This is a genomic window from Pseudomonas sp. XP1, assembly GCF_053557675.1.
Genome location: NZ_JBNRIJ010000005.1, coordinates 1 through 54,315, shown reverse-complemented (window position 1 = coordinate 54,315; position 54,315 = coordinate 1). Strand labels below are relative to the sequence as shown.

Here is a 54,315-nt window from a genome sequence, read left to right as displayed (position 1 = left end):
CCCTGGGGGTGGGGGTTTACCCGCGAAGAGTCCTGCGCGATATGACGGCTTAGAACGCCGGCACCACAGCGCCTTTGTACTTCTCGTTGATGAACTGCTTCACCTCAGGCGAGTGCAGTGCAGCGGCCAGCTTCTTCATCGCGTCCGAGTCCTTGTTGTCCGGGCGGGCAACCAGGATGTTCACGTAAGGCGAGTCGCTGCCTTCGATGACCAGGGCGTCTTTCTCCGGGTTCAGCTTGGCTTCCAGCGCGTAGTTGGTGTTGATCAGGGCAGCATCGACCTGGGTCAGCACGCGCGGGATGGTGGCTGCTTCCAGCTCACGGAACTTCAGGCTTTTCGGGTTCTCGGCAACATCCTTCACGGTGGACAGGATGTTCTTGTTGTCCTTCAGCTTGATCACACCGGCCTTGTCCAGCAGCAGCAGCGCGCGGCCGCCGTTGGTGGCGTCGTTGGGGATTACCACGGTGGCGCCGGAGGACAGCTCGTCGAGCTTCTTGATCTTGGTCGAGTACACGCCCAGTGGCTCGATGTGCACGCCGGCAACGCTAACCAGGTTGGTGCCCTTGGCCTTGTTGAACTCATCCAGGTACGGCTGGTGCTGGAAGAAGTTGGCGTCAAGGCGCTTTTCGGCAACCTGCACGTTCGGCTGGATGTAGTCGGTGAACTCCTTGACCTTCAGCTCCACGCCCTCTTTCGCCAGTGCAGGTTTGACGAAGTTGAGGATCTCGGCGTGCGGCACCGGGGTAGCGGCAACGGTCAGGGACTCGGCGTGGGCCGAGAAGGCCGCGACAGCGGCGACAACAGCAAGCAGCTTCTTCATTGATCACTCCTTGTGAGGGCCGCGACGGCCCCCGAACGGGTCGGCCGGGCCGACCCCATTGGGGTTACTTACGGGAAAAATGCACGACCAGTTTGTCGCCCACGCTCTGCAGGACTTGAACCAGTACCAGCAACAGCACCACGGTGACGACCATCACGTCGGTCTGGAAACGCTGGTAGCCGAAGCGGATGGCCAGGTCGCCCAGGCCGCCGGCACCGACTACACCGGCCATGGCGGTGTACGACACCAGGGTGATGGCGGTCACGGTAATGGCGGCGAAGATGCCCGGGCGGGCCTCCGGCAGCAGTGCGCTGGTGATGATCTGGCGGGTAGTGGCACCCATCGACTGGGTGGCTTCGATGATGCCGCGGTCCACTTCACGCAGGGCGGTTTCCACCAGGCGTGCGAAGAATGGCGTGGCACCCACCACCAGCGGCGGAATGGCGCCGGCGACGCCTAGCGAAGTGCCGGTGATCAGCACGGTGATCGGGATCATCACGATCAGCAGGATGATGAACGGCAGCGAGCGCAGGATGTTGACGATCAGCGACAGTAGCGCATACACACCCTTCTGCTCGAACATCTGTTTCGGCCCGCACAGGAACAGCAGCACGCCCAGCGGCAGGCCGAGCAGCACGGTGAAGAACAGCGAGCCGAACAGCATGATCATGGTGTCGACGCTGGCCAGCCAGATTTCGGCCCAGTCGACGTTGGCAAAGAAATTCAGGGCGTCCATCAACGCAGTACCTCCATATGTACGTCAGCTGCCTTGAAGCGGGCGAACGCCGCTTCCATGTCACCGCCGATCAGGGCGAGGGTGAGCTGGCCATAGGGGACATCCTTGATACGGTCGATACGCCCGGCGAGGATGCTGTAGTCCACACCGGTTTCGCGGGCCACGGTGCCCAGCAGCGGCGCGTAGGTGGCGTCGCCCTGGAATGTCAGGCGCACGATGCGGCCCGGCACATGGGCGAAGTCGTCCCGCTGCTCGCCTTCGTCGACCTGCTCGTCTTCCTGGACGAACCGCTTGGTGGTGGGGTGCTGAGGGTGCAGGAACACTTCGGCCACCGAGCCCTGCTCGACGATCTGGCCGGCGTCCATCACTGCCACGCGGTCGCAGACCCGGCGGATAACGTCCATTTCGTGAGTGATCAGTACGATGGTCAGCTTCAGCTCACGGTTGATTTCGGCCAGCAATTGCAGGACCGAGGCGGTGGTTTGCGGGTCGAGGGCGCTAGTGGCCTCGTCGCACAGCAGGATCTTCGGGTTGGTGGACAAGGCGCGGGCGATGCCGACGCGCTGCTTCTGGCCACCGGACAGCTGCGCCGGGTACTTTCTGGCGTGGTCGGAAAGGCCGACGCGGGCCAGCAGTTCGGTCACGCGCTTGTCGATCTCGCTGCGCGACAGCTCGCCGGCCAGGGTCAGTGGCAGGGCGACGTTGTCGGCGACGGTCTTGGAGGCCAGCAGGTTGAAGTGCTGGAAAATCATCCCGACCTGCTGGCGGAAACCGCGCAGCTGGCTGGCGTTGAACGCGGTAACGTCTTCGCCGTCGACGATGATCTTGCCGCCAGAAGGCTCTTCCAGGCGGTTGATCAGGCGCAGCATGGTGCTCTTGCCAGCGCCGGAATGGCCGATCAGGCCGAACACCTGGCCATCTTCGATGGTCAGGCTGGTCGGATTCAGTGCGGGGATTTCCCTACCGGCGACGCGGTAGGTCTTGTGTACCTGTTGGAACTCGATCACGTAGCGAACCTTGTGGGGCGCATGGAATTTGGGTCAGCGGTTAGCTGGGGTCGCGCATTTTAGCCTTTTCCCATAGCTGTTCTTAGCATTTATTTCGTAATGCACCAATCCTTCGGGCATATCGCGACAACCGGTAATCCTGATTGAACGCTCGGCAAAGCCTCCCGGTCACTACTTGCACACAGCCCGAAACGGGTACGCCTGAAGACTGACGAGGAGAGCCGACCATGCCCAGAAAGAACACGGACGCGCCCAAGCACAGCGAAGCCGCTGGCACCCAGACCCCGGACCGGGCCAATACCAACGCAAAGTTACAGAGCCTGGAGGCTGACCGCAGCGATGCTACAGGCCATGCGCTGCGCACCAACCAGGGGGTGCGCATCGCCGACAACCAGAACACGCTGAAGGCCGGTGATCGAGGCCCCTCACTGCTCGAAGATTTCATCATGCGCGAGAAGATCACGCACTTTGACCACGAGCGCATCCCTGAACGCATCGTGCATGCGCGAGGGACGGGGGCGCATGGCTATTTCCAGAGCTATGGCAACCACGCCGAGCTGACCAAGGCCGGCTTCCTGCAGGACCCGGAGAAAGTTACGCCTGTCTTCGTGCGATTTTCCACGGTACAGGGCCCGCGTGGCTCAGCCGACACCGTGCGTGACGTGAGGGGCTTTGCTGTGAAGTTCTACACCGACGAGGGCAACTTCGACCTGGTGGGCAACAACATGCCGGTGTTCTTCATCCAGGATGCGATCAAATTCCCGGATTTCGTCCACGCCGTAAAGCCGGAGCCGCATAACGAGATCCCGACCGGCGCTTCGGCCCATGACACCTTTTGGGATTTCGTCTCGCTTGTACCGGAGTCGGCCCATATGGTCATGTGGGCTATGTCGGACCGTGCTATCCCGCGCAGCTTGCGGATGATGGAAGGGTTCGGGGTGCATACCTTCCGGCTGATCAACGCTGAGGGCGTAGCCAGTTTCGTCAAATTCCACTGGAAGCCGCGCCAGGGTGTGCACTCCTTGCTATGGGACGAAGCGCAGAAATTGGCAGGCAAGGACGCTGACTTCCAGCGTCGCGACTTGTGGGAAGCAATCGAGACGGGCGATTACCCGGAGTGGGAACTGGGCGTACAGATCGTGCCGGAAGCCGATGAGCACAAATTTGATTTCGACCTGCTGGACCCAACCAAGATAATCCCGGAAGAACTGGTGCCGGTTACACCGTTGGGCAAGATGGTCCTGAATCGCAACCCGGACAACTTCTTTGCCGAAGTGGAACAGGTGGCGTTCTGCCCGGGTCATATCGTGCCTGGTATCGACTTTACCAACGACCCCTTGCTGCAGGGGCGGCTGTTCTCCTACACCGACACGCAACTTAGCCGCCTGGGCGGGCCCAATTTCCACCAGATCCCGGTCAACCGCCCCATCGCTCCCAACCACAACAACCAGCGCGATGCCCTGCATCAGCATGTGGTGCATAAGGGCCGCGCATCGTATGAGCCCAATTCCATCGATGGTGGCTGGCCGAAGGAAACGCCACCTGCTGAGCAGGATGGTGGTTTCGAGAGTTATCAGGAGCGTATCGATGCGCACAAGATCCGCCAGCGCAGCGAGTCGTTCGGCGACCACTTCTCGCAGGCGCGGTTGTTCTTCCAGAGCATGAGCCCGACCGAGCAGCAGCACATCATCAAGGCCTACAGCTTTGAATTGGGCAAAGTGGAACGGGAGGCGATCCGCGCTCGGGAAGTGAATGAAATTCTCGCCAATATCGACCTGAAGCTGGCAGCTGCGGTGGCCGCCAACCTGGGCTTGCCTGCGCCGAGCGGGGGCACGGTGCCAGTGAAGGGGAGCCAGCTTGCGCAGTCTCCTGCCTTGAGCCAGATGAACCACCCGGGTTCGGTTGGCATCAAGGGGCGCAAGATTGCCGTGCTGGTGGCAGACGGCGTAGACGCTGCCAGTGTAGACAAGCTGGTCAAGGCCCTGGAAGCGCACAGTGCCCGACCATTGCTCCTTGGGCCGACCTCGGCACCGGTGAAGGCTGCGGACGGCAAGCAACTACCGGTGGATGCTTCCATGGAAGGGATGCCATCGATCATGTTCGATGGCATTGTCGTGCCTGGGGGCAAGGCTTCGACCGATGCGCTGGCGGCCAGCGGCTTGGCCAAGCACTTCTTGTTGGAGGGCTACAAGCACCTGAAGGCGATGGTGTTGACCAAAGAGCTTTTGGGCAGCTTGGGGTTGAAAGAAGACAAAGGGTTGCTGCTGGGAGATGAGCAGAAGATCGTAGATGCCTTCGTCAAAGCGGTAGAAGGGCATCGGGTGTGGGAGCGGGAGGCAGCTGCGGAGGCTGTGCCGGCCTAAGGCGCTGCTTCGCAGCCCATCGCCGGGAAGCCAGCTCCCACAGGTACTGCACCAGGCTTGAAATTGGTGCGGTCGAGGTGGGAGCTGGTTTGCCGGCGATAGGGCCCGGGAGGCTTATTGCTGATGCGGAACCAGAACCACCTGCGCAGGCAGCGATCGCTGAATCTCGTGCTTCTGCTTCAGCTCGAACCCGCTGTCGATCTTGCGCACGCGTTTTTCCAGCAAGGTCTTCAGCCAAGGCGCATCCTCGGTCCGCGGCACCTGGAACACCACGTCGCACTGATAACTCACCACATCGGCGGCAATGTCATCCAGCTGGCGACGCATGGCGCGGCTGTCGGTGGTTTTCAAGGCCACGACGGTGCTCGGTGCAGCCGGGTCGATGATGCGCGCCTTGGGCTTGGCCTCGGCCGCTTTCAGCGCCGCTTCAGCCTTCTCCAGCTCTGCTTTGCGCGCCTGGGTCACTGCATCGCCACCAGTCACTGCCGGGGCCTGCGGCATCAGCGCACGGGCACGGGCCAAGGCGGTGGCGGCAGCGTTCACATCACCCTTCTGCAGGAAGATCTGGCTGCGTTGCAGGTAGGCTTCGGCGAGTTGGCGCTGGTATTGCTCCAGACGCGCGTCATCCGGCGCCTGCGCCTGCAAGGCTGCCAGCTGGTCTTCGGCGGTGGCCAGCTCGTTGCTGGCGATGCTCTGTTGCAACTGCTGCCAGGCATCGGCTTGGGCAGGTGCGGTGGCCTGTTCTACCGGCGCGCTGGAACACGCAGCCAGGAACAGGGAAAACGCGGCAACAAGCAGATAACGGGAGGCGAACGGCTTCATTCCTGCGACTCTCTATTTGCGCAAAAAGCGAGCAAGTCTACACCCAGGTGCGCACGCTCGAAAACAAGTCTTACAGACCCTTTACGTGCGAAAAGGTTGCAGGGCGCGCCTTCACGCGCCCTGTTTTTCAGCGTTTTGGCAGGGCCAGGCTCAGCAAGAATAGCACCGCCGCGCAGACCACGATCGATGGGCCTGCGGGAGTGTCCTTGAACCAGGACATGGCCAGGCCGCCGCATACTGCGGTCACGCCCAGCAGGCTGGCGCCCAGGGCCATCTGCTCGGGAGAGCGGGCGTGACGTTGTGCCGCAGCGGCAGGAATGATCAGCAGCGAGGTGATCAGCAGCACACCAACGATCTTCATGGCCACGGCAATCACCACCGCGATCAGCAGCATCAGCGCCATGCGCAGCCCGGCCACCGGCAGGCCTTCGACCATGGCCAGCTCTTCGTGCACGGTAACTGCCAGCAACGGCCGCCAAAGTGCAGCGAGCAGCAGCAAAACCAGCGCGCTGCCGCCAAGTATCCAGGCCAGGTCGGTGGTGTTGATGGCCAGCAGGTCGCCGAACAGGTACGCCATCAGGTCGATGCGCACGTCATGCATGAAGCTCAGCACCACCAGGCCCAGCGACAGGGTGCTGGGGGCGAGGATGCCGAGCAGGGTGTCGGAGGCCAGCGGCTGGCGTTGCTGCAAGGTCACCAGCAAGATCGCCAGCAACAGGCAGCCCACGGTTACCGCCAACGCCGGGCTGACGTCCAGGGCGAAGCCCAGGGCCACGCCTAACAGGGCGGCGTGGGACAAGGTGTCGCCAAAATAGGCCATGCGCCGCCACACCACGAAGGAGCCCAGTGGGCCGGCCACCAGCGCCAGGGACAAACCGGCAAGCAGGGCGTAGAGAAGAAAATCAGCCATGCTTGCAGTGCGCTCCGTGAACATGGGGGCCAGGGGCGACCACCGAGCCGTGCAGGTCGTGGCTGTGGTCGTGATGGTGGTGGTAGATGGCCAGGCTGGGTGCGGCGTTCTGGCCGAACAGCTCGACGAATGCCGGGTCGCCGCTTACCTGCTCGGGGTGGCCCGAACAGCACACGTGGCGGTTCAGACACACCACCTGGTCGGTGGCACTCATCACCAGGTGCAGGTCGTGGGAAACCATCAGCACGCCGCAGCCGTGGCGGTCGCGCAGGCGGGTAATGAGGTTGTACAGCTCGGTCTGGCCGACCACGTCTACGCCCTGCACTGGCTCGTCGAGCACCAGCAGCTGGGGTTCGCGCAGCAGGGCGCGGGCCAACAATACCCGCTGCATCTCGCCGCCGGAAACGGTCTGGATCGGGCTATCGATGACCTGTTCGGCGCCCACTTCCTGCAACGCCGACAAGGCTGCCGCGCGGTCTACACCGGGCACCAGGCGCAAGAAGCGCAGTACCGACAGCGGCAACGTGGCATCAACCTGGATCTTTTGCGGCATGTAGCCAATGCGCAGTTTCGGCTTGCGCCATACCTTGCCGCGGTGCGGCTTGAGCAGACCAAGCACGGCGCGCACCAAGGTGGTCTTGCCTGCGCCGTTCGGGCCGATCAGGGTGACGATCTGGCCAGGTGCGACCGACAGGTCGATACTGTCTAGCACCGCCTCGCCACCGAAAGTGACACCGACCTGCTCCAGGCGGATCAGCGCATCGTTCATGCCGCGCTCCGGCAATTGCTGCACAGGCCTACCACTTCAACCGTCTGGGTCTCGACCGTGAAGCCCACGCCCTTGGCGCTGCTGATGATGGCTTCGCTGATGCTGTTCTGTTCCAGTTCGATGGCTACATGGCAGGCCCGGCAGATCAGGAACTGACCCTGGTGCAGGTGTTCCGGGTGGCTGCAGCCGATGAAGGCGTTGAGCGAGGCGATGCGGTGCACCAGGCCGTTTTCCAGCAGGAAGTCCAGCGCACGGTACACCGTTGGGGGCGCGGCTCGGCGGCCGTCCTGCTCACTGAGCACGGCGAGGATGTCGTAGGCGCCCAGTGGCTTGTGGCTTTGCCAGACCAGTTCCAGCACTCGACGGCGCAGCGCGGTCAGGCGCAGGCCCTGGCGGGTGCACAAGGCGTCGGCTTCAGTCAGTGCGCTGTGTACGCAATGAGAATGATCGTGAGGACGGTTGGCCAGCGGCGTGATGGACATGGGCAGCGACGGTTCTGGATGGAGACGTTATTATGTTACCTGTTTCTGATGACTCGAGTATTCACCGTGTCCCGATTCCTAGTCCTTTTTGTCGCTTTCATCGCATTTTCCGCCCAGGCCGACGTGCGCGTGCTGACCAGTATCAAACCGCTGCAGCAGATTGCCGCCGCCGTGCAGGATGGTGTTGGCAACCCCGACGTATTGCTGCCGCCGGGTGCTTCGCCGCACCACTATGCGCTGCGCCCGTCCGACGTACGGCGGGTGGGCGATGCCGACCTGCTGTACTGGATCGGTCCGGACATGGAGGGCTTCCTGCCGCGGGTATTGGGTAATCGCAGCAAGCCCACGGTGGCCGTGCAGGCGTTACCGGGCATGAAGCTGCGGCATTTTGGCGAGGACAGCCATTCCCACGAGGAAGAAGACCATGACGACCATGATCATGACCACCGCCCGGGCAGCCTGGACGCGCACCTGTGGCTATCGTCGGTCAATGCGCGGGTGATTGCCGCGAAAATGGCGGCTGATCTGGCGCAGGTCGATCCGGCCAATGTGGCGCGCTACCAGAGCAACCTCAAGGCCTTCGACGAACGCTTGGACGCGCTGGATGGGCGGATCAAGGCGCGGGTGGCCGGGATCGCCGGCAAGCCTTACTTCGTGTTCCACGAAGCGTTCGACTATTTCGAAGCAGAGTATGGGCTCAAGCACACCGGGGTGTTCAGCGTGGCCTCCGAGGTGCAGCCGGGTGCGCAGCACGTGGCGGCCATGCGCAAGCGCCTGCAGGAAGTGGGCAAGACTTGTGTGTTCAGCGAACCGCCGCTGCGGCCACGGCTTGCCGAGACTTTGACCGCCGGGCTGCCGGTGCGCCTGGCCGAGCTGGATGCCCTGGGCGGTTCCGACCCTGTGGATGGCAAAGGCTATGAGCGCTTGCTGGAAAAGCTGGGTGGCGACCTGGTTGGGTGCCTGGAACAGCTGTAGGCCTGTGCCGGCCTCTTCGCGGGTAAACCTGCTCCCACAGGGATAGTGCCAGCTTCACGCCTTTCACCGTACCTGTGGGAGCGAGTTTACCCGCGAAGAAGCAGACACGCTCTAGAGGGCGAACGGCAGGTGCAATGCCACCTGCTGACGCTGCGCCAAACGCACTTCGAACTCGCTCGGGTCGTGGATCATCACATCCATCCCTGCAAACGATTCCGCTGCAATCAGGCGCGACAACCAGAAGCGCACGCAGCCTACCCGCAACATCTCCGGCCACAGCTCGGCTTCGGCTGCGGTGAAGGGCCGTAGCGCCGCATAGGCCGCCAGCAGCGCCTGGGCACGTGGCACATCGATCGCGCCGTGTTCATCCAGGCACCAGTCGTTCACGGTGATGGCTATGTCATACAGCATCGGCCCGGAACAGGCGTTGTAGAAGTCGATTACACCGGTCAGGTGGGTGCCTTCGAACATCACGTTGTCGCGGAACAGGTCCGCATGCAGGTTGGCCCGTGGCAGGGCCAGGATCTGTGCCTTGTGTGCGCTGATTTCATCCAGCGCCGGCTGCAGCAGCGCGGCTTGCTCGGCAGTAAGGCGCGGCAGCAGCTCGGCACCCGAGGCCAGCATCCAGTCCAGGCCGCGGTCGGTGCGGCGCTCGATGATGTGCTCGCGGGTAGCCAGGTGAATGTGCGCCAGCAGCTCGCCGACCTGGGCGCAGTGCTGGGCGTTCGGTGCCTTGATGTGCTTGCCCGACAGCCGTGGCTGCAGCAGCGCCGGCTTGCCGCACAGCTCGCGCAGGCCATTGCCGTCGCGGTCGCGTATTGCATAGGGCACCGGCATGTCGGCTGCGTGCAAAGTGTCCAGCAGCTCGATGAAGAACGGCATGTCCTCGCTGGGCCCGCGCTCGATCAGCGTCAGGACGAACTCCCCCTGTTCGAGGCTGACGAAGAAATTGCTGTTCTCGGTGCCGGCGGCGATGCCCTGGAAATCGAGCAGACGACCCAGCGCGTACGGTGCCAGAAAGGTTTCCAGCTCAGGCCGGGTCACGGGGGTGAAGACTGACATGATGAAAAATTGCCCATACGGGCACTTCCGCCGGGAAGTGCCGGGTTGATGTGAACGGTGCGCGTCAGATTACCACTCGAAGATCTTCCAGGACGGAATCAGCATGTCCGGCTGGTCGGATCGAATGAAATTGCCATCAGAGCCATCGGCGCGTACCAGGAAATAAGGCTTGCCGTTTTTCGGCGTGATCTTGATCGCATACAGGAACCCGTTCTGCCGGTACTCCTGGATGGTTTTGTCGCCTTCCGTGCGAATGGTCACCTCGGGATCGGCCGAGGGGGCGTCGTCCGCCGCCAGGGTGACGACAGGCATGGTGGCCAACAGACCGAGCAGTAACAGGCGATTGAGTGTACGCATGATAACCTTGTCCCTTTGTCGTCAATGATTCTGGCTATTCTAGCGCCGGACCCGTCGAAAAGGTTGATTCTGCTCATGAGCCAAGCGCCCCTCGTCCTGGTGGACGGTTCCTCCTACCTGTACCGCGCCTTCCACGCGCTGCCGCCGTTGACTACCTCCAAAGGCATGCCGACCGGCGCGGTGAAGGGGGTGCTGAACATGCTCAAGAGCCTGCGCAAGCAATACCCCGACAGCCTGTTCGCGGTGGTGTTCGACGCCAAGGGTGGCACCTTCCGCGATGCAATGTTCGCCGAATACAAGGCCAACCGCCCAAGCATGCCGGACGACCTGCGGGTGCAGATCGAGCCGCTGCATGCCAGCGTCAAGGCGCTGGGCTACCCGCTGCTGTGCGTCGAGGGGGTCGAGGCCGACGACGTGATCGGCACCCTGGCGCGCAGCAGCGCCGCGCTGGGCCGCCCGGTGATCATCTCGACCGGTGACAAGGACATGGCGCAGCTGGTGGACGGGCACATTACCTTGGTCAACACCATGACCGGAAGCGTGCTGGACGTGGCTGGCGTGCACGAGAAATTTGGCGTCGGCCCGGAACATATCATCGACTTCCTGGCGCTGATGGGCGACAAGGTCGACAACATCCCCGGTGTACCGGGGGTGGGCGAAAAAACCGCGGTGGGCCTGCTTACCGGTATCGGCGGTGGCCTCAGCGACCTGTATGCCAACCTGGACAAGGTCCCGACACTGGCCATTCGCGGCGCCAAGACCCTGCCGGCCAAGCTGGAAGAGCACCGCGACGCGGCGTTCCTGTCTTATGAGCTGGCTACCATCAAGGTCGACGTGCCCCTGGATATCGAAGTTGATGCCTTGGTGTGCGGCGAACCTGATCGCGAAGCGTTGCTGGCGCTGTACACCGAGATGGAATTCAAGAGCTGGGTCGCCGAGGTGCAGCGTGACGCTGCCAACGCCGGTGACGATATTGCGCCAGTCGCGGAGCCGGTGGCCAAGATCGAGCCCAGGTACGAGACCATTCTCGACCAGGCCCGTTTCGACTTCTGGCTGGAGAAGCTGCGTCAGGCGCCACTGTTCGCTTTCGACACCGAGACCACCAGCCTGGACGCGCAGCAGGCGCAGCTTGTCGGCCTGTCGTTCGCCGTCGAGCCGCATGAAGCGGCCTATGTGCCGCTGGCCCACGACTATGAAGGCGCGCCGGTCCAGCTGGACCGCGCCGCCGTGCTGCTGGCGCTGAAGCCGCTACTGGAAGACCCGGCCAAGGCCAAGGTCGGGCAGAACGCCAAGTACGATATCAACATCCTTGCCAACGGCTCGCCCGCCATCGAAATGCGCGGCGTTGCCTACGACACCATGCTCGAGTCGTACGTGCTGAACTCCACCGCCACCCGTCACGACATGGACAGCCTGGCGCAGAAGTACCTCGACCACACCACCATCGCTTTCGAGGACATTGCCGGCAAAGGCGCCAAGCAGCTGACCTTCAACCAGATCCACCTGGACAAGGCCGGCCCCTACGCTGCCGAAGACGCGGACATCACCCTGCGTCTGCACCAGGCGCTGCAGGTGCGCCTGGCGCAGACGCCGAGCGTGCAGCCGGTACTGATGGACATCGAGATGCCGCTGGTGCCGGTGCTGGCCAAGATCGAGCGCCAGGGGGCGCTGGTCGATGCTGCGCTGCTGCAGGTGCAGAGCGGTGAGCTGGGGGTGAAGATGGCCGAGCTGGAGCAGCGCGCCTATGAGCTGGCCGGTGAGGAGTTCAACCTCGGCTCGCCCAAGCAGCTGGGCGCGATTCTCTACGACAAGCTGGGCATGCCGGTGCTGAGCAAGACCACCAAAGGCCAGCCATCCACGGCGGAGGCGGTGCTCGACGAGCTGGCCGAACAAGGCTACCCGCTGCCGGAGGTACTGATGCAGTACCGCAGCCTGAGCAAGCTCAAGAGCACCTACACCGACAAGCTGCCAGGGCAGATAAACCCGCGCACCGGGCGTATCCACACCTCATATCAGCAGGCGGTGGCGGCCACTGGCCGGCTGTCGTCCAGCGACCCGAACCTGCAGAACATTCCGATCCGTACTGCCGAAGGCCGACGCATCCGCCAGGCCTTCGTCGCCAGCCCGGGCTACAAGCTGCTGGCGGCGGACTACTCGCAGATCGAGTTGCGCATCATGGCCCACCTGGCCAAGGACGAAGGCTTGCTGCATGCCTTCCGCAACGACCTGGACGTGCACCGCGCCACAGCGGCGGAAGTATTCGGCGTACCCCTGGAAGACGTCACCACTGACCAGCGCCGCAGTGCCAAGGCCATCAACTTCGGGCTGATCTACGGCATGAGCGCCTTTGGCCTGGCCAAGCAGATCGGCGTCGACCGCAAGCAGTCGCAGGATTACATCGACCGCTACTTCGCACGCTACCCGGGCGTGCTGGCCTACATGGAGCGCACCCGCGCCCAGGCGGCGGAGCAAGGTTTTGTCGAAACCCTGTTCGGCCGCCGCCTGTACCTGCCGGATATCAATGCCAAGAACCCGGCTCTGCGCAAGGGCGCCGAGCGCACGGCGATCAACGCCCCGATGCAAGGCACTGCGGCCGACATCATCAAGCGGGCCATGGTCAATGTGGATAACTGGCTGAGCGAGAGCGGGCTGGATGCCCGGGTGATCCTGCAGGTACACGACGAACTGGTGCTGGAAGTGCGCGAGGACCTGGTTGAGCAAGTGAAAGATGAAATTCGCCTGCACATGAGCAAGGCCGCACAGCTGGATGTACCGCTGCTGGTCGAGGCAGGAATTGGTGCGAATTGGGACGAAGCTCACTGATCGGGCGGGGAAAGCTGTGTAGGATCCGTGACGTAGGGATGCGGATCCTGGCACTGCTCAGTGCCAGCGGTGCTGAAGTTTCATGAAACTATCGCAAATAGTTTTCAGGGCTTTGGAACTAAACCGGTGAAGCGGAACTCAGAGTAACTGAATGGCTGGTGAAGCCTTTCGATGCTCCTATGTTGTGTTAAGTGTTGGCAGATATCTGGACCCCGCCCTAGCGGTCCGGACTTGGACCCCGAACTTCCCCCTCCCCATACGAAGTCCGGGGTTTTTTTTGCCCGGAATTTGCCCTGAGTCTGGTGAAGGAACACTGTGGGAGCGGGCGCGCCCGCGAACCTGGGCGAAGCCCAGGCCATGCTCCGCGCTGGATTCTTCGCGGGCATGCCCGCTCCCACAGGTTGAGCAAACCTTCAAATGACTGGCTTGTCTTCCAGCTCCATCCAGTCCGCTAGCACTCGGTAGGCCTCTTCCACGCCCAGGCGCTTGGGCGCCGAGAACAGCTGGATGGTCACGCCGTCGCCCCAACCCTTGCGGATTTCCGACTGCACCTTGAGCAGAGTGTTCTTGCCCGCACCGTGGGTCAGCTTGTCGGCCTTGGTCAGCAGGATGTGCATCGGCATGCTGCTGGCCTTTGCCCAATCGAGCATCATCTTGTCGAAGTCGGTCATCGGGTGGCGCACGTCCATCATCAGGATTACGCCACGCAGGCACTCCCGGCTGCCAAGGTAGGCTTCCAGGTGTTTCTGCCAGTGCTGCTTGAGCGGAATAGGGACTTTTGCATAACCGTAGCCTGGCAGGTCGACCAAACGCCGTTCATCGTCCAGACTGAAGAAATTCAACAGCTGGGTGCGCCCGGGGGTTTTCGAGGTGCGCGCCAGGCTGGCATGAGTCAGGGTGTTGAGGGCGCTGGATTTGCCGGCGTTGGAGCGGCCGGCGAAAGCCACCTCGTAACCCTGGTCGTCCGGGCATTGTTCGACCTTGGCAGCGCTGAGGGCGAATTTGGCTTTCTGGCAGAGGCCGAGGATGGGGTTCTTGAGTTGCATGGGATATCCGATGTGGGTGTTGCCTGACTCTGTAGGCCCGAGCCTGGCAAGCGGTGTCGTTTCCGTTTGGATGGCGGAAGTATATAATGCCCCAGTTTTTGTGTGCTCATTCTCCCAGAGAAGGAGAACGGGCATGGGGTGTCGAACAATAGCTCGCGCAACAGAACGCAGCGCGGCCCCCAACCCTGAAGGTCGTTCCGCATGGCGAAATGGCTGCTTGCTGTCGGTATGTTCCTGCCGTTTTACAGCGCACAGGCTACACAGGATCCCGAGGTGTTGTACAACCGCACGTGTGCGGCCTGTCACGCCGGGCAGTTGCCACAGGCACCCAGGCAGGGTGACCGGGCAGCATGGGAGCCAAGGCTGGCGCAAGGCATGGATGTACTGGTGAAGCACGTGACCCAGGGTTTCAAGGCTATGCCGCCGCGTGGATTGTGCATGGACTGCAGTGCCGAGGACTACCGTTTGGTCATCCTTTGGATGAGTGGCAGTCCCGATACATAACATTTCACCCTTAGCCGTGTTGGATTAGCTGATGAACAAACTAGTCGTGAGTCTGCTGTTGACCCTGGGTGTCGCAGGTGCGGCCACTGCTGCGCAACCCGTCAAAGGCGATGCCGCCGCCGGCCAGGCCAAGACGGCCGTCTGTGGCGCCTGCCACAACCCCGACGGCAACAGCCTGGCACCGAACTTCCCGAAACTGGCCGGCCAAGGCCAGCGCTATCTTGAAAAGCAACTGCACGATATCAAGTCGGGCAAGCGTACCGTGCTGGAAATGACCGGCATGCTGGCCGCATTCAGCGACCAGGACCTGGCCGACATCGCCGCCTACTTCTCCAGCCAGAAAGGCAGCGTGGGCGCCGCCGATCCCAAGCTGGTCGAACGTGGCCGGGCGCTGTTCAACGGCGGTGACCTGGAAAAAGGCATGCCTGCCTGCACCGGCTGCCACTCACCGAACGGCGCGGGTATCGCCCTGGCCGGCTTCCCGCACCTGGGCGGGCAGCACGCGCAGTACGTGACCAAGCAGCTCACCGACTTCCGCGAAGGAAACCGCACCAACGATGGCGATGCCATGACCATGCGCACCATCGCCGGCAAGCTGAGCAACCACGACATCGAGGCGTTGGCCAGTTACATCCAGGGCCTGCACTAAGGCCATTACAGGCAGCGCATTAACCTTCAGTTAATGTTGTAAGGCAATGATGAAAGGGCGGCCGGACCGCCCTTTTTTCCGTCCGCAGCCGTTACACTACAGAACTCGGCCCCTTCCCGGCCTGTCTCAGAGCAGGTCGCGTCGTGGCGACCAATGACTGCCCAGGAGTAAAGCATGCGTAAACTGATTCTCAGCGCCGCGCTGGTCGCTGCCAGCGTATTCGGTATGACTGCCATCCAGGCCGCCGAGCCTGCCGCCGGCAAGGAATACCTCGAGCTGAGCAACCCTGTTCCGGTTTCCGTGCCTGGCAAGATCGAAGTGGTCGAGCTGTTCTGGTACGGCTGCCCACACTGCTACCACTTCGAGCCGACCATCAACCCGTGGGTAGAAAAACTGCCCAAGGACGTCAACTTCAAGCGCGTACCGGCCATGTTCGGTGGTGCGTGGGATGCCCACGGCCAGATGTTCCTGACCCTCGAAGCCATGGGCGTCGAGCAGAAAGTGCACGCCGCAGTGTTCGACGCCATCCAGAACCAGCGCAAGCGCCTGACCGACCCGCAAGACATGGCCGATTTCCTTGCCACCCAAGGCGTGGACAAGGACAAGTTCCTCGCCACCTTCAACTCGTTCGCCATCAAGGGCCAGGTCAACCAGGCCAAGGAACTGGCGAAGAAGTACGAGATCACCGGCGTACCGAGCATGGTGGTCAACGGCAAGTACCGCTTCGACCTGGGTACTGCCGGCGGGCCGGAAGGCGTACTGAACGTTGCCGACCAACTGATCGCCAAGGAGCGCGCCGCTAAGTAAGCGGCGTAACCCATGCGCCGCTTCAGAACCGCGCGTGGCATTGGCCTGCACCAGCCGCAGGTCAACGAGCATCACCTGCAGGCGCCTGGCCTGCCCGAGGATGGTCGTCTGCGGCTGCTCAGTTTCAACATCCAGGTGGGCATCAGCACCGAGCGGTATCGGCATTACGTGACTCGTAGTTGGCAGCACCTGCTGCCGCACAACGGGCGAGCAGGCAACCTGCAGAAGATTGGCCAACTGCTGGGCGACTTCGACCTGGTGGCCCTGCAGGAGGCCGATGGCGGCAGCCTGCGCTCGGGCTACGTCAACCAGGTCGAGCACCTTGCCCACCTGGGCGCCTTCCCCTACTGGTACCAGCAACTCAACCGCAACCTTGGGCGTTTTGCCCAGCACAGCAATGGCGTGCTCAGCCGCCTGAAGCCACAACTGCTCGAGGATCACCCGTTGCCCGGCCCGGCTGGGCGTGGTGCGATCCTGGTGCGCTTTGGCGAGGGTAAAGATGCGCTGATCGTGGTGATGATGCACCTTGCCCTCGGTGCCAAGACCCGCGCCCTGCAGCTGGGTTACATTCGCGAGCTGATTGGCGGCTACCGGCACCAGGTGCTGATGGGCGACATGAATACCCATGCAACCGACCTGCTGGAGCACTCGCCGCTGCGCGATCTGGGCCTGATCGCCCCGCAAGTCGAGGCCACCTTCCCCAGCTGGCGCCCACAGCGTTGCCTTGACCACATCCTGCTCAGCTCAAGCCTCACGCTGGAGCGCGTCGAGGTGCTGGCGCAACCAATTTCCGACCACCTTCCCGTTGCTGTCGAGATTCGATTGCCTGATGCATTGACTGTGGATACGCTGCCGGTCCTGAGCTAATTGCCATCACCGTTTGCGGACCCGGGCATGACTGAAGACGCTGAGCGCTGGAAAGAAAAATACCTGAAAAGCATCGAGCAGCAGGAAAAGCTCGAGCGCCGTTGGGACGCACGTCTAGACCTGCTGTGTCGCGGCCTGGTACGCAGCACCCTGGCTGCCGAAGGCAGCGACAAGGTGGTGGACCAGTGCATGAAGGAAATGCGCGAGGTCATCCGCAGCGACAACATGGACGCCGGCCTTGCCGGGTTGATTCCGCGTCTTGAGAAGGCGGTGCTGGATTCCGAACAGCGCCGCGAAGCCCGCATGAACCAGGTCAGCGATGCACTGACCGCGTTGGTCGACCAACTGCAAGGCCTGCCATTGCCGAACGATGTGTCGCGGCCCCTGAAAAAACTGGCGAAGAAGCTCGATGGCGGGGTGGCTCAGTCACGCGACCTGCCACCGTTGCTGGGCGAGTTGAGCGGCTTGCAGGGCCGTGCGCTGTCAGCCTTGGGCAAGTCGGCGGAGGACGCCCGCCCCGGCTTCTTGCAGCGCTTGTTCGGCAGCCGCGAAGGTGACGCGCAAAGCGAGCCAGCGCTTGTGCCGCTGGCTTTGCCAGTTGCCGAGGCGCAGCCCCCGGCGGCACCGGCCAGTGTCGATGCTCTGCAGCCCGACGATGTGGACGAGCTACAGCCGCTGCCAGCCTCTTCAACATCTGTTGTCGAGGCGCCCGTAGCGCCATTGGAGACTCCTGGCCCGGCCCTGATCGAAACGGCTGAACTGGCACCAGCGCCGCTACCGGACGATGTGCCGGCACCGGAAGTTGTCGCAAGCGAGCCTCCGGCTGGAACGGGACTGGTACAAACACTCGAAGAAACCTTCGGCGAGGACGGCCCCTATGCCCTGCCCTACGCGGTAGAGCCGCCCTACAGTCAGGTCGCCGAGCACATCGAACACACCCTGATCGGCCTGCTCGATGACCTCAGCCTGCCGGAGCGACACAAGGCACAAGCCCTCGAGATGCGTGAACGGGTCGCCCGCGGCTTGAACTGGTATGAGCTGATCCCGGTACTGGATGACCTGGCTGTGCTCATGCTGGCCATCACTGACAGCGGTCAGCACGAATTCGAAACCTACCTGCAGCAGCTCAACGAACGCCTCGAAGGTTTCCAGAGTCACCTGCACGAGGCCAGTGCCGGGCATGCCGACAACAGCTCGGCCGCCCGCGAGCTGGATACCCAGCTGCGGGAGCATGTCGACGGGCTGCAGAGCAGTGTGCAAGGTGCCGCCGATGTCGACAGCCTCAAGCACATCCTGGAAAACCGCCTGGAAGGCCTGTTGGTGACCATGGACGAGCACAAGCACGAGCGTGATCGCCGCGAACAGGAGCTGGCTGGGCGCCTGCAAGGGCTGTCGGAGCGGGTGGCGAACATGGAGCAGGAGGCGCTCGGCTACCGCGAGCACCTTGAAGAGCAGCGCCAGAAGGCCTTGCTCGACCCCCTCACCGGCTTGCCCAACCGTGCGGCCTGGAGCGAGCGGGTCGAGCGCGAAATGCTCGAATGGCAAGCGCACGGCGGCCATCTGGCGATGGCGATCCTCGACCTGGACCATTTCAAGCGAATCAACGACAGCTATGGGCACCTGGCTGGGGACAAAGTACTCAAGATCGTCGCCGACCAGTTGCGCAAGCGCCTGCGTAGCCGTGATTTCATTGCCCGGTTTGGCGGCGAGGAGTTTGTCCTGCTGCTGCCGCAGACCTCGCCGGCCGCCGCTGCCCAGATCGCCGAGCTGCTGCGGGCCACAGTCGAGGCGTGCCCGTTCCACTTCAAGGGGGAAAGGGTGGTGATCACCACGTCGATCGGCCTGGGTGCATTCCGTTCCGGCGAGCGCGGTGACCAAGTGCTCAAGCGCGCCGATGCGGCGCTTTACCGGGCCAAAGAGTCGGGGCGCAACCGGGTCGAGCAGGCATAGCCGGCAGCCGCTGACTCGCGGCAAGCACGGCCCCTGGAGAGCACGTTATACTGTAGCGCTCATTCGCTGAGGCCACTGACGTGCTTTCCACGCTTAAAACAACCCTGATTTCCTTCCTGCTGGTGGCTATTGCCGGTTGCTCGACAGGCCTGCGCATCGACCGTAGCCACCCTTCGGTCAACCAGGACAACCGAATCCAGTTCGTTGTCCTGCACTACACCAATGCTTCGCTGGAGCGTTCCCTGGCGTTGCTGACCCATGGCGAAGTCAGCAGCCACTACCTGATTGGTGATGGCCCGGCGACGGTGTACCAGCTGGTGGATGAAAGCCGCCGCGCCTGGCATGCCGGTGATAGCCAGTGGCAAGGTCGGACTTGGCTGAACTCCTCGTCCATCGGTATCGAAATCGTCAATCCGGGCTTCACGGACACGCCGAATGGCCGGGTCTGGCACCCCTACAGCGAAGCGCAGGTCCAGTCGCTGATCGCGCTGCTCAAGGACATCGTCAAACGCAACAACATCGAGCCACGGCACATCATTGGTCACAGCGATATCGCGCCGCTGCGCAAGCTTGACCCAGGGCCGCTGTTCCCATGGAAGCGCCTGGCCGACGCCGGGTTGGGTGTCTGGCCGGATGCCAACGCCGTGGCACGGCAGCAAGCCTATTTCAGCGTCAACCCGCCAAGTATTGGCTGGTATCAGCAGGAGCTGGCACGGTTTGGCTACGCGATCGAGCAGACCGGGGTACTGGATGTTGCCACCCGCCATGTGATCGCCGCGTTCCAGATGCGTTTCCGCCCGCAGCGCTTCGATGGCATGCCGGATGCGCAGACGGCGGCGATGCTGCAGGTACTCAACCGGATGCGTTGAGCCGCCAGCGAGGCTCTGTGGGGGATTGCCCAGCCCTTTGGGCTGCGCTGTCGCACAGATAACTGAGTTCGCAAGCGATCCTCGTACCCTGTGGGAGCGGCTTTAGCCGCGAAGAATCCAACGCGGTGCCAGCCACCGCGTTTGCTGCTTGCTCCCACAGAGTCCGTGTAGCGCCTGCAAATCGACTCTCTGCGCGACAGCGCAGCCTTGGGAGATGGTCATCTCTCAACAAGCAAACGAAACGCCCAACGGCGAAGGTGATTCTTGATTCAGTTGCTATACCTTAGTTATCAACTGGATGCCCTCGATGCCAGCCTTCATCGCTTTGCTGCGCCAAATTTTTTACCGTCCCTGGATGCTGGCCACATTGGCAGCGCTGGCCAGCGCTGCACTGTTGCTCTCTGCCAGCATCGGCATTGCCCTGCAACAGATGAAGCAAAGCGAAAGTGCACAGATGAACGCCCAAGGGGAACGCTTTCTCGAGCGCCTCGAGCAGGTGTTCGGCCAGTTGCGCGAAGGGGTCGACCTGTTGCAGGCGCAGCCCTTGCGCGGCTGCAGTCCGGCGATGCTGACGGCATTGCAGCAGGTAAGCCTGAGTTCACGCTTCATTTATGAAGCGGCATACGTGGATGGGGATATCGCCTGCTCGAACCGCGGTGATGAGCGGGCGTTCGAACCCTTGCGGCTTCCCGACATCCAGGGGCCGACCTACAGTTACTGGCTGAACACCACGACCGAGCCGAACGAGAACCTGGCTGCACTGATGCTGGGCAGGGGCAAGTTCGTGGTATCCACCTCTCGTGGGCACCTGACCGATGTGGTCGACCTGCCCCCGGGCGGCAGCCTTGTCGTGGTGCTGGACAACGGTGCCCGGGCCATCCCTGTGTTGGGCCCACCGCAGGTATGGCCACCTCCCTCGGCCTGGTCGACCAGCCACAAGTCGCTGCTCGAGCTCAGCGACCGCCTGATCTACCGCATGCCAACCAAGTCGCCGGACTACCAGTTGGTGCTCATTGCCCCGCGGGCGAGCCTGCCGTTGAGGATGAATGGCATGCTCTGGCTCCTGTTCCCCGGCAGTGTGCTGGCGGCCTGCTGCATCGGCTGGCTGGTGCTGCAACTGATCCTGCAGAGGCGGTCGATGAGCTCGGAATTGCAGAATGCCTTGCGCCGCGGCGAACTGCAGGTGCTCTACCAGCCGATCTTCGAGCTCGACAGCCGGCGCTGTGTCGGGGCCGAGGCCCTGGTGCGCTGGCGCCGCCCGGACGGCACCCTGACCAGCCCGGATCTGTTCATCCCGTTGGCGGAAAACACCGGGCAGATTCGCCAGATCACCGACTTTGTTCTGCAGCGTGTGCTGGAACAGTTAGGGCAACTGTTGCGCTCGCACCCCAACCTTTACATTTCGGTGAACCTGGCGGCTTGCGATGTGATGGTGCCGCGCATTGGCCGGGTGGCGGCGCGCTTGCTCGCCCTGCACCGGGTGGCGGCGAGTCAGATTGCATTCGAGGTGACCGAGCGCGGCCTGATCGACGTGGTGGTGGCGCGCGACAACCTGCAGGCGTTGCGCGCGGTGGGGCACCAGGTGCTGATCGACGACTTTGGTACGGGATATTGCAGTCTGGCCTACCTGCAGACCCTGCCGGTGGACTGCCTGAAGATCGACAAGGCCTTTATCGATGCCCTTGGGCATGACGCCGCCAGCAGCGGTGTTGCCCCGCATATCATCCGCATGGCCCACGACTTGCACCTGCGGGTGATTGCCGAAGGCATCGAGTGTGAAGACCAGGCGGTGCTGCTGAACAGCGAAGGAGTCAATTATGGCCAGGGCTGGCTGTTTGCCCGGCCACTGAATGCCCGGCAGTTTGCCGAACTGGTGACCCGAGGACGGCTGCCGCGGCGGGTTGAGCATTGAGTGATCCTGCACCGGCCTCATCGCTGGCAAGCCAGGGCAGGCAACATTCAGACCGGCAGCGCCATGTAAAACTGGGTCCCCTGCCCTGGTCGGGAAAACACGCCCATGCGTCCGCCATGCAACTGCACGATCTCCTTGCACAACGCCAGCCCCAGCCCTGCGCCGCCTTTCTTGCGCCCTACCTGCACGAAGGGCTCGAAGATGCGCCCCTGTTGCCCATAGGCAATGCCCTCGCCGTTGTCCTCGACGCTGATGATCACCCGCTCCGCATGCCGCCGTGCATGCAGGCGGATACGCCCGCCGCTGGCGGTATGACGGATGGCGTTGTGCAACAGGTTGTCCAGCACCCGATCGAGTTGGGCGACGTCGGCCTGGATACGCGGTAGTGGTGGTTCCAGTTCAGTGATCAGCTCGATCTGCTTGTTCGCTGCCGGCTCGGCAAAGCGCTTTTGTGCACGCTCCAGCAACTCGTCGATAGCGCAGGGAGCCAGCTCGAGCTTCTGCATCCCGCTCTGGTAGCGGCTGAAGTTGAGCAGATCGTTGATCAACTGGGTCAGGCGCTGCATTTCCTCGCCGATGGTTTCCAGCAGGTCGTGCTCGCGCGCCTCGGGCGGGAACTTGAGCCGCTCGCGCAACAGGCCGAAGGCCATGTGCATGCCGGTCACCGGAGTGCGCAGCTCATGGGAAGCGCGCAGTACGAATTCGCTACGCACGCGTTCGAAGGCTCGCTGCTCGGTTACATCGTGCAGCACCATCACCGCGCCAAGGATCGGCCCTTGCGGGTGGCTGACCGGCGTCAGGCTGTAGGCGAGCAGGCGCGTTTCGTCATCGACCTCCATGTTCAAGTCGTCCGGCTGCCGGTCGAGGTTGCCGCCGCGCAGTACCTGGCGTAGTTGCTGTTCCAGTTCCGGGCGCTGCAGAGCTTCAGCCAGGCTGCTGCCCGCGCGGCTATCGGTCCAGCCCAGCTGGCGCTGCGCCACCGGGTTGAGGTGTTCCAGGCGGCCTTGGCGGTCGATGATCAGCAGGCCATCGTCAATGCTGTCGAGTACGGCCTGCAAGCGTTGCTGGCCGGCTAGCAGTTCGTCGACGTTGGTGGCCTGGTGCTTGCGCAAGGCATCGGCCATCAGGCCGAAGCGGCGGGTAAGCTGGTTCAGTTCGGTGGCTTGGGTGACCGGCAGGGTGACGTCGAAATTGCCCTTGCCGAGTTGGTCGGCCGCTAATGCCAAGGCTTCGATCGGCTGGCCGAAGCGCCGGGCGATGTTGTGCGCGGTGATAAAGCCCAGTACCAGTACCACCAGGCCCATCAGGCCAAGTACGCCGCTGACCAGCAGGGCGTGGTCGCGGGTGTGTTCTTCGCTACGGGTGATGTGATCCAGCGCCTGCCTGTGGGAATCGATCAGGTCGGTGCGGACCTGATTGAACGCGGCTCCCAGTGGCTGCTCAGCCCCCATGCTGCGCGAGGGCGCCGGGCTATCGCGGTAGGCCTGAAGGAAGGCCTGGTAATTGCTGCTGGCCTTGCTGAAGCCGGTGCGCTCGCCACCTTGGTCCAGCCCCTGGTTCAGCAGGGTCTGGAAGTTGTCCTGCAGCAGTCGCAGGTTTTCCGGGGCGGTCTCGTCATCGAGGATCAAGGTCAACTGTTCGCCAAGGTTCTGGCGCAACTTCAGCCCTATTTCCAGGGCGTGGGTGGTATCGCGCACCAGTCGCTGTTGCACCGTGGCCATCTGCAGCACGCTGACCAGGCCCAGCAGCAGCCCGAGCAGGGCTACGGTGACCAGCGCCGAAATGCTGAGGAAAAGCCGCGTGCGCAGCTTCATGGGTGGCCACCTCATAAGTTGTACTGCTTGCGCTTGCGGTACAGGGTGGAGGCATCGATTCCCAGGGTCTTGGCAGCCTGGTCAAGGGTGTCGCTGGCGGCCAGCACCGCGCCAATGTGGGCGCGTTCCAGCTCATCCAGGCTCAGCGCGGCGCCAACGCGCGGGGCATTGCCTGCAGGCTGCTCGCCCATGCCCAGGTGGCTGATTTCCACGCGCTCCTGCGGACAGATGATGCTGGCACGCTCCACCACGTTGCGAAGTTCGCGAATGTTGCCGGGCCAGCGGTAGTTGAGCAGGGCCGTACGGGCTTCGTCACTGAAGCCGCGGGCAGGACGGGAGTATTCCTTGACGAAGCGGGCGAGAAAGCGGTCGGCCAGGGTCAGGATGTCTTCACTGCGCTCGCGCAGCGGCGGCAGGTGCAAGGTGATGACGTTCAGGCGATACAGCAGGTCTTCGCGGAAGCGGCTCTCACGCACCATTTCTTCGAGGTTGAGGTTGGTGGCGGCGAGGATACGCACATCGGCGCGACGAGTGACCGGGTCGCCGACGCGCTCGTATTCCTTGTCCTGAATGAAGCGCAGCAGTTTGGGTTGCAAGGTCAGTGGGAAGTCGCCGATTTCGTCGAGGAATAGCGTGCCCCCATCAGCCTGGCTGACTCGCCCCAGGGTGCTTTCGCTGGCGCCGGTGAAGGCGCCGCGGGTGTGGCCGAACAACTCGCTTTCCATCAGCTCGGCGTTCAGTGACGGGCAGTTGATGGTCACGCAGGATTTGCGCGCGCGCTTGCTCCAGCCATGGATGGCCCGGGCCAGCTCACCTTTACCTGTGCCCGACTCGCCAAGGATGAGGATGTTGGCATCGGTGGTAGCGACCTGGCGGGCGGTTTCCAGCACCGCCATCATCGCCGGACTGTGCGAATCAAGGCCGTCCTTGGGTTTGCGTATTTCACCTTCCAGGGCCTCCAGGCGCGCGGAAAGTTGGCGTACTTCCAATTGCTTGGAGGTAGCCAGCCGCAGCTGGTCGGGGCTGCACGGCTTGACCAGGTAATCCGCGGCGCCGGCCTGGATCGCGTCCACTGCCGTATCGATCGCCGAGTGCGCGGTGACGATCACCACCCGCATCCAGGGGGCCTGGATACGCATCTGCGCCAGCACGTCGAGGCCGTTGTCCTCGCCGAGGCGCAAATCAAGGAAGCACAGGTCGAACACCTGGCGCTGCAGCAGGGCTTCGGCCTGGGCGGCGCTGTTGGCCGTGGCCACGCTATAGCCCTCGTCCTCCAGGCAATAGCGGAAGGTGCGCAGGATCGCGGACTCGTCATCCACCAGCAGAATGCGGCCTTGGTTGTCCTGGGCTGACTCCATGTGCTGCGCTCCTTTAGGAAAGATCTTCATTTAGTGTGGGAAAAATCGGGCAAGTTGCATGGTCCATTGTGAAGGAACCTGTCCTTTGCATGCTAGCCAATGGCCAATCGACGCCTGTAGGCCGCGATATCCCGATGATTTGGTTAGAGGTCCACGGTGGCACATTGGTTGCGAGGATTTTTAGCTTTGCTCTACAAAAGGAGGCACCGCCATGTCCTTTTCCATTCGCACCGCTATGTTGGCAGCCACCTTGCTGCCGATATTCACCCCGGCCCTCGCCGGCCCGGTGCAGGACGCTCGCCTGGAGGGGGCCCTGCAAACTGCCCTGTCGCTGAACCGCATGCTCGACCCGTTCCGTATTCAGGTCGAGGTGGACGGCAAGCAGGCGCGGCTTTCCGGTGAGGTGGAGAATGACGTCGAGCGCCAGCTGGCCGAGCATGTGGCGCTGGCTACCCGTGGCATCGAGCAAGTCGACAATCAGCTGCGGGTCAATGCCCAGCTGGTGGAGCGCCCGCTGGCGCTGCGTGCCTACGCCCAGCGCCTGGAGGATGCAACCCTGGCCGCGGTGATCCGTGCGCGGCTGTTGTGGAGCCGCACCACCGAGAAGGCGCCTATAGATGTACAGAGCAGCGAAGGTGTGGTGACCCTGCGTGGCAAGGTCGACAGTGCCGAGGCCAAGGAGCTGGCCGGCGTGGTGGCGCGTACCACCGAGGGCGTGCACCTGGTCAACAACCTGGTCAGCCTCGATACCGCTGCCATGGCCAAGGCCCGGGAAACCCCGGTGGGAACGCCGACCGGGCCGCAGCCGAGCGACAGTTGGATCATCGACAAGATCCAGAACAGCTACCGCTTCAGCCGCAACCTGGATGGCCTGAACCTGAAAGTGGCCAGCGAAGAGGGGTTGGTGCGGCTTTCCGGCGAAGTGGTCAGTAGCGAGCAGAAAACCATTGCCGTGGAAATCGCCCGGCAGATCATCGGTGTGCGCGGGGTGGATGCTGACCTGCTCAAAGTGGCGACCAAGGTCGAAGGCTGATCGTGCAATTCGCACGACGGCCTGGGCGGCATCGTGCAGGATACGTCCTCCCTGGCTTTGAGTAATTTACATAACTATTTGATTTTAATGGATTTTATCTAATACAAAAGGCTGGCACGCAGGCTGCAATTACCTGTTCAGGTTTGAACAAGAATTACAGCAGGAGGAGCCGGCATGAACCGCCAATCCGTCAACCGCTTGCAGAGCGCTGCAATGCCCCTGCGCCAGGTGCTTTCACTCGGCCTGGCGCTGTTGCTGACCTTGGCCGCTGGCCTCTTCTACTACAGCTGGCAGACCGCGCGCCTGGCCGAGCAAGTGGCGGCGCAGACCGCGCTGTTGACGCAGATTCAGGCAACCCGTGCCAATACCTTGGTCAAGGCCGCCGACCCGCTGCCAGCCAGTCAGGCCACTGCGTCACCGGCCACCGTGGAAAATGTTGTACCCCAGGACCGCTGGGTGTTCTGACCGCTGGCCGTACCGTTTTCAAAAAAGAAAGGAGAACCACCATGCTGAGTTGGGCTATCACTTTCCTCATCATCGCCATTGTCGCCGCCGTACTGGGCTTCGGTGGTATCGCGGGCGCTGCCACCGGTATCGCGAAGATTCTGTTCATTGTCTTCCTGGTACTGTTCGTAGCCTCCTTCTTCTTTGGACGTGGACGAGGTTGAAGATGGGCAGGAAGCGTTGGACATCCCTGGCTGCCGCCCTGTTACTGGGCGGCAGTGCGGCGGCGATGGCGGCCAATGACGGCCAGGTCCGGGTCGACCAGTTGCTCGGCTCGGACCCGGAATACCGGGAAACCTGGCAGGACACGATCGAAGGAGAGGAACGCCTGCCCGATTGGGTGGTCAATCTGACCGGCAGCGCCCAGCAGCAGATGTCCGCCGTTACCGAAGACGGCGACAAGTATCTGGTCGGCCCATTGTGCGAACGCCAGGACAACTGCACCTACAAGCGCCTGATCGTGGCGTTCAGCTGGGACAAGGACGATGCCTACGGGATGCTCGTGGAAGTCCCCGAAGGTTTGCCGAGCGACAAGTCGCCCACCCGCCACGCGCAATATCGCTGGCTGGGTAAGCCGGACGACGGCATGAAGGCGATGCTGCAGGAGCAGCTCAAGCGTGACCCGAATTGGTACTGAGCTTTTGTATCCGGTACGGATGAAAGGTCATGCACTGTCACGTAATAGAAGCTGAACCTTTCTATAGTTCAGCCTTCTATGATGCGCTGCCCCGAGGAGGGGCTGCACATGACCAAGGGGCCGGGCTGTTCTGATTGTTGCAGGATCGGAGTGGCCTAGGGGTACAGGGAGTGCCTCCAGCAATGGGCCGGGTCAGGAAAGGCGGAATCGGAAGTTTCAGGTCGGCGGTGCCGTAGGGCGCTGTCCAGACCTGACTTCCGAGGAGCCATGTAAGAAACGTCTCTTCCCTGCGCGATTTCCTCTCCAAGACACATTTTGTCTTGACCGTACATCAATTTTTTTTCGATCAGCACTACGCTTGTTCAAGTGCCATTTCAGCCATTCGGATTGTCGAACAAGCCATCTTTCCTGTCCTTTTCACCCTGCCAAATCTGCCTAAATTTGGCGGTTTGGTCTTGTTCGGGATTCCGAACGTTCTAAATCAAGCACTTGCGAACCTCCCATTTTGGTCAGAAATGTTATGCATGAACGGTATGGGCTATGCGCTTCCGGCATTAGATTTCCCCCTTTGCCATCGCAATAGTTGCCGCCTTTTTCGCCGGCCCGAGCGCCCTGTCGCTCGCCTGCGGTGTCCTTACATGAAGTCGCCGGACGGAAGCATCTTCTGCTCGTGACCTAGCCAACGGCTCTGTTACGGGCGTTTCCGTTGGGTGCCCATGACCACTAGAACAAAGGGTAAAGACATGAAGAAGGCAAAACTGAGCCTCGCCTGGCAGATCGTCATCGGTCTGGTCCTGGGTGTTGCAATCGGCGCGCTACTGAATCATTTCAGTGCAGAAAAGGCATGGTGGATCAGCAACGTCCTCCAGCCCGCTGGTGACATCTTCATTCGCCTGATCAAGATGATCGTCGTCCCGATCGTGATTTCGTCGCTGATCGTGGGTATCGCCGGGGTTGGCGACGCGAAGAAACTGGGCAGCATCGGCCTGAAGACCATCATCTACTTCGAAGTGGTGACCACCATCGCCATCGTCGTGGGCCTGGTGTTGGCCAACCTGTTCCACCCGGGTGCCGGCATCGACATGAGCACCCTGGGTACCGTGGACATCTCCAAGTACCAGGCTACCGCGGCCGAAGTGCAGCATGAGCACGCGTTCATCGAAACCTTGCTGAACCTGATCCCGTCGAACATCTTCGCAGCGCTGATGCGTGGCGAAATGCTACCGATCATCTTCTTCTCGGTGATGTTCGGCCTGGGCCTGTCGAGCCTGCAGGCGGAGCTGCGCGACCCGCTGGTGCGTACCTTCCAGGCGGTTTCCGAGACCATGTTCAAGGTCACCCACATGATCATGAACTACGCCCCTATCGGCGTGTTCGCCCTGATCGCCGTGACCGTCGCCAACTTCGGTTTCAGCTCGCTGCTGCCGCTGGCCAAGCTGGTGCTGCTGGTGTACTTCGCCATCGCCTTCTTCGCCTTCATGGTGCTGGGCCTGGTTGCCCGCCTGTTCGGCTTCTCGGTGATCAAGATCATGCGCATCATGAAAGATGAGTTGATCCTCGCCTACTCCACCTCCAGCTCGGAAACCGTGCTGCCGCGCGTGATCGAGAAGATGGAGAAGTACGGTGCACCGAAGTCGATCTGTTCGTTCGTGGTTCCGACCGGCTACTCGTTCAACCTCGACGGCTCGACCCTGTACCAGAGCATCGCGGCCATCTTCATTGCCCAGCTGTACGGTATCGACCTGTCGTGGAGCCAGCAGCTGCTGCTGGTGCTGACCCTGATGGTCACCTCCAAGGGTATCGCTGGCGTACCGGGTGTTTCCTTCGTGGTGCTGCTGGCCACCCTGGGCAGCGTGGGCATCCCGCTGGAGGGCCTGGCCTTCATCGCCGGTGTCGACCGCATCATGGACATGGCCCGTACCGCCTTGAACGTTGTGGGTAACGCCCTGGCAGCCCTGGTCATCGCTCGCTGGGAGGGTATGTACGACGCCGCCAAGGGCGAGAAGTACTACGCCTCGCTGATGGCCGGCAAGCAGGAAGCGGCCATGGTTGGCGAAGCTGCCAAACGCTGAGCCTGACTGCTGCATGACCAAGAGCCCCGACTTGTCGGGGCTTTTTGTTGCCTGTGAGATCTTGGGGCCGCTTTGCGGCCCTTTCGCGACGCAAGGCCGCTCCCACAGGGCTCGCTATACGCCGGCCATTGTGGGAGCGGCCTTGTGTCGCGATACGAGGGCGCAGCCCTCGCCTGCGGTCTCCAGCCATGCGCCCCGATACGCTATTATTCGGGCATTTTTCAGGGGGAACACACGGATGCTCAACGGCCTTTGGCTTGGCTTTTTCCTGGTGGCGGCAGTGTCCGCCCTGGCCCAATGGCTGGTAGGCGGCAACGCCGGCATTTTCGCGGCGATGGTCGAGAGCATATTCGCCATGGCCAAGCTGTCGGTCGAGGTTATGGTGCTGCTGTTCGGCACGCTGACCCTGTGGCTGGGCTTTCTCAAGATTGCCGAGAAGGCTGGCATTGTCGAGTGGCTGGCCAAGGTGCTCGGTCCGCTGTTTGCCCGGCTGATGCCGGAAGTTCCGCCCGGCCACCCGGCCCTGGGCCTGATCACCATGAACTTCGCCGCCAACGGCCTGGGCCTGGACAATGCCGCCACCCCGATCGGCCTGAAGGCCATGCGCGCGCTGCAGGAGCTGAACCCCAGCAGCACCACGGCGAGCAACGCGCAGATCCTGTTTCTGGTGCTCAACGCCTCGTCGCTGACCCTGCTGCCTGTGACCATCTTCATGTACCGGGCCCAACAAGGCGCGGCGGACCCGACCATGGTGTTCCTGCCCATTCTGCTGGCTACCAGCGTTTCGACACTGGTCGGCCTGCTGTCGGTGGCGGTGATGCAGCGCCTGCGCCTGTGGGACCCGGTAGTGCTTGCCTACCTCATCCCCGGTGCCTTGCTGCTGGGCGGCTTCATGGCCTTTCTCGGCACCCTTTCGGCGGCCGCGCTGGCCAGCCTGTCGTCGATCTTGGGCAACCTCACGTTGTTCGGCGTGATCATGCTGTTCCTGGTGACCGGCGCCTTGAAGCGTGTGAAGGTGTATGAAGCCTTTGTCGAAGGCGCGAAGGAAGGCTTCGATGTGGCCAAGGGCTTGTTGCCTTACCTGGTAGCGATGCTGGTGGCGGTGGGTGTGCTGCGGGCCTCAGGCGCCCTGGAGCTGGCCCTGGGCGGTATTCGCCATGCGGTCACCTGGCTGGGCCTGGACACCCGCTTCGTCGAAGGCCTGCCCACGGCGCTGGTCAAGCCGTTCTCCGGCAGTGCGGCGCGGGCGATGCTGATCGAGACCATGCAGGCCCACGGTGTGGACAGCTTCCCGGCGCTAGTGGCGGCGACGATTCAGGGGAGTACCGAAACCACCTTCTACGTGCTCGCAGTGTACTTTGGTGCGGTGGGTATCCAGCGCGTGCGCCATGCTGTCGGTTGCGCATTGCTGGCCGAATTGTCCGGTGTGATCGCGGCGATCTTCGTCTGCTACTGGTTCTTCGCCTGACGCTCCCGCAAAGAACAGGCAGAGCTTCAGGGAGCGGGAACGCTGGCTGATTGCGCAATGGTCCAACTCACCACCTGCTCGGTCAGCTGGTCGCAGGCCTTCCCGAAACCGGCAACCACCGCTGAAACCTGTTTGTCGGCCAGCGGCTGGCGGATTTCGAAGCGTTTGCTGGCCAGAATGCGCTGGCTGCGGCCCTGGACCAGGCGTGCGTCATAGCGGATTACCACCTCCACTGCTCCGCCCGCGCGGTATTCGGTCTGGAACGCCTGCAGCTCGCCAGCCAGCTCGTAGTCGGCCTGCAGGTTGCTGTCGTCGGCGCTCAGGCGCTGCACCTGGCCGTCACGCTGGAAACCGTCAAGCAGGCGGTTGCGCAGCAGCACCGGCACCGCGTCGCTCCAGCGCGCTCCCTTGTAGCTACTGACCACATCGCCCTGAGGAATCACGGCAATCCGTGGCCCGGCCAGCACTTCGCTTGCCAGCGGCTTGTTCAGGCGCAATGACCAGTCCAGCGCTGGTGCCGTCCGGCCGGGCTGGTTCACCGGAAGACGGTACAGGTCGACGGGCTCGCTCTGCGGCAAGATGGAGCAGGCACTGGCCAGGCTCAGTGCGGCCGCCAGGGCCAGCAGGCGCAGCGACGGTTTCATGGTTGGAACTCCTTGTTGTTGTCGCGGCCGAGCAGGTAGCCGCTGGGGTCGGCCTCCAATTGCCGGGAAATGCCTTTGAGTGCGTTGAGGGTTTCGCGCAGCTCGCGAATTGCCGGGGTCAGTTGGTTCAGGCCTTGGGCACCGTCGCCGATGGCTTCGCGGTTGTCCTCGAGCAGGCGGTTGATGGTGGCGGTGCTCTCGGCCAGTGACTGCATGGCCTGCTCGGCACTGCCGATGGCCTGCTTGCCTTCGCTGCCCAGCAGGCCGTTGGCATTGCGCATCAGTGCCTGGGTTTCGGTCAGGGTGGCGCTGGCCTGCTTGCCCACCTGGACCAGTTGCTCGATGGCCTGGGTGATGCTGCCGTGCTGGCCTGCGAAGGCGCCGGTGGTCTTGTCGAGGTTGGACAGGGTGTTGCTGAGATGGCCGATGTTGTCCTCGGAAAACATCTGGTTGGCGTTGTGCAGCAGCAGGTTGATGTTGGTCACCAGGTCGCTGCTGTCATTGAGCAGGCGCGAGATTGGCGAGGGCGATGCGATGATCACCGGCAGCTTGCCATCCTTGCCTTTCAGCTCGGGGCTTTGCGGGGTGCCCCCGCTGAGCTGGATGAACGAGTTGCCGGTCACGCCGGCCAGGGTCAGCTTGGCCTGGGTGTCTTCCTTCACCGGGGTGTCGGCGCTCAGGCGCACCCGTGCCAGTACTCGGCGCGGATCTTTCGGGTCCAGGCGCAGAGTGGACACGTCGCCCACCTTGATGCCGTTGTACTGCACCGGGCTGCCGCGGGACAGGCCGGAGACGGCTTCGTTGAACACCACTTCGTAGTCCTTGAAGGCGTCGTCGACACTGGACTTGGCCAGCCACAGGCCGAACAGCATGGCGCCGGCTACCACCAGGACGGTGACCAGGCCGATAAGAACGTGATGGGCTCGGGTTTCCATTGCTCAGCGCTCCTGCCCGGCACGGGTGGCGGCCTGTTCGGCCGCACGCCCGCGTGGGCCATGAAAGTATTCTTGAATCCATGCGTCGTCGGTCTGCTCGACCTCGGCCAGCGGGCCGGCCACCAGGACCTTCTTCTGCGACAGCACGGCGATGCGGTCGGTAATGGTGTACAGGGTGTCGAGGTCGTGGGTGATGAGGAACACCGACAGGCCCAGAGCGTCCCGCAGAGTCAGGATCAACTGGTCGAAGGCGGCGGCGCCGATCGGGTCCAGGCCAGCGGTGGGCTCGTCGAGGAAAAGGATGTCCGGGTCCAGTGCCAAGGCACGGGCCAGCGCGGCGCGCTTGATCATGCCCCCCGACAGCGAGGCCGGGTACTTGTCGGCGGCCGAGATTGGCAGCCCGGCCAGGGCCAGCTTCACTCCGGCCAGGTGCTCGGCATCGGCGCGGGACAGCCCGGCGTGCTCGATCAGCGGCAACGCCACGTTTTCGGTGACGGTCAGCGAAGAGAACAGCGCGCCCTTCTGAAACAGCACGCCGAAGCGTCGCTCGACCAAGGAGCGCTGCTCTTCGCGCAGGCCGGCCAGGTCCTGGCCTAGCACCTTGATCTGCCCGTCGTCGGGCCGTCGCAGGCCGATGATGCTACGCAGCAGCACCGACTTGCCGCTGCCCGACCCACCGACCACGGCGAGGATCTCGCCGCGATACAGGTCGAGATCGAGGTTTTCGTGCACGCTCTGGCGGCCGAAGCGGTTGCAGATGCCGCGGGCCTCGATCACGCGTTCCTGGCCATTCACCAGCCCATCTCCATGAAGAACAGTGCAGCCACCGCATCCAGCACGATGACCACGAATATCGACTGCACTACCGCCGAGGTGGTGTGCGCGCCCACCGATTCGGCGCTGCCGCTGACCTTGAAGCCTTCCAGGCAGCCGATGGCGGCGATCAGGAAGGCGAAGAACGGTGCCTTGGCCAGGCCGACCAGGAAGTGCTGCACGCCGATGTCGCTTTGCAGCAGCGACAGAAACATGGCTGGCGAGATGTCCAGTGACAGCGCGCACACCACCGCACCGCCGACGATACCGCAGAACATCGCGATGAAGGTCAGCAAGGGCAGCGAAATCAACAGCGCCAGTACGCGCGGCACCACCAGCATCTCCATGGGGTTCAGACCCAGGGTGCGGATGGCATCGATTTCCTCGTTGGCCTTCATCGAGCCGATCTGCGCGGTGAACGCGCTGGCAGTGCGGCCGGCCATGAGGATGGCGGTCAGCAGCACGGCGAACTCGCGCAGGAACGAGAATGCCACCAGGTCGACAGTGAAGACGGTCGCGCCGAAATCGGCCAGCACCGTGGCGCCAAGGAAGGCCACTACCGCGCCCACCAGAAAGGTCAGCAGGGCGACGATGGGCGCGGCGTCCAGGCCGGTTTGTTCGATGTGCGCCACGACCGGGGTGAAGCGCCAGCGATGGGGTTGCAGGGCGCGGCGCAGCAGGGTTTCGAGGATCAGGCCAACGAAGCCGAGCACCTGCATGGTGTCTTGCCACAAGGTGCCGACGGCGCAACCGATGCGCTCCAGCAGCAACAGCAGCACGTTCCGCTCGGGCTCCTTGACCGGGATGCAGTAGTCCTGCACCGAGCAGTAGACATTCTTGAGCAGGGCGCGGCTGGCTTCTGGCAGGCCGTGGGTGCAGCGCGACAGGCGTTCGGAGCCGAGCAGTTCGGCCAGCAGCGAGGCGCCGGCGGTGTCCAGGCGGCCCAGTTGGCTGAGGTCGGCGATGGTATCGGCAGCGTATTGCGCGCGCAGGCGCTCGCTCTCACGTTTGAGGCTGGCGTAATGCGCCAAGGTCCAGTCACCGGTAATGCGCAGACAGGCCGGTTGGCTACTGGTGTCCAGGGTGGCGCTGGGGGTGGTCATCGGCTCCATGCTACTGACTCGGCGCTAAGGCATAGGGGCTGATCATAGCGCAGCGGGCATGGGCTGTTTGGTGATTATGTGCTGTCTTCACGGACCTTGGGGGCTGCTTTGCAGCCCATCGCCGGCAAGCGGCCCTTTTCACTCACCCCGTGGGCGCGTCATCTACCACTTTGAAGCGCAGCACGCCGATGACCTGCCCATCTTCGGTCAGTACCCTCACCTGCCACTTGCCCACCGGGTTCGGCGGGAAGTTCTGCTTGTGGGTCCAGGCCCGGTAGCCTTCCTTGCGCCCGCCGTGGATGTCCAAGGCAATGCGATCGACTTCCTGGCCGTCCTTTTGCCACACATGGTAGATCCGCTCGTTCAGGCCGCGTGGCGCGTTGATCGCGGTGTAGGCGTACAGGCCGCTGCTACGGATGCGGCTGGCAGCAATTTCGTGCAGCGAATCGCCCGGCTGGCGGTTCAGCACTTCGGTGCTGACCGCCACTTCGGTCATCCACAGGGTCGCTGGCGGCACCCAGGAGCGCAGCAGCCAACCCCCGGCGCCGACCGACAGGGTGACCACCACCAGGGCCACAGCGCGGCGCCAGTTGTTGATCGGGAAGCTGCTGACAAGGCTGGGGAACGACAGTGCCATGGCTGCAATCAGGGCCAGCTTGAAGCTTTGCGCGGTGGTCAGGTGCAGGATGATCGGCAGCGCGGTCAGCAGGGCGGCGAAAAGGGTCAGGGTATGCAATGCCAGGAACAGCCAGCGGCGCGGCGCCAGCCACTTGTAGTACAGCGGATCGATGATCGAAATCAGCCCGGCGGCACCGAGCAGGCCGGTAAACACCAGTTGGCCGCTGTTCCAGGTGGTGGTGATGAAAAAGAACGGCAGTACGAAGAACAGTGATTCCTGGTGGATCATCTGCGTCGCGTAGCGCAGCAATGGTTGCGGTATTTCGCGGTTGAAGGTGCGCGCGAACAGGCCGGTGAGGGTGTTTTCCAGCATCAGCCAGACCCAGCTGACCAGCATGAGCACAGCAATCCAGCTGGCCAGGCCAGCCTGGCGGTCGACAAGGATGAAGCTACCAATCCCGGAGAGGAAACCGCCGAGCGCGATGATGCCGGGGTAGCGTTTAAGCAGTTCGATGATGCGCTGGACGATGTGGGGGATTTGGGGCATTGGGGGCTACAACAGAAAGGGTATGGTGGCTGTGCCGGCCTCTTCGCGGGTGAACCCGCTCCCAAAGGGACCGCGTTGCGATACCCGCGAACTGGCCGGTACTGGCAAAAGGATACCGCCGATTCACTGCTAGCGTGTAGCACCGCCCGGCTTTTCAGGAGCATGCCGACGCCAGCGCAACAACCCCGCTGCCAGGATCAGCCCCAACAACAAGGCAACCAGCCCATAGAGCTCATCATAGCCAAGCAATGGTTTCTCGATACGCACATAGCCATCTTCCTTGAGCAGTTCTTTCAGCGCCTCGTTGGCCTGCGCCAGGCTGACCTGGCGCAGCTTGCGCACCGGGTTGACGAAGCGCCCGTCGCTATAGTCGTTCAGCGCGCCCCAGTAGTAGTCGGCCAAGGCACTGTTGCCCTGGGTACTCCAGCTTTCCTTGGCGACGCTGGCGTACTTGATGCGCTCGAAGGTCTCCGGGTCGAGGCCTTCCTTGCGCAGGTGGTCGAACAACTTCTGCATCACTTCGACCGCTTGGTCGATGTCCTCGCGCTCCAGATCGGCATCGAGGCTTAGCAGGCCGGTGTCGCCGAAGCTCTCGCGTTTTGCCGAAGGGCCATAGGACAACCCGTTGCGCAGGCGAAGCTGGTCGTACAGCGCCCAGTCCAGGTAGTGCGACAGCAGGTCCAGGGTGGCCTGGTGGTCGTTGTCCAGCACCGGCTCGACGAACAGCCAGTGCAGCTTGACGCTGTCGCCCAGCCAGCCGCGGGTCAGGTCGCGGCGCTGTGCAGCTTGCTGGCCGATGCTTTCCAGGGTGCGGCGCTCCTCCGGCTCGGTGGCGGGCAGTTCGCCAAAGGTACGCTCCAGGTAAGCCGGCAGCAGGCGGTCGAGGCCGCCGACCACGATCAGGGTCATGTTGTTGGCCGCGTACCAGCGGTCACGCAAGGTGTTCACCTGCTCCAGGGTCATATCTTCGAGGTTGGAGCGCTCCGGGCATTTCAGGCCCAGCTCGGTGGCTAGCTGGTCACTGGCGGGGTGGCCGATGTCCTGGCGGTCGAGCCAGCGCTGCAGGTGGCCATAGTGGCCGCCATCCTCGCGCTCGATGATGCGCTTGGCGGTGGCCAGGGCCTTGGCATCGATGCGGGTGTCGTGGATCACCGCCAGCAGCAGGTCCAGGATTTTGCGCTGGTTGCGTGCCGGGGCTTCGATCACGAAGGTGGTGTCGGCGCTGCTGGTGTAGGCGTTCCACTCGCCGCCCAGCGATTGCAGGCGCTCTTCCAGGCCGCCTTCGCCAGTTTCGTCGATGCCGCTGAAGAGCAGGTGCTCGAGCAGGTGCGGCAGCTCTTTCTGCTCGCAATTGAAGTCATCCAGGCCGACACCGACCACCAGGCGAATCGCCACATGGTCGCGTTCATAGCCGTTTTTCAGGATGACCTGCAGGCCGTTGGGCAACAGATAACCTTCCACCCGCGAGCGGTCGAGGGCGAATGAGGGCAGGCTGCAGATCAGCAGGCAAACGAACATCAGGCAACGCATGGGCGAGCTTGGGTCCTCAGGTAGGCGAAATCACGGCAGACGGGCTTCGTCCGGCACGCTGTCGAGCATCAGCCCGCCCGTGTCCGAGCCGCCCAGTACCACATAGGCACTGCTACAGAACAAAGAGTTCAACCGTTTCATGTCGGCGATCAGCTCCAAGTGTAGCGAACTGGTCTCGATACTTTGCACTACCTTACGCTGCAAGCGGCTGACATGGGCGTGGGCAAGGCGCCGTTCCTGGGCGCGAAAACGGCGTTTTTCCCGCAGCAGCAGGCGGGCGCTTTCCGGATCGGCGCTGAGGAACACCGACAAGCCCAGGCGCAAGTTGGCCAGCAGTTGTTCCTGCAAGCCGGTCAGCTCTTCCAGCCCTACCTGGGAAAACTCCCGGCGCTGGCTGGTTTTCTGCTGCTGGACCTTGCGCAGCATGCGCTCGATCAGGTCGCAGGCCAGCTTGAGGTTGATTGCCAGTTCGATGATTTCTGCCCAGCGGCGGTTGTCCTGTTCGCTGAGGTCTTCACGCGACATCTGCGCCAGGTACAGCTTGATCGCGCTGTACAAGGCTTCGGCGTCCTCGCCCAAGGCGCGGACCTGCTGTGGCAATGCGGCCTGGGTACCGCGCAGGGCACCTAGCATGGCTTCGAGCAGGCTGTCGACGATATCGCCCAGGCGCAGGGTTTCGCGGGAGGCGTTGGCCAGGGCCAGGCTGGGTGTTTCCAGCGCCGAGGTGTCGAGATGGCGCGGGCGAATCTGGCCGTTGCCGTTTTCTCGCTCGGGCAGCAGAGTGTTGCACAGCCGGCCCATGGGTTTGACTGTGGGCAGCATGATCAGGCAACGCAACGTGTTGTAGAGCAGGTGGAAGCCAATGACCAGCTCCTGTGCGCTGAAGCTCAGTGAGTCCATCCACCCCACCAGCGGGTGCAGCACGGGGATGATCAGCAGCAGGCCGATCAACTTGTACAGCAGGCTGCCCAGAGCCACCCGGCGCCCGGCGGCGTTTTGCATGCTGGTGCTGATGAAAGCCAGCAATCCGCTGCCGATGTTGGCCCCCACCACCAGACCGATGGCCACCGGCAGGCTGATCACTTCGGCACCGGCCAGCGTTGCGGTGAGCAGCACGGCCGCCAGGCTGGAATAGGAAATCATGGCGAACAGCGCGCCGACCAGGGCGTCGAGCATGATGTCGCCGGTCAGGGAGGCAAACAGCACCTTCACGCCCTGGGCGTGGGTAATCGGCGTAGCTGCCTGCACGATCAGCTCCAATGCCAGAATGATCAGGCCAAGCCCGATGCCTACCCTGCCCAGCTGGCCGGCTCGCGTCTGCTTGCGGGAGAGGAAGAAGATCACACCCAGGAAGATCAGCAGCGGCGACAGCCAGGACAGGTCCAGGGTCAGCACCCGGGCCATCAGCGCGGTACCCACGTCGGCGCCGAGCATGATTGCCAAGGCGGGAGTCATCGCCATCAGGCCCTGGCCGACGAACGAGGTGACCAGCATGGCGGTGGCGTTGCTGCTTTGCACCATCGCCGTGACCAGAATGCCGGCGACGAACGCCAGCGGGCGTTTGCTCATGTTCTGGCTGATGATGCGCCGCAGGCTCGAGCCGAATACCCGAAGGATGCCGGTACGCACGATGTGGGTGCCCCAGACCAGAAGCGTAACGGCCGAGAGCAGGTTGAGCAGGGTCAGCATGGCTACGGCCCCCTGTTGCATTGGCCCAGAGGGCCAAGAGACGAAGCGTGAGCGTTTGAAGAATTTTCAGTGCTCACTCAAAGCTTTAGTTGTTTTGCGAAGCTGTCGCCAGCTTCGCATGGCTGTCATTTGTTTGAAATACAGCGGAAATGAAAAAAGGGCCCCGAAGGGCCCTTTGTGTCCTGCACTTCCTGATCTTATTGACCCGGAATGTCCTTGCGCAGTTTCACCGGTTCATGCTCTTTGCCGTTCTTGCGGGCCAAGGCAGTGCGCATGCGGATGTTGATAGCTTCCACCGCCAGCGAGAACGCCATGGCGAAGTAGACGTAGCCCTTCGGCACATGCACATCGAAAGCTTCGGCGATAAGCACGGTCCCGACCACGATCAGGAACGACAATGCCAGCATCTTCAGCGACGGGTGCTTGTCGATGAAATCGCTGATGGTGCCGGCGCACAGCATCATCACCAGCACGGCGACGATGATCGCGGCGATCATCACCGGTACGTGCGAGACCATGCCCACCGCAGTGATCACCGAGTCCAGCGAGAACACGATGTCGATGATGGCGATCTGGATGATGGTGTAGAAGAACTTGCCACCCGCGCCTTTCGGTTCTTCCTGGTTCTCGTCCTCGCCTTCGAGGCCGTGGTAGATCTCTTGTGAGCTTTTCCACAACAGGAACAGGCCACCAAAGAACAGGATCAGGTCACGCCCCGAGATGCCTTGGCCCAGGACCACGAACAGGTCGGCGGTAAGGCGCATGACCCAGGTGATCGACAGCAGCAGCATGATACGCGTGACCATGGCCAGGGCGAGGCCGAAGATCCGGGTGCGCGGCTGCATGTGCTTGGGCATGCGGCTGACCAGAATCGAGATCATGATGATGTTGTCGATACCGAGGACGATCTCAAGCGCGGTGAGGGTAAAAAAGGCAACCCAGATTTCCGGGCTGGTCAGCCATTCCATTTGTTTTCCTTCGAACGGTAAAGGCGACACGCCCGGGTCAGGGCGCGTCGCGTTAGGGAAATACGCGTTTATTAAAGACTACTGAACAGCGGGAAAATCCCCATCAGCAGCGCGGCGAGCATTATGCACAGGCATACCAGCACTGCCCACTTCAAGGTGAAGCGCTGATGATCGCCGAACTCGATGCCGGCCAGGGCCACCAGCAGGTAGGTGGAGGGTACCAGGGGGCTGAGCAGGTGTACCGGTTGCCCGACGATCGAAGCACGCGCCATTTCCACCGGGCTGATGCCGTAGTGGCTGGCAGCTTCGGCCAGTACTGGCAGCACGCCATAGTAGAACGCGTCGTTGGACATGAAGAAGGTGAACGGCATGCTCACGATCGCGGTGATCACCGCCAGGTATGGGCCCAACGCCTCGGGGATGACCGACAGCAGGCTCTTGGACATGGCGTCGACCATGCCGGTGCCCGACAGGATCCCGGTGAAGATGCCGGCGGCGAAGATCAGACCGGTGACCGCCAGCACGCTGCCGGCGTGGGCGGCGATGCGGTCTTTCTGCTGCTGCAGGCACGGGTAGTTGACGATCATGGCGATGCTGAAGGCGATCATGAACAGCACCGGCAGCGGCAGTACGCCGGCAATCAGCGCGACCATCAGGGCAGCGGTCAGGGCGCCGTTGAAGTACAGCAGTTTTGGCCGGCGCGCGTCCGGGTACTGCGAAACGGTGATTTCGCTGTGGTCGATGTCGTCGGTGGGCAGGTGCAACTCGCCCAGGCGGGCACGTTCGCGCTTGCCGTACATGTAGGCGATGGCCAGGATCGCCAGCACGCCGAACAGCATGGCCGGGATCATTGGTACGAAGATGTCCGACGGGTCCACGTGCAGGGCGCTGGCTGCGCGGGCCGTCGGGCCACCCCAGGGGGTCATGTTCATCACCCCGCCGGCGAGAATGATCAGGCCGGCCATGATCCGCGGGCTCATGCCCAGGCGGCTGTACATCGGCAGCATGGCGGCGCAGCAGATCATGTAGGTGGTGGCGCCGTCACCGTCGAGCGAGACCACCAGGGCCAGCACTGCGGTGCCGACGGAGACTTTCAGCGGGTCACCCTTGACCAGCTTGAGGATCTTGCGCACAGCCGGGTCGAACAGGCCGGAGTCGATCATCAGGGCGAAATAGAGGATGGCGAACATCAGCATCACACCGGTAGGTGCGAGTTTGCTGATGCCCTCGAGCATCATCGGGCCGATCTTTGCGGAAAAACCGCCGAACAGGGCGAACAGGATCGGTACCAGGATCAGCGCTATCAGGGCAGACAGGCGCTTGGTCATGATCAGGTACATGAAGGTGATGACCATGGCAAAGCCGAGGAAGGTCAGCATGGCAATACTCCAGGCGTGGCGCGGCGAAGGAACGTCGATTCGGGCGGATCAGCGCGTTTGGCGCTGTGCGGGGAGCATGCAGAGGGGAACTACGGAAAGTCGGGCACAGGAATACATCAGAATCACCATTGTTGTTGTTGATTGGGCCGGGCGCGGTGGTTACCGGGTGCCCTGGCTGACCGGTCTTGTGCCGGTAGTGGGGGCTATCCTATGAGGGCAAGCTTTCAGCCAGCTTTCGCCGAAGCAAAGGCGACGAGAGGTAGGTGATGCAGGATGTGACCGAGGGTGGCTGCCATTGTGGCGCCTTGCGTTATCGGTTGGCGGGCGACCTGACAGACATCGCCCATTGCCATTGTTCTATCTGCCGACGGGTCAGTGGTGGGCTGGTGGTGACCTGGCTCACCCTGCCCCGCTCGGGGTTCCGGTGGTTGGCTGGAGAGCCGAACTGCTATGTGGCACCGTCCAGTTGCAGCCGGTACTTCTGTGGGCATTGTGGGGCGCATGTGGCGTTGGTGACTACACACAGCTCGGAGACGGTTGATGTGACGGTGGCGACGCTGGACCACCCGGAACGGGTCAGGGCCAACCGGCATATCTGGGTGGGTAGCCGGTTGCCCTGGTTGCATCTGGATGAGGATTTGCCTTCGGAGGCGGAGGAAAACCAGTAAGGGATTGTGTTGGTGCTGCCGGCCCTATCGCCGGCAAGCCAGCTCCCACAGGTGTCCCACCACCTTCAGACCCATGGTGATCTCGTGGGCGCTGGCCTGCCGGCGATAGGGCCGGCACAGCCGTACTTACAACTGCAGGCCTCCTGCAGCCTTGTGCAATGCCCGCAGATGCTCGCCCACCTGCTTCACATTGGCTTCCACCGCCGCAATCTCCCTGGCCCGCGATGGCTCCAGCAGCGCTCTAACCTCTTTGTCCAGGCTCGTGCTCAAGCGCAGCAACTGCGCTTGCCGCTCGCTGCTGACCTGCTCCAGTTGCTTGCGCTCCTGCGGCTGCGGCAGCCCGTAGCCCTTGCTGTCGAGCAACTCTGCCGGGCGGCTGAGGAAGCCACTGTTGGCAAGCATCTGCCTGAGGGTCGCATCGGCCTTGCTGACGCTACCATCGTTCAGCGCGGCGGCGTTCAGGTAGCGCTGTTTGACCTCGTCCTGGGCCAGAAGCAGTTGCCGGCGCAAGCTGGCCTGTTCAAGCAGCAGCAAGGCGGCGCTGGTGCGCAGGTCGGCCTGGGCGAACCAACCTCGCCGTTGCTCGGCGTCCAGGGCCAGCCAGTCCTCGACCTTGTCCTGCTTGATTGGCAACTGCTTCTTCAACACCTCGAACATGGCCTGGTAACGGTCGCGGTAGGAGTCGAAGCGATAACCCAGGCGCAGCGCCTCGCGGGGGTCGTCGAGCACGCTGGTATCGGCCAGCCCCCTGCCCTTGAGCACGGCCAGCAAGCCATTGGGCATGATGCTGTCGAGGTCGTTCAGGCGTGGGTTCGCGGTGCCGCTGCGCAGCAGCTTCAACGACTCTACCGCGCAATTGTTGGACAGGAACCAGTAGTTGCCATCGTAGCTCCAGTGCATTTCGGCGGCCTGACGCACAAGGTTCTCGATCTCGTCGCGGTTCAGCCGCAAGGGCACCGACGCCAGGCTGCGCAGTTCGGTCTTGGTGTACTCGTCGATCACCTGGCCCAGCGGCAGCACGAACAGGCGCGAGGGGTAGGCACCGACCAGGCCGTCCCAGCTGGAAAGCTGCACATCGTTGACGAAGGCTCGGTACGACAGCACCAGGCTCTGGTCGAGGTCCAGGCGGCAGTCCGGCCCGCGGGGGCGACCCGGCTTGCAGATCACCAGGCGCAGCATGCTGTGGCCCCAGCGGCTGACCAGGTTCTGGTTGGCTTCGGCCAGCAGGTAGTCCACCTCATAGACCCGCTCGGGGTCGATTTCACCCAGCGGTTGGCGGGCGAAGTCGCTGCCGGCATTGATGAACGGCAGGCCCTTGGCGCAGCTGTCCTGCTGCGGTGCCCAGCCGAAGTGTTCGCGCAGATACTGGTTCAGCGCCGGACGGCGGCAGCCGTAGCTCGGGTCGAGGAGGAAGTACTCCATGTTGACCGCGATGTATTCCTTGGGGCTGCTCAGTTCATAACTGTCGGGGCTGCGCACGAACTGGCCGTTGTGCTGCTCGCGCTCGCCGCGTCGGCCCACATACTGTTGCCAGCCGGCCAGGTCGAGCAGGCGCGGGTCGTCGCTGAGGGTGAAACGGCGCTCTGCCTGGCCTCTGCATGCTTCGGGCAGGCCAACTTTGCCCAACGTACCTTGCTGGCGCTTGCAACGGGCGATCAGCGCGTTCTCGGCGCTGGGCCACAGCCGGGCACGGTCGTAGATATGGGTGAGTTCGTGCAGCACGGTGGCCAGCAGTTCTTCTCGCACCGTGCCATGCGGGCGCTTGGTGCGCTCGGTGGCAGCACTGCCATCGGTGAGGCTGGGCAGTAAGCGGCGATTGAGTTCGAGGGTAGATACCAGCGATGCCTGGCCATAGGCGTCGGCCGGCATGTTGTCGCTCCAGCTGACCCGCACGCGGCGGTTCAGTTGTTGCTTGAAGCGAGGGGGCAGCTTGCCCACGGCTTCGTCGAGCAGAGCCTGAGTGGCTCGGGTCTGCTGTGGGTCAAGGCCGGACGCCTGCAGCTCGAGCTGCAGGTCGGCCAGGGCGGGCGTGCCGAGCAGCGTCAGGGCGCAGCCGAGCAGCCAGGCGCGCACGCGGTTCACAGCGCGAGGATGGCTTCAGCCAGTACCTGGTCGCTGGCGTCGCGCGCTTGCGGAACGCGCTCGCGCAGAGTGTTGAAAGCGGCCTCGAGCTGGGCGCCGCGGATGTCACCGTTGCTGGCGACAAAGCTGGCGGCGTCGTCATGGGCTTCGCGCACCACTTTGGAGTCGCGGATCGAGGTGGTGGTGTCAGAGGTGAAGTCGATCGAACGGCCAAAGGCCCGCACGATGATATTGCTGGTGGCCACCAAGGTCTGTGCCTGAGCCAGGTCGGCCAGCAGCAGCATGCCGAGGGTAGCGGCAATCAGCGGTTTACGCATGGAGCATCTCCGAAAAATACAGGGAGTCAGATGTAGTTATTGGACGAGAATTGCCTGCGCCAGTTCCAGATCGCCGACGGTATGCCGTGCGCAATTGTGGCGTAGTGATTCCAGTGCTGCCTCCAGCCGCGCACCGCGGATCTGGCCGTCGCTGGCGACGAAGGCAGCGGCATCGTCCTGGGCCTGGCGGACCAGTTTACGGTCGAACGGTGCGGTGGTGACCTGGCTGGTCACATAGCCAGTGATGACCAGGCTTTGCGTAGTGGTATCCATGGCATGGGCGCTGACCATGCCAACAAAGGAGAACAGCAACGGCAACAGATAACGCATGGGCTCTACAACAGCTGGAAACGTGGATGGCAAAGATGTGTGCGGCTGTGCTGGTGGTGACCAGCACAGCTGAACGGCTCAGTCGGGGTCAAAGCGCCAGGATGGCCTGGGCCAGTTGCGCGTCGCTGGCTTGCAGGGCTGGCATTTGCGAGCGGATGTGCATGAAAGCGCTTTCCAGCTTGGCACCACGAATGTCGCCCTGGCTGCCAACGAAGCTGGCGGCGTCGTCACGGGCGGCCTGGACAATCTTGTCGTCACGGAACGAGGAGGAAACATCGGAAGTGGCATCGGTGGACGCGGCCACTGCGCCAACGACGGCGTCGGTGGTGACAACGAAGCTGGTGGCGTTTGCGGTGCCGGCCAGGCTCAGCATCAGGGCGGCGCCAATCAGGTATTTACGGGACATGATCGTGGACTCCTGGACTAGGGTCGGGTGGTTCTGTTTTATCGGACGCTCGCACAGCTCGTCGCGGTACTTTTTCAACAGTGCGTTCTACCAGACTGTTATGCCAAGCGTATCACGCGCCGGTGTTTCTGGATGTTAATGAACAGCGCGCCAACAAACTGTTATGGTTTGTTTTGTGATTTTACAAACTGTACATGTGTGCTTGTAAAAGGCTCTGGCATGCCGTCTGCAAACAAAAAACCCGTCGCAGTCACCTGCAACGGGTTTCGGAAATTTGCGGTGCCGACCAAAGCCGGCAAGCCGGAGCTTAGCGCCAGAAAGGCTTGCTCAGCTCTTCGTAACGCTGCGACTCGCTGATACCGGCATCGGCCAGCAGGCGGGCGTCCAGGCGAGCCAGTTGACGGCGGCTGGCCATACGGCGCTGCCACAGCAGCAGGGTGGACAGAGCGCGCAGCGGCAGCGAAGCGTTGGATTGTTGGGCGTTGCTTTCAAAAACCAGACCGGAACTGAGGGTACGTTCCATGATGTTTCATCCTTCCGCTTATGGCGGGATTAGGTAGTGATTTAACTGATGCCAATGATCCTCCTCTGTCGTCCATTACAGTAGATACAGTTCGGTGGAAAGACGATGGTCCAGTTAACTGTGTAACCCTACTGTTGCACTCGAAACTGGCGCAACTGTACTGGTCCGCACTTATTTGGTGCGTTTTGATTTAGGGAGGTTGATTTGCGAGCCGAGAAGGCGCGCAAGAACCGGTACAGTAGTACAGATTATGCTGGATGCTACGGCAAGGTGTATTGATCGAAGGGTTTGACTGTATCTGGCCCATTGGCGGAATTGCCTGCGAAGAGGCCGGAACAGCGGAAGCAGGGCCGCCGTTCCGTACCTCATCTGTATCAGCTAGCCAGCATGCGCCCGGTTTCTTCCAGGTTCTCGTGCCAGCTCAGGGCTTCGCGCAGGATGTGTGGGGTGTGGCCACCACGCTGGCAGGCGCGATCGAAGTAGTCGTTCAGCGCTGCTCGGTAGTCCGGGTGTACACAGTTGTCGATGATCGCCCGGGCGCGCTCACGTGGCGCCAGGCCACGCAGGTCGGCCAGGCCTTGCTCGGTGACCAGGATGTCCACGTCGTGCTCGGTATGGTCGACATGGCTGACCATCGGTACCACGCTGGAAATCGCGCCACCCTTGGCAATCGACTTGGTGACGAACACGGCAAGGTGGGCGTTACGGGCGAAGTCACCCGAGCCGCCGATGCCGTTCATCATCTTGGTGCCGCAGACGTGGGTGGAGTTGACGTTACCGTAGATGTCGAACTCCAGCGCGGTATTGATACCGATGATGCCCAGACGGCGGACCACTTCCGGGTGGTTGGAAATCTCTTGCGGGCGCAGAACCAGCTTGTCCTTGTAACGCTCCAGGTTGCCGAACACATCGGCGTTGCGGCGGGTCGACAAGGTGATCGAGCTGCCCGAGGCGAAACTCAGCTTGCCAGCGTCGATCAGGTCGAAGGTGGAATCCTGCAGTACTTCGGAGTACATGGTCAGGTCTTCGAACGGCGACTCGATCAGGCCGCACATCACTGCGTTGGCGATGCTGCCGATACCGGCCTGCAGCGGGCCAAGCTTGTTGGTCATGCGGCCAGCTTCCACTTCTTTCTTGAGGAAGTTGATCAGGTGGTCGGCGATGCCCTGGGTTTCGTCATCCGGAGGCAGGACGGTGGACGGCGAGTCCGGCTGGTCGCTGATAACGATGCCGACGATCTTTGCCGGGTCGATCGGAATGGCGGTGCTGCCGATACGGTCGTCGACCTTGACCAACGGGATTGGTGTACGGGTCGGGCGGTAGGTCGGGATATAGATGTCGTGCAGGCCTTCGAGGTTGGTGTTGTGCGAGAGGTTTATCTCGACAATCACCTGCTTGGCGAAGATCGCAAAGCTGGCCGAGTTGCCCACCGAGGTGGTTGGCACGATGTGGCCCTGCTCGGTGATGGCCACGGCTTCGATGACCGCGATGTCCGGCAGTTTCAGCTGCTGGTTGCGCAGCTGCTCGACGGTTTCTGACAGATGCTGGTCGATGAACATCACCTGGCCGTCGTTGATAGCCTTGCGCAGGGTGCTATCGACCTGGAACGGCATGCGGCGAGCCAGCACGCCAGCCTCGGTCAGTTGCTTGTCCAGGTCGTTGCCCAGGCTGGCGCCGGTCATCAGGCTGATTTTCAGTGGCGATTGCTTGGCACGCTCGGCCAGTGCATGCGGTACGGCCTTGGCTTCGCCGGCGCGGGTGAAACCGCTCATGCCGACGGTCATGCCGTCCTCGATCAGACCAGCGGCATCAGCCGCACTCATTACCTTGCTGTGCAGGGAGGACAAGCGGATACGATCACGGTACATGGATTGTTATCTCGGGCTACTGAAACTACTGCAGCGCAGTCTAGAGACTTCGCCCCTTGCCGTCCCACGACCATGGTCGTATGAGAAGCGTTGGAGTAGAGCCGTTGATCCGGATCAATAAAAGAAAAGCCCCGGCAGATTCTGACCGGGGCTTCCTTTATATCAGCTGGTTTGCAGCGGCCGTTGTCACTCCACCGCCTTCACCATGTCTTCGATGACCTTCTTGGCGTCGCCGAACACCATCATGGTCTTGTCGAGGTAGAACAGTTCGTTGTCCAGGCCGGCATAGCCACTGGCCATGGAGCGCTTGTTGACGATGATGGTCTTGGCCTTGAACGCTTCGAGGATCGGCATGCCGGCGATCGGCGACTTGGGGTCGTTCTTCGCTGCCGGGTTGACCACGTCGTTGGCGCCCAGCACCAGCACCACATCGGCCTGGCCGAACTCGGCGTTGATGTCTTCCATTTCGAACACCTGGTCGTACGGTACTTCTGCCTCGGCCAGCAGCACGTTCATGTGCCCGGGCATACGGCCCGCTACTGGGTGGATCGCGTACTTCACGGTCACGCCGTTGTGGCTCAGCTTCTCGGTCAGTTCCTTGAGCGCATGCTGGGCGCGAGCCACCGCCAGGCCGTAACCCGGGACGATGATCACGCTGTCGGCGTTGCTGAGCAGGAAGGTGGCATCGTCGGCCGAGCCAGACTTCACCGGGCGCTGCTCTTTGGAACCTTGCGCCGCGCCCGCATCGGTATCACCACCGAAGCCACCGAGGATGACGTTGAAGAACGAACGGTTCATCGCCTTGCACATGATGTACGAGAGGATGGCACCGGACGAGCCGACCAGGGAGCCTGCGATGATCAGCATCGAGTTGTTAAGCGAGAAACCGATACCGGCCGCTGCCCAGCCCGAATAGCTATTGAGCATCGACACCACTACCGGCATGTCGGCGCCCCCGATCGGAATAATGATCAGCACGCCCATGATGAAGGCCAAGACCAGCATCAGGGTGAAGGCACTGTAGTGGCCAGTGAAGGTGAACAGCAGGCCCAGGGCAATGGTGGTCAGGCCGAGGATCAGGTTCAACTTGTGCTGGCCGGCGAACTGTACCGGTGCGCCCTGGAACAGGCGGAACTTGTACTTGCCCGACAGCTTGCCGAAGGCGATCACCGAGCCGGAGAAGGTAATGGCACCGATGGCTGCGCCGAGGAACAGTTCCAGGCGGTTGCCGGTGGGGATCGGGTCGCTCATGGCGGCAACGATGCCCATCGATTGCGGTTCCAGCACTGCGGCGATGGCGATGAACACCGCAGCCAGGCCGATCATGCTGTGCATGAAGGCGACCAGTTCCGGCATCTTGGTCATCTCGACGCGCTTGGCCATTATCGAACCGGCAGTGCCGCCGACCAGCAGGCCAACGAGGACGTAGCCGATGCCGGCGGTGGCAAGCTCGGCCCCGAGCTTATAAATGAGGCCGACCGTAGTGACGATGGCGATACCCATGCCGATCATGCCGAACAGGTTGCCACGCCGCGAGGTAGTCGGGTGCGACAGGCCCTTGAGCGCCTGGATGAAGCACACCGAGGCGACGAGGTAGAGGAGCGTTACCAGATTCATGCTCATGCTTACTTCTGCGCCTCGTTCTTGGTTTTCTTCTTGAACATCTCAAGCATGCGACGGGTGACCAGGAAGCCACCGAACACGTTGACCGCGGCCAGAGCCACCGCCAGGGTGCCCATCAGCTTGCCGGCCGGGGTCACCGTCAGGGCGGCGGCCAGCATGGCGCCGACGATGACGATCGCGGAGATGGCGTTGGTCACGGCCATCAGTGGCGTGTGCAGTGCCGGGGTGACGTTCCACACCACGTGGTAGCCCACATAGATGGCCAGCACGAAGATGATCAGGTTGTAGATGCCATGGGAAATCAGCATGTCTTCCATTGTCGTGCTCCTTAGCCGTTCTTGCGGACGACCTGACCATCACGGCACATCAGGCAGGCCGCGACGATGTCGTCTTCGAGGTTGATGACCAGCGCGCCGTCCTTGTCGAACAGCAGCTTCATGAAGTCCAGCAGGTTGCGTGCATACAGTGCCGAGGCATCGGCGCCCACCTGGGCCGGCAGGTTGGTCGGGCCGACGATGATCACGCCGTTCTCGTGTACCACCTGGTCGGCGACAGTCAGTGGGCAGTTGCCGCCCTGGGCTGCTGCAAGGTCGATGACCACCGAGCCGGGCTTCATCTGCGCGACGGTTTCGGCGCTTAGCAGGGTCGGCGCCTTGCGCCCCGGGATCAACGCAGTGGTAATTACGATATCCGCCTGCTTGGCGCGCTCGTGCACGGCCTGGGCCTGGCGTTGCATCCAGCTGGCCGGCATCGGCCGGGCGTAACCGCCGACACCTTCGGCGCACTCGCGCTCTTCATCGGTTTCGTAGGGTACGTCGATGAACTTGGCGCCCAGCGACTCGATCTGCTCCTTCACGGCCGGGCGTACGTCGGACGCCTCGATCACTGCGCCCAGGCGCTTGGCCGTGGCAATGGCCTGCAGGCCGGCAACTCCCGCGCCCAGGATCAGCACGCGTGCAGCCTTGACGGTACCGGCGGCGGTCATGAGCATGGGCATGAAGCGTGGATAGTGATGGGCAGCCAGTAACACAGCCTTGTAACCGGCGATGTTGGCCTGCGACGACAGTACGTCCAGGCTCTGCGCCCGCGAGGTGCGCGGCGCAGCCTCCAGCGCGAACGCGGTAATGCCGCGCTCGGCCATCTTGCCGATCAGCTCGCTGTTGAAGGGGTTGAGCATGCCCACCAGGAGGCTGCCACTGTTTATCAGGGCCAGTTCCTGGTCGTTGGGGGCGACCACTTTGAGCACCAATTGGGCGCCGTAGGCATCGGCTGCACTTCCCAGGGAAGCACCCACGGCCTCATAGGCACTGTCCGGAATGCTGGCATTGAGCCCTGCCCCCCGTTGGACGGTGACCTGATGGCCCTGGCCAATCAGTTTCTTGATGGTTTCCGGGGTCGCAGCGACCCTTGTCTCACCGGTCTGCGTCTCGAGAGGAACACCAATGTGCACGACTATTTCTCCTGCGGTGACCTTTTGTCTTTTTAAAAGCCAGCGCACTTCGGATGGTGCGCTGGGGCGGCTGTGGAGCGCCGGCCCGCCGATTCCCGGGCGGGCGAAGCATTTTGCAGACGAAGCCAGAGGCCTTCAACCGGTTCTGGAGCGAAACGAAGTCAAAACTACAAGTCACCCTGTGACCGTATGTCGCAACGGTCAGGCTGCAGCCCGTCAAACATAGGCTATTGGCAGATTAGGAGAAAAAAACAAAAATTTTGCGATCAATTCGCTTACGGCTTGGTGAATGTCGCAAAATAACCCGCAAAGCCGCGCCGTAAGCAGGGTTAAAGCGGATTTTTGCACCCTGCATAACAGTTTACGTATATGCGACAAATACATATATCTGTAGGTGTTAAAAATAATTGACTACGGGGTCAGCTTACCGGGTTTGCTCACGTCTTGGCCGTGTAGGCCTGGGCCTGGCTTAGCAGCCAGTCGCGGAAGGCGCGTAGCGAAGCCGACTCCACCTTGCGCTCCGGGATCATCAGATAGTAGGCCTTGTCACTACTCAGGGCATGCCTGTTAGCGACCACCAACCTGCCCTCCTCCAACTCGCGCTGGATCAGGAACGGCGGAATCAGGGCGATGCCCATCTCATGCATGGCCGCCTGCGCGAGCATCGAGAATAGTTCATAGCGCGGGCCTGTCATGTCGCGTTCCACGTTCATGCCGACGCTGCCGAACCATTGCCGCCAGGCATAGGGGCGTGTGCTCTGCTGCAGCAGTGGTAGCCGGGCGATACGCTGCGCGTCGAGCGTGCCCTGCCCGTCCAGCAGCACAGGGCTGCACACCGGTACCGGGTTTTCCCCCATCAGCCGGTGCGACTGCGTGCCGGACCAGTCGGCATCGCCGAAGTAGATAGCGGCGTCGAAGGTGGTGTCGGCAAACAGGAAAGGCCGGGTGCGGTTGGTGAGGTTGACCGTGACCTCTGGATGGCGCTGCTGGAAGTCCTTTAGTCGCGGTAGCAGCCATTGGGTGCCGAAGGTGGGTACCACGGCGAGCTCGATCACGTTGGCGCCCTGCTGGCGCATTACCGACAAGGTATCGCGCTCTACCGCGTCCAATTGGGCGGCCACCTGGCGGCTATAGGAAAGGCCGGCTTCTGTCAGCTTCACGCCGCGGCGCGAGCGGCGGAACAGCTCCACATTAAGGAAGGCTTCCAGGCCACCTATCTGCCGACAGACGGCGCCTTGGGTCAGCGCAAGTTCCTGGGCGGCCTTGGTAAAGCTCTCGTTGCGTGCTGCCGCCTCGAAACAAACCAGGGCGGCGGTACTGGGGATCTTGCGGCGCATGTACGTCAACCTCACTCGTAAGGCTGTCAATATGGCGTTTTGCCGATTTACGAAGTGACAAATTATCACTAATTGGTGCGCAATCCTCGTTTGTCCCGACGGCCGATCAGGCCTAGGCTCAAAGGCACAAGAAACTGCCCCCTATTTCGAGGATTTCGCTCATGGCCGGTAAAGCAAGCTTCAACTGGATCGACCCGCTGCTGCTCGATCAGCAGCTCACTGAAGAAGAGCGCATGGTGCGTGACAGCGCTTATCAGTTCGCCCAGGACAAGCTGGCCCCGCGTGTGCTCGAGGCTTTCCGTCATGAGCAGACCGACCCGGCGATCTTCCGTGAAATGGGTGAGGTCGGGTTGCTGGGCGCCACCATTCCCGAGCAATACGGTGGCAGTGGCCTGAACTACGTGTGCTATGGCCTGATTGCTCGCGAGGTAGAGCGCATCGACTCGGGTTACCGCTCGATGATGAGCGTGCAGTCGTCGCTGGTGATGGTGCCAATCAACGAGTTCGGTACCGAGGCACAAAAGCAGAAGTATCTGCCCAAGTTGGCTAGCGGCGAGTGGATCGGTTGCTTCGGCCTGACCGAGCCCAACCACGGTTCCGACCCGGGTTCGATGATTACCCGTGCCCGGAAGGTCGACGGCGGCTATCGCCTGACTGGCAGCAAGATGTGGATCACCAACAGCCCGATCGCCGATGTGTTCGTGGTCTGGGCCAAGGACGATGCGGGTGATATCCGCGGCTTTGTTCTGGAAAAGGGTTGGCAAGGCCTCAGCGCGCCGGCGATTCACGGCAAGGTCGGGCTGCGCGCCTCGATAACTGGCGAAATCGTCATGGATAACGTGTTCGTGCCGGAAGAAAACATCTTCCCGGATGTACGCGGCCTCAAAGGTCCGTTCACCTGCCTGAACTCCGCCCGCTATGGCATCTCGTGGGGTGCGCTGGGAGCTGCGGAAGCCTGCTGGCACACTGCGCGTCAGTATACCCTGGACCGTCAGCAATTCGGTCGCCCGTTGGCTGCCAACCAGTTGATCCAGAAGAAGCTGGCCGACATGCAGACTGAAATCACCCTGGCGCTGCAGGGCTGCCTGCGTCTGGGGCGGATGAAGGACGAAGGCACGGCTGCAGTGGAGATCACGTCGATCATGAAGCGCAACTCGTGTGGCAAGGCGTTGGATATTGCCCGCATGGCGCGTGACATGCTGGGGGGCAATGGCATTTCCGATGAGTTCGGCGTGGCTCGTCACCTGGTCAACCTGGAGGTGGTCAACACCTATGAAGGTACTCACGATGTGCATGCACTGATCCTGGGGCGTGCGCAGACCGGCATCCAGGCCTTCTATTGATAAGGAGCCAGCCCATGGGCGCGCTATCACATCTGCGGGTGCTGGACCTTTCTCGCGTGTTGGCCGGCCCATGGTCTGGCCAGATTCTCGCTGACCTTGGTGCCGATGTGATCAAGGTCGAGCGCCCTGGCAGTGGTGACGATACCCGCTCATGGGGGCCGCCTTTCCTCAAGGATGCCAAGGGTGAGAGCACAAGCGAGGCGGCCTATTACCTGTCGGCCAACCGCAACAAGCGCTCGGTGACCATCGACTTTACCCAGGCCGAGGGGCAGCGCCTGGTACGTGAGTTGGCGGCGAAGTCCGATATCGTCATCGAGAACTTCAAGGTTGGTGGGTTGGCTGCCTACGGCCTGGACTACCAGAGCCTGAAGGCGATCAATCCGCGGCTTATCTATTGTTCCATCACTGGGTTTGGGCAGACCGGGCCTTATGCCAAGCGCGCGGGTTATGACTTCATGATTCAGGGGTTGGGCGGGCTGATGAGCCTGACCGGCCGCCCGGAAGGTGAAGAGGGTGCGGGGCCGGTCAAGGTAGGGGTGGCGCTGACCGACATCCTTACCGGGTTGTACTCCACGGTGGCGATCCTCGCTGCCCTCGCCCATCGCGAGCAGACTGGGGTGGGCCAGCATGTCGACATGGCGTTGCTCGATGTGCAGGTGGCCTGCCTGGCGAACCAGGCGATGAACTACCTGACCACGGGCAACCCGCCTCGTCGGCTTGGTAATGCGCACCCCAATATCGTGCCTTATCAGGATTTTCCCACGGCGGACGGCGACTTCATCCTGACCGTGGGCAACGACAGCCAGTTCCGCAAGTTCGCCGAGGTGGCCGGGCAGCCGCAATGGGCGGACGACCCGCGTTTCGTTACCAACAAGCTGCGGGTTGCCAACCGGGCCGAGCTGATTCCTTTGATCCGCCAGGCCACGGTGTTCAAGACGACGGCGGAATGGGTAAGCCAGCTCGAAGCTGCAGGAGTGCCGTGCGGGCCTATCAATGACCTGGCGCAGATGTTCCAGGATCCGCAGGTTCTGGCACGCGGATTGGCGGTAAACATTCCGCATCCGTTGGCGGGAAGTGTGCCGCAGGTGGCGAGCCCGATACGGTTGTCGGAGACGCCGGTTGAGTACCGTCGGGCGCCGCCGCTGCTGGGTGAGCATACCGAGGTGGTGCTGGAGGATGTATTGGGGCTGGATGCCGGTGAGGTGCGGCGGCTGCGCAGTACCGGTGTGCTTTAAGGGCGTTTGGCCTTGGTGAAAAGCGGGGGGGGCCGTCAGGCCTCCCCGCTTTGCTTTTCAGCGATATCAAGGTTTCTTGAAATTAAGGGTTGACGCGGTTTCGAATCCGCTTATAATGCGCCCCACTTCTGACGTGGTCGAAGCGTAAAACTTCTTGTAAATCAATTAGTTAGGCGATTCAGGTAGTATCGGGAGTGCTTCGATCGAATGATCGCCAGCGGTTGAGATGATGGTTGACAGCGCTTCTAAACGCTGTATGATTCGCCTCCCGCTACGAGAGATCGCAGCGAG

The 54,315-nt window shown here is 62.3% G+C and carries 49 protein-coding genes and 1 pseudogene; 19 read left to right on the top strand and 31 right to left on the bottom strand.

The features are described 5' to 3' along the window. Positions 1-49: 49 nt before the first annotated feature. The 3 genes from ACK1U9_RS06520 to ACK1U9_RS06510 all read right to left on the bottom strand — a co-directional run bounded on the left by ACK1U9_RS06520 (position 50) and on the right by ACK1U9_RS06510 (position 2,563). The gene (locus ACK1U9_RS06520; RefSeq protein ID WP_025337216.1) at positions 50-820 is read right to left on the bottom strand and encodes a MetQ/NlpA family ABC transporter substrate-binding protein; all 771 of its coding nucleotides are present in this window, start codon (positions 818-820) and stop codon (positions 50-52) included. Positions 821-884: 64 nt separating this feature from the next. Next, positions 885-1,556, bottom strand: a complete 672-nt coding sequence (locus tag ACK1U9_RS06515; protein ID WP_013970307.1) for a methionine ABC transporter permease — start codon at positions 1,554-1,556, stop codon at positions 885-887. After that, positions 1,556-2,563, bottom strand: coding sequence for a methionine ABC transporter ATP-binding protein (locus ACK1U9_RS06510; protein WP_003256960.1), 1,008 nt, complete (start codon positions 2,561-2,563; stop codon positions 1,556-1,558). The genes ACK1U9_RS06515 and ACK1U9_RS06510 overlap by 1 nt, the downstream gene beginning before the upstream one ends. Positions 2,564-2,790: 227 nt before the next feature. Between ACK1U9_RS06510 and katE the strand changes: the two genes are divergently transcribed. Beyond that, a complete protein-coding gene (gene katE, locus ACK1U9_RS06505; RefSeq protein WP_085601995.1) occupies positions 2,791-4,926 on the top strand; it encodes a catalase HPII in 2,136 nt (711 codons plus the stop codon). 114 nt (positions 4,927-5,040) lie between these two features. Here katE and ACK1U9_RS06500 read toward each other — a convergent pair whose 3' ends face one another. The 4 genes from ACK1U9_RS06500 to zur all read right to left on the bottom strand — a co-directional run bounded on the left by ACK1U9_RS06500 (position 5,041) and on the right by zur (position 7,909). Next, complete coding sequence (locus ACK1U9_RS06500; protein WP_153671588.1) at positions 5,041-5,748, bottom strand: PA5502 family lipoprotein; 708 nt, start codon at positions 5,746-5,748, stop codon at positions 5,041-5,043. A gap of 127 nt (positions 5,749-5,875) precedes the next feature. After that, positions 5,876-6,658 (bottom strand): zinc ABC transporter permease subunit ZnuB, encoded by a 783-nt coding sequence (gene znuB, locus ACK1U9_RS06495; RefSeq protein ID WP_046615274.1) that lies wholly within the window; start codon positions 6,656-6,658, stop codon positions 5,876-5,878. Then, entirely contained in the window at positions 6,651-7,427 is a 777-nt protein-coding gene (gene znuC, locus ACK1U9_RS06490) for a zinc ABC transporter ATP-binding protein ZnuC (protein WP_046615273.1), read from the bottom strand. Before znuC ends, znuB begins: the two co-directional genes overlap by 8 nt. Then, positions 7,424-7,909 carry a zinc uptake transcriptional repressor Zur gene (zur, locus tag ACK1U9_RS06485; protein WP_046615272.1) on the bottom strand — a complete coding sequence of 162 codons (486 nt, stop codon included), beginning with the start codon at positions 7,907-7,909 and terminating at the stop codon, positions 7,424-7,426. The genes znuC and zur overlap by 4 nt, the downstream gene beginning before the upstream one ends. 18 nt (positions 7,910-7,927) lie before the next feature. On the opposite strand from zur, the gene ACK1U9_RS06480 reads away from it, so the two are divergent. Beyond that, positions 7,928-8,884: a zinc ABC transporter substrate-binding protein gene (locus tag ACK1U9_RS06480; RefSeq protein WP_153671589.1), complete on the top strand. Its 957-nt coding sequence runs from the start codon at positions 7,928-7,930 to the stop codon at positions 8,882-8,884. Between the two features lie 111 nt (positions 8,885-8,995). Here the strand turns inward: ACK1U9_RS06480 and ACK1U9_RS06475 are convergent, their stop codons facing one another. Both ACK1U9_RS06475 and ACK1U9_RS06470 read right to left on the bottom strand, forming a co-directional pair. Beyond that, on the bottom strand, positions 8,996-9,946 hold the full coding sequence (locus ACK1U9_RS06475; protein WP_024087954.1) for a homoserine kinase: 951 nt from the start codon (positions 9,944-9,946) through the stop codon (positions 8,996-8,998). 69 nt (positions 9,947-10,015) lie between these two features. Beyond that, positions 10,016-10,303, bottom strand: coding sequence for a DUF2782 domain-containing protein (locus ACK1U9_RS06470; protein WP_013970316.1), 288 nt, complete (start codon positions 10,301-10,303; stop codon positions 10,016-10,018). Between the two features lie 75 nt (positions 10,304-10,378). On the opposite strand from ACK1U9_RS06470, the gene polA reads away from it, so the two are divergent. Then, positions 10,379-13,126 carry a DNA polymerase I gene (gene polA, locus ACK1U9_RS06465; RefSeq protein WP_153671590.1) on the top strand — a complete coding sequence of 916 codons (2,748 nt, stop codon included), beginning with the start codon at positions 10,379-10,381 and terminating at the stop codon, positions 13,124-13,126. Positions 13,127-13,539: 413 nt separating this feature from the next. Here the strand turns inward: polA and yihA are convergent, their stop codons facing one another. Next, positions 13,540-14,172: a ribosome biogenesis GTP-binding protein YihA/YsxC gene (yihA, locus tag ACK1U9_RS06460; RefSeq protein WP_449109775.1), complete on the bottom strand. Its 633-nt coding sequence runs from the start codon at positions 14,170-14,172 to the stop codon at positions 13,540-13,542. A gap of 201 nt (positions 14,173-14,373) precedes the next feature. Between yihA and ACK1U9_RS06455 the strand changes: the two genes are divergently transcribed. From ACK1U9_RS06455 to ACK1U9_RS06425, 7 genes and pseudogenes are all read left to right on the top strand, one after another. Beyond that, positions 14,374-14,676, top strand: a complete 303-nt coding sequence (locus ACK1U9_RS06455) for a c-type cytochrome (protein WP_046615268.1) — start codon at positions 14,374-14,376, stop codon at positions 14,674-14,676. A gap of 31 nt (positions 14,677-14,707) precedes the next feature. Continuing rightward, positions 14,708-15,325, top strand: coding sequence for a c-type cytochrome (locus ACK1U9_RS06450; protein WP_003256951.1), 618 nt, complete (start codon positions 14,708-14,710; stop codon positions 15,323-15,325). A 174-nt stretch (positions 15,326-15,499) separates the two neighbouring features. Next, positions 15,500-16,132: a thiol:disulfide interchange protein DsbA gene (gene dsbA, locus ACK1U9_RS06445; RefSeq protein ID WP_046615267.1), complete on the top strand. Its 633-nt coding sequence runs from the start codon at positions 15,500-15,502 to the stop codon at positions 16,130-16,132. Between the two features lie 34 nt (positions 16,133-16,166). Beyond that, a pseudogene (locus ACK1U9_RS06440) lies at positions 16,167-16,999 on the top strand (endonuclease/exonuclease/phosphatase family protein). Positions 17,000-17,026: 27 nt separating this feature from the next. Then, positions 17,027-18,949, top strand: coding sequence for a GGDEF domain-containing protein (locus ACK1U9_RS06435; RefSeq protein WP_153671591.1), 1,923 nt, complete (start codon positions 17,027-17,029; stop codon positions 18,947-18,949). An 80-nt stretch (positions 18,950-19,029) separates the two neighbouring features. Further along, on the top strand, positions 19,030-19,818 hold the full coding sequence (locus ACK1U9_RS06430) for an N-acetylmuramoyl-L-alanine amidase (protein ID WP_449109774.1): 789 nt from the start codon (positions 19,030-19,032) through the stop codon (positions 19,816-19,818). A gap of 307 nt (positions 19,819-20,125) precedes the next feature. Further along, positions 20,126-21,730, top strand: a complete 1,605-nt coding sequence (locus ACK1U9_RS06425) for an EAL domain-containing protein (protein WP_153671592.1) — start codon at positions 20,126-20,128, stop codon at positions 21,728-21,730. Positions 21,731-21,777: 47 nt separating this feature from the next. On the opposite strand, the gene ACK1U9_RS06420 is transcribed toward ACK1U9_RS06425, so the two are convergent. Both ACK1U9_RS06420 and algB read right to left on the bottom strand, forming a co-directional pair. Further along, a complete protein-coding gene (locus ACK1U9_RS06420; RefSeq protein WP_108481667.1) occupies positions 21,778-23,559 on the bottom strand; it encodes a KinB sensor domain-containing domain in 1,782 nt (593 codons plus the stop codon). Next, a complete protein-coding gene (algB, locus tag ACK1U9_RS06415) occupies positions 23,556-24,902 on the bottom strand; it encodes a sigma-54-dependent response regulator transcription factor AlgB (protein ID WP_046616919.1) in 1,347 nt (448 codons plus the stop codon). Before algB ends, ACK1U9_RS06420 begins: the two co-directional genes overlap by 4 nt. A 211-nt stretch (positions 24,903-25,113) precedes the next feature. Here algB and ACK1U9_RS06410 point away from each other — a divergent pair, with 211 nt between their 5' ends. From ACK1U9_RS06410 to ACK1U9_RS06385, 6 genes are all read left to right on the top strand, one after another. Then, a complete protein-coding gene (locus ACK1U9_RS06410; RefSeq protein ID WP_046616918.1) occupies positions 25,114-25,935 on the top strand; it encodes a BON domain-containing protein in 822 nt (273 codons plus the stop codon). 174 nt (positions 25,936-26,109) lie between these two features. Then, the gene (locus ACK1U9_RS06405) at positions 26,110-26,400 is read left to right on the top strand and encodes a hypothetical protein (RefSeq protein ID WP_046616917.1); all 291 of its coding nucleotides are present in this window, start codon (positions 26,110-26,112) and stop codon (positions 26,398-26,400) included. 41 nt (positions 26,401-26,441) lie between these two features. Next, positions 26,442-26,603: a DUF1328 domain-containing protein gene (locus ACK1U9_RS06400; protein WP_003252966.1), complete on the top strand. Its 162-nt coding sequence runs from the start codon at positions 26,442-26,444 to the stop codon at positions 26,601-26,603. Between the two features lie 2 nt (positions 26,604-26,605). Next, a complete protein-coding gene (locus tag ACK1U9_RS06395) occupies positions 26,606-27,076 on the top strand; it encodes an inhibitor of vertebrate lysozyme family protein (RefSeq protein ID WP_025337234.1) in 471 nt (156 codons plus the stop codon). A gap of 743 nt (positions 27,077-27,819) precedes the next feature. After that, positions 27,820-29,148: a glutamate/aspartate:proton symporter GltP gene (gene gltP, locus ACK1U9_RS06390; protein ID WP_025337235.1), complete on the top strand. Its 1,329-nt coding sequence runs from the start codon at positions 27,820-27,822 to the stop codon at positions 29,146-29,148. 238 nt (positions 29,149-29,386) lie between these two features. Then, positions 29,387-30,616: a nucleoside recognition domain-containing protein gene (locus ACK1U9_RS06385; protein ID WP_046616916.1), complete on the top strand. Its 1,230-nt coding sequence runs from the start codon at positions 29,387-29,389 to the stop codon at positions 30,614-30,616. Between the two features lie 26 nt (positions 30,617-30,642). Here ACK1U9_RS06385 and ACK1U9_RS06380 read toward each other — a convergent pair whose 3' ends face one another. The 9 genes from ACK1U9_RS06380 to ACK1U9_RS06340 all read right to left on the bottom strand — a co-directional run bounded on the left by ACK1U9_RS06380 (position 30,643) and on the right by ACK1U9_RS06340 (position 40,842). Further along, complete coding sequence (locus ACK1U9_RS06380) at positions 30,643-31,260, bottom strand: ABC-type transport auxiliary lipoprotein family protein (protein ID WP_153671593.1); 618 nt, start codon at positions 31,258-31,260, stop codon at positions 30,643-30,645. Further along, positions 31,257-32,195: an MlaD family protein gene (locus ACK1U9_RS06375; protein ID WP_135001863.1), complete on the bottom strand. Its 939-nt coding sequence runs from the start codon at positions 32,193-32,195 to the stop codon at positions 31,257-31,259. The genes ACK1U9_RS06380 and ACK1U9_RS06375 overlap by 4 nt, the downstream gene beginning before the upstream one ends. Before the next feature lie 3 nt (positions 32,196-32,198). Further along, a complete protein-coding gene (locus tag ACK1U9_RS06370) occupies positions 32,199-32,990 on the bottom strand; it encodes an ABC transporter ATP-binding protein (RefSeq protein WP_046616913.1) in 792 nt (263 codons plus the stop codon). Beyond that, on the bottom strand, positions 32,987-34,120 hold the full coding sequence (locus tag ACK1U9_RS06365) for an MlaE family lipid ABC transporter permease subunit (protein WP_153671594.1): 1,134 nt from the start codon (positions 34,118-34,120) through the stop codon (positions 32,987-32,989). Before ACK1U9_RS06365 ends, ACK1U9_RS06370 begins: the two co-directional genes overlap by 4 nt. 133 nt (positions 34,121-34,253) lie before the next feature. Continuing rightward, positions 34,254-35,276, bottom strand: a complete 1,023-nt coding sequence (locus ACK1U9_RS06360) for a DUF5924 family protein (RefSeq protein ID WP_046616911.1) — start codon at positions 35,274-35,276, stop codon at positions 34,254-34,256. Between the two features lie 129 nt (positions 35,277-35,405). After that, the gene (locus ACK1U9_RS06355) at positions 35,406-36,806 is read right to left on the bottom strand and encodes a M16 family metallopeptidase (RefSeq protein WP_085602003.1); all 1,401 of its coding nucleotides are present in this window, start codon (positions 36,804-36,806) and stop codon (positions 35,406-35,408) included. Between the two features lie 30 nt (positions 36,807-36,836). Next, complete coding sequence (locus ACK1U9_RS06350; protein WP_046616909.1) at positions 36,837-38,495, bottom strand: Na/Pi cotransporter family protein; 1,659 nt, start codon at positions 38,493-38,495, stop codon at positions 36,837-36,839. 197 nt (positions 38,496-38,692) lie between these two features. After that, complete coding sequence (locus ACK1U9_RS06345; protein WP_046616908.1) at positions 38,693-39,463, bottom strand: TerC family protein; 771 nt, start codon at positions 39,461-39,463, stop codon at positions 38,693-38,695. Positions 39,464-39,534: 71 nt separating this feature from the next. Then, positions 39,535-40,842: a CitMHS family transporter gene (locus tag ACK1U9_RS06340; protein ID WP_015268498.1), complete on the bottom strand. Its 1,308-nt coding sequence runs from the start codon at positions 40,840-40,842 to the stop codon at positions 39,535-39,537. A 266-nt stretch (positions 40,843-41,108) separates the two neighbouring features. Here ACK1U9_RS06340 and ACK1U9_RS06335 point away from each other — a divergent pair, with 266 nt between their 5' ends. Beyond that, positions 41,109-41,510: a GFA family protein gene (locus ACK1U9_RS06335; protein WP_135002938.1), complete on the top strand. Its 402-nt coding sequence runs from the start codon at positions 41,109-41,111 to the stop codon at positions 41,508-41,510. 126 nt (positions 41,511-41,636) lie between these two features. On the opposite strand, the gene ACK1U9_RS06330 is transcribed toward ACK1U9_RS06335, so the two are convergent. The 10 genes from ACK1U9_RS06330 to ACK1U9_RS06285 form a co-directional block, all read right to left on the bottom strand. Continuing rightward, on the bottom strand, positions 41,637-43,592 hold the full coding sequence (locus ACK1U9_RS06330) for a DUF7844 domain-containing protein (RefSeq protein ID WP_108481672.1): 1,956 nt from the start codon (positions 43,590-43,592) through the stop codon (positions 41,637-41,639). Beyond that, the gene (locus ACK1U9_RS06325; RefSeq protein ID WP_003256970.1) at positions 43,589-43,909 is read right to left on the bottom strand and encodes a DUF2388 domain-containing protein; all 321 of its coding nucleotides are present in this window, start codon (positions 43,907-43,909) and stop codon (positions 43,589-43,591) included. The genes ACK1U9_RS06330 and ACK1U9_RS06325 overlap by 4 nt, the downstream gene beginning before the upstream one ends. Before the next feature lie 36 nt (positions 43,910-43,945). Continuing rightward, entirely contained in the window at positions 43,946-44,239 is a 294-nt protein-coding gene (locus ACK1U9_RS06320; protein ID WP_153671596.1) for a DUF2388 domain-containing protein, read from the bottom strand. Positions 44,240-44,327: 88 nt separating this feature from the next. After that, positions 44,328-44,645 (bottom strand): DUF2388 domain-containing protein, encoded by a 318-nt coding sequence (locus ACK1U9_RS06315; protein WP_153671597.1) that lies wholly within the window; start codon positions 44,643-44,645, stop codon positions 44,328-44,330. 307 nt (positions 44,646-44,952) lie between these two features. Further along, positions 44,953-45,168, bottom strand: a complete 216-nt coding sequence (locus tag ACK1U9_RS06310; protein ID WP_003256968.1) for a DUF1127 domain-containing protein — start codon at positions 45,166-45,168, stop codon at positions 44,953-44,955. Positions 45,169-45,542: 374 nt separating this feature from the next. Continuing rightward, positions 45,543-47,036, bottom strand: a complete 1,494-nt coding sequence (locus ACK1U9_RS06305; protein ID WP_013970344.1) for an acetyl-CoA hydrolase/transferase family protein — start codon at positions 47,034-47,036, stop codon at positions 45,543-45,545. Positions 47,037-47,222: 186 nt separating this feature from the next. After that, positions 47,223-48,659, bottom strand: coding sequence for an NAD(P)(+) transhydrogenase (Re/Si-specific) subunit beta (locus tag ACK1U9_RS06300; protein WP_015268505.1), 1,437 nt, complete (start codon positions 48,657-48,659; stop codon positions 47,223-47,225). Between the two features lie 2 nt (positions 48,660-48,661). Continuing rightward, positions 48,662-48,976, bottom strand: coding sequence for an NAD(P) transhydrogenase subunit alpha (locus tag ACK1U9_RS06295; protein ID WP_003256966.1), 315 nt, complete (start codon positions 48,974-48,976; stop codon positions 48,662-48,664). Between the two features lie 11 nt (positions 48,977-48,987). Then, positions 48,988-50,109, bottom strand: a complete 1,122-nt coding sequence (locus tag ACK1U9_RS06290; RefSeq protein ID WP_046616903.1) for a Re/Si-specific NAD(P)(+) transhydrogenase subunit alpha — start codon at positions 50,107-50,109, stop codon at positions 48,988-48,990. 437 nt (positions 50,110-50,546) lie between these two features. Further along, complete coding sequence (locus ACK1U9_RS06285) at positions 50,547-51,446, bottom strand: LysR family transcriptional regulator (RefSeq protein ID WP_085602007.1); 900 nt, start codon at positions 51,444-51,446, stop codon at positions 50,547-50,549. 161 nt (positions 51,447-51,607) lie between these two features. On the opposite strand from ACK1U9_RS06285, the gene ACK1U9_RS06280 reads away from it, so the two are divergent. Together ACK1U9_RS06280 and ACK1U9_RS06275 are read left to right on the top strand one after the other, a co-directional pair. Beyond that, a complete protein-coding gene (locus tag ACK1U9_RS06280; protein ID WP_003252907.1) occupies positions 51,608-52,789 on the top strand; it encodes an acyl-CoA dehydrogenase in 1,182 nt (393 codons plus the stop codon). A 14-nt stretch (positions 52,790-52,803) separates the two neighbouring features. Beyond that, a complete protein-coding gene (locus ACK1U9_RS06275; RefSeq protein WP_046616901.1) occupies positions 52,804-54,024 on the top strand; it encodes a CaiB/BaiF CoA transferase family protein in 1,221 nt (406 codons plus the stop codon). Positions 54,025-54,315: the final 291 nt, after the last annotated feature.

Coding starts and splice junctions, on each gene's coding strand:
- ACK1U9_RS06520 (WP_025337216.1), bottom strand. CDS start 820: ATGAAGAAGCTGCTTGCTGTTGTCGCCGCTGTCGCGGCCTTCTCGGCC.
- ACK1U9_RS06515 (WP_013970307.1), bottom strand. CDS start 1,556: ATGGACGCCCTGAATTTCTTTGCCAACGTCGACTGGGCCGAAATCTGG.
- katE (WP_085601995.1), top strand. CDS start 2,791: ATGCCCAGAAAGAACACGGACGCGCCCAAGCACAGCGAAGCCGCTGGC.
- ACK1U9_RS06500 (WP_153671588.1), bottom strand. CDS start 5,748: ATGAAGCCGTTCGCCTCCCGTTATCTGCTTGTTGCCGCGTTTTCCCTG.
- znuB (WP_046615274.1), bottom strand. CDS start 6,658: ATGGCTGATTTTCTTCTCTACGCCCTGCTTGCCGGTTTGTCCCTGGCG.
- znuC (WP_046615273.1), bottom strand. CDS start 7,427: ATGAACGATGCGCTGATCCGCCTGGAGCAGGTCGGTGTCACTTTCGGT.
- zur (WP_046615272.1), bottom strand. CDS start 7,909: ATGTCCATCACGCCGCTGGCCAACCGTCCTCACGATCATTCTCATTGC.
- ACK1U9_RS06480 (WP_153671589.1), top strand. CDS start 7,928: ATGGAGACGTTATTATGTTACCTGTTTCTGATGACTCGAGTATTCACC.
- ACK1U9_RS06475 (WP_024087954.1), bottom strand. CDS start 9,946: ATGTCAGTCTTCACCCCCGTGACCCGGCCTGAGCTGGAAACCTTTCTG.
- ACK1U9_RS06470 (WP_013970316.1), bottom strand. CDS start 10,303: ATGCGTACACTCAATCGCCTGTTACTGCTCGGTCTGTTGGCCACCATG.
- polA (WP_153671590.1), top strand. CDS start 10,379: ATGAGCCAAGCGCCCCTCGTCCTGGTGGACGGTTCCTCCTACCTGTAC.
- yihA (WP_449109775.1), bottom strand. CDS start 14,172: ATGCAACTCAAGAACCCCATCCTCGGCCTCTGCCAGAAAGCCAAATTC.
- ACK1U9_RS06455 (WP_046615268.1), top strand. CDS start 14,374: ATGGCGAAATGGCTGCTTGCTGTCGGTATGTTCCTGCCGTTTTACAGC.
- ACK1U9_RS06450 (WP_003256951.1), top strand. CDS start 14,708: ATGAACAAACTAGTCGTGAGTCTGCTGTTGACCCTGGGTGTCGCAGGT.
- dsbA (WP_046615267.1), top strand. CDS start 15,500: ATGCGTAAACTGATTCTCAGCGCCGCGCTGGTCGCTGCCAGCGTATTC.
- ACK1U9_RS06435 (WP_153671591.1), top strand. CDS start 17,027: ATGACTGAAGACGCTGAGCGCTGGAAAGAAAAATACCTGAAAAGCATC.
- ACK1U9_RS06425 (WP_153671592.1), top strand. CDS start 20,126: ATGCCAGCCTTCATCGCTTTGCTGCGCCAAATTTTTTACCGTCCCTGG.
- ACK1U9_RS06420 (WP_108481667.1), bottom strand. CDS start 23,559: ATGAGGTGGCCACCCATGAAGCTGCGCACGCGGCTTTTCCTCAGCATT.
- algB (WP_046616919.1), bottom strand. CDS start 24,902: ATGGAGTCAGCCCAGGACAACCAAGGCCGCATTCTGCTGGTGGATGAC.
- ACK1U9_RS06410 (WP_046616918.1), top strand. CDS start 25,114: ATGTCCTTTTCCATTCGCACCGCTATGTTGGCAGCCACCTTGCTGCCG.
- ACK1U9_RS06405 (WP_046616917.1), top strand. CDS start 26,110: ATGAACCGCCAATCCGTCAACCGCTTGCAGAGCGCTGCAATGCCCCTG.
- ACK1U9_RS06400 (WP_003252966.1), top strand. CDS start 26,442: ATGCTGAGTTGGGCTATCACTTTCCTCATCATCGCCATTGTCGCCGCC.
- ACK1U9_RS06395 (WP_025337234.1), top strand. CDS start 26,606: ATGGGCAGGAAGCGTTGGACATCCCTGGCTGCCGCCCTGTTACTGGGC.
- gltP (WP_025337235.1), top strand. CDS start 27,820: ATGAAGAAGGCAAAACTGAGCCTCGCCTGGCAGATCGTCATCGGTCTG.
- ACK1U9_RS06385 (WP_046616916.1), top strand. CDS start 29,387: ATGCTCAACGGCCTTTGGCTTGGCTTTTTCCTGGTGGCGGCAGTGTCC.
- ACK1U9_RS06380 (WP_153671593.1), bottom strand. CDS start 31,260: ATGAAACCGTCGCTGCGCCTGCTGGCCCTGGCGGCCGCACTGAGCCTG.
- ACK1U9_RS06375 (WP_135001863.1), bottom strand. CDS start 32,195: ATGGAAACCCGAGCCCATCACGTTCTTATCGGCCTGGTCACCGTCCTG.
- ACK1U9_RS06365 (WP_153671594.1), bottom strand. CDS start 34,120: ATGGAGCCGATGACCACCCCCAGCGCCACCCTGGACACCAGTAGCCAA.
- ACK1U9_RS06360 (WP_046616911.1), bottom strand. CDS start 35,276: ATGCCCCAAATCCCCCACATCGTCCAGCGCATCATCGAACTGCTTAAA.
- ACK1U9_RS06355 (WP_085602003.1), bottom strand. CDS start 36,806: ATGCGTTGCCTGATGTTCGTTTGCCTGCTGATCTGCAGCCTGCCCTCA.
- ACK1U9_RS06350 (WP_046616909.1), bottom strand. CDS start 38,495: ATGCTGACCCTGCTCAACCTGCTCTCGGCCGTTACGCTTCTGGTCTGG.
- ACK1U9_RS06345 (WP_046616908.1), bottom strand. CDS start 39,463: ATGGAATGGCTGACCAGCCCGGAAATCTGGGTTGCCTTTTTTACCCTC.
- ACK1U9_RS06340 (WP_015268498.1), bottom strand. CDS start 40,842: ATGCTGACCTTCCTCGGCTTTGCCATGGTCATCACCTTCATGTACCTG.
- ACK1U9_RS06335 (WP_135002938.1), top strand. CDS start 41,109: ATGCAGGATGTGACCGAGGGTGGCTGCCATTGTGGCGCCTTGCGTTAT.
- ACK1U9_RS06325 (WP_003256970.1), bottom strand. CDS start 43,909: ATGCGTAAACCGCTGATTGCCGCTACCCTCGGCATGCTGCTGCTGGCC.
- ACK1U9_RS06320 (WP_153671596.1), bottom strand. CDS start 44,239: ATGCGTTATCTGTTGCCGTTGCTGTTCTCCTTTGTTGGCATGGTCAGC.
- ACK1U9_RS06315 (WP_153671597.1), bottom strand. CDS start 44,645: ATGTCCCGTAAATACCTGATTGGCGCCGCCCTGATGCTGAGCCTGGCC.
- ACK1U9_RS06310 (WP_003256968.1), bottom strand. CDS start 45,168: ATGGAACGTACCCTCAGTTCCGGTCTGGTTTTTGAAAGCAACGCCCAA.
- ACK1U9_RS06305 (WP_013970344.1), bottom strand. CDS start 47,036: ATGTACCGTGATCGTATCCGCTTGTCCTCCCTGCACAGCAAGGTAATG.
- ACK1U9_RS06300 (WP_015268505.1), bottom strand. CDS start 48,659: ATGAGCATGAATCTGGTAACGCTCCTCTACCTCGTCGCCTCGGTGTGC.
- ACK1U9_RS06295 (WP_003256966.1), bottom strand. CDS start 48,976: ATGGAAGACATGCTGATTTCCCATGGCATCTACAACCTGATCATCTTC.
- ACK1U9_RS06285 (WP_085602007.1), bottom strand. CDS start 51,446: ATGCGCCGCAAGATCCCCAGTACCGCCGCCCTGGTTTGTTTCGAGGCG.
- ACK1U9_RS06280 (WP_003252907.1), top strand. CDS start 51,608: ATGGCCGGTAAAGCAAGCTTCAACTGGATCGACCCGCTGCTGCTCGAT.
- ACK1U9_RS06275 (WP_046616901.1), top strand. CDS start 52,804: ATGGGCGCGCTATCACATCTGCGGGTGCTGGACCTTTCTCGCGTGTTG.